A 57,671-nucleotide genomic window follows, 5' to 3' on the forward strand; every position below is an offset into this window, starting at 1 on the left:
CCCTTGCCCTCGTTGTCCACGGCGACGACGGACTTGCCGCCGGTGGGGATGACCGAGCAGGCGGTCATCCCGCAGACCAGGGCGATCGCCAGCAGCACCGTCCCCGCGTTCCTAGCGCCTCTCCCCGCCGCCCCGTGTCGCCCCGCGCGGGCCCGGGACCGCGACGGCCCGCGTCGTGCCCGTTCGGTCCTAGTCCGCATCGCGTCCCCCGTCGGCCACCGCCGGTGACAGCACCGGCGTCACGTGCCCCCGCCACGTGCGTCGCATCTCCACCTCCGGGGGTACGAGCGGCAGGGGCGAGCCCCTGAGCACCGCCCCGGCCACCCTGGGCAGCGAGAGCCGGAACTGCGAGCCCTCGCCGTGCGAGCCCCACGCCTGCAGCCAGCCGCCGTGCAGGATGGCGTCCTCGCGGGAGATGGCCAGCCCCAGGCCCGTACCGCCGATCGTGCGCGCCCGGGACGGGTCGGCCCGCCAGAACCGGTCGAAGACCAGGTTCTCCTCGCCGGGCTTCAACCCCACCCCGTGGTCTCGTACGGCCACCGCCACCGCGTCCCGGTCGGCGGCGACCGAGACGACGACGTCGCGGCCCTCGCCGTGCTCGATCGCGTTGAACAGCAGGTTGCGCAGGATGCGCTCGACCCGGCGGCTGTCCATCTCCGCCATGCACGGCTCTCCGGGAAGGCGCAGGTCGAAGCGGGTGGAGTGGCGCTCGGCCAGCGCCTCGGAGTCGGCGACGGCGCGCAGCACCACGTCCCTGACGTCCACCGAGTCGACGTCGAGGTCGGCCGCGCCCGCGTCGTAGCGGCTGATCTCCAGGAGGTCGGCGAGCATCGCCTCGAACCGGTTGAGCTGGTTCTGCATCAGCTCCGCCGACCTGGCGGCCATCGGGTCGAAGTCCTCGCGGGCGTCGAAGAGCAGGTCGGCGGCCATCCGCACGGTGGTCAGCGGGGTGCGCAGCTCGTGCGAGACGTCGGAGACGAACTGGCGCTGCACCTGGGAGAGCTCCTCCAGCTGGTGGATCTTCAGCGCCAGGTTGGCGGCCATCTCGTTGAAGGAGGTGGCCAGGCGGGCCAGGTCGTCCTCCCCGCGCACCTTCAGCCGCTCGTCCAGGCGCCCGGCGGCCAGCCGCTCGGCGGCCTGCCTGGCCAGCCGGACCGGCGTGACGACCTGGCGGATGACCAGGGAGGAGATCGCGGCGAGCAGCAGCACGAGACCGGCGCCGACGAGGATGATCATTTGCTGCACCGAGGCGAGGGTCCGCTCCTCCTTGTCCAGCGGGACCAGGTGGTAGATCTCGTACGACGAGTCGAGGCGGGTGCCGATGATCATGCCGGGCACCGGCTGCTCGGGCTGCCCCTTGTAGTACAGCGGGGTGTACCAGGTGCTGTCCTCGCCGGCCGCCTTCTTGAACAGTTCCTCGCGCTGCCTGGCCGGGATGCTGCGGGGGTCGATGTCGGTGGTCCCGTAGAAGGCCCCGGGCAGGTTCTCGTTACGGATGATCACCGAGTAGCGGCTGGCCGAGCCCGCGCGCCGCGCGAGCGCCTCGGTGGCCTGGCCGAGCGGGCTGCCCCCGGCGGCCTGCGCCTCCTGGCCCGGGTCGACGGGCTGCTTGGCGGCCTCGGCCGCCGGCTGGTTGAGATAGCCGAGCACCGCGTTCCTGTCGGCCTGCGCCTCGCTCTTGGCCGCGCTCTCCCTGGTCTCCAGGGTGGTCCTGATGATCTGCTGCATGAGGAAGACGCCGAGCACGGCGACGACCACGATGGAGATGACCATCGTGCTGGTGACCACGCGCAGCTGGAGCGAGCGCCACAGGACGCGGCGCGCCCGGCCGGCCACGCGCCGGGTACGGCGCCGCACACCCCGCAGCAGCTGGCGCGGGGTGCGACGGCGTTTCTTCGGTGCGGGAGGCATCTCGGGGTCCGGGGGAGGTCGGCGGCTAGGCCGGCCCGGCCTTGTAGCCGACCCCGCGGACCGTCACGACGATCTCGGGGTGCTCGGGGTCCTTCTCGATCTTCGCCCGGAGCCGCTGGACGTGCACGTTGACCAGGCGGGTGTCGGCCGCGTGGCGGTAGCCCCAGACCTGTTCGAGCAGGACCTCGCGGGTGAAGACCTGGCGCGGCTTCCTGGCGAGGGCGACCAGCAGGTCGAACTCCAGCGGGGTGAGGTTGATGGTCTCCTCCTCCCGCTTGACCGAGTGCCCGGCGACGTCGATCGTGATGTCGCCGATCTGCAGGATCTCCGGCGTCGGCTCGTCGGTGCGGCGCAGCCGGGCGCGGACCCTGGCGACGAGCTCCTTGGGCTTGAAGGGCTTGACGATGTAGTCGTCGGCCCCCGACTCCAGCCCGAGCACCACGTCGATGGTGTCGCTCTTGGCCGTCAGCATGACGATCGGCACCCCGGACTCGGCCCGGATGCGGCGGCAGACGTCGATCCCGTCCGCGCCGGGCAGCATCAGGTCGAGCAGGACCAGGTCCGGACGGGTGTCGCGGAACGCGTCCAGCGCCTTGTCACCGTCGGAGACGAAGGAGGGTTCGAAGCCCTCCCCGCGCAGCACGATACCGAGCATCTCGGCGAGAGCGGCGTCGTCGTCGACGACCAGCACGCGTCCTTTCATGGCCCCTCATTCGGTTTACGCAGTTCGGGAGTTATTGGGATAAACCGCTCGATCGTCGAAGATTACCCTTGTCCGCCTACTGGATGACACCGGTCGACGACCGGGCGTCCAAATGACGAATTTTAGGCGCACGCAACGTGAAACGCGCAGTGGTGCCCCCCCACGGCCGCCGCCGGCCCCGGCGACTGCGGACGCCGGGCGGTGATGACCACGGTCACAGTCTGCGGTAAACCACGGCGTCTCGGCCATCCCTCCGGCATCTCCGCCGCTCTCGGGGAGGATGAAACGTTCGTGTGATCGCCCGATCACCACGGATGGCGGGTCCACATGTCAGGATTGGGATATGTCAGACGGTCACGGCTCCACTCCCGGTGCTCCCGGTACGCCTCCGGGTTGGGCGTCCAACCAACCTCCGCCGTACGGAAACGCCCCGGGATCGCCGTGGACCGCGCCCGGTCCCGCGTCCGGCGCCCCCGAGGGCCCGCCCCAGGGATTCCCGCAGGGTCCCCCGCCGGGTCCGGGGCAGCCCCACGGCCAGGCTCCCCACCAGCAGCCGTACCCCTACCCGCAGGGCCCCTACGGCGCGGGCGGGCCGCCCCCCGCGATGCGCCCGGGGATCATCCCGCTGCGCCCGCTCGGCCTGGGCGACATCCTCGACGGCACGATCAAGCTGATGCGCTCCAATCCCAGGAGCGTCCTGGGCCTGTCGGCCATCGTCGCCGCGCTGGCCGCGATCCCCCTGGCGGTCGGGCAGGCGAGCATGCTCGGCTCCCTCGCCCCGATCCTGGAGAACCCGAACGCGGCCCCTCCCGAGGAGAGCTTCCTCGCCCAGTACGGCGGCAGCCTGCTCTCCTACGGGATCGAGTTCGTCGCGGTGACGCTGCTGACCGGCGTGCTGACCCGCATCCTGGGCCGCGCGGTCTTCGGCGGCAAGATGACGGCCGGCGAGGCCTGGAAGCTGACCCGCGGCCGGGTGCCCACGCTGTTCGGGGTGGTCGTCGTCAACCTCGTGGTCCTGCTCGTCCCGCTGGCCCTGGTCGTCGGCCTGCTCCTCGCGCTCGGCTCCTCGGGGGCCGGGAGCGGCGTGGTGGCGATCGCGGGCGTGACGGCGGTGGTCGCCTTCGTGATCTACACCTTCTTCGTCTCCACCCGGCTGGCGCTGGCCCCGGCGGCCGCGGTGCTGGAGCGGCGCGGTGTCGCCGACTCCCTGCGCAGGTCCTGGAACCTGGTCTCGGGCGGCTTCTGGCGGACGCTCGGCATCCTGATCCTCACCCAGTTCATCGCGTTCCTGATCGGCCAGGTGCTCGCCTTCCCCTTCGTCCTGGGCGCGAGCTTCCTCGCCCTCCTCGGCGGCGGGTCCACCGGCACGCAGATCATCTCCGCGATCCTCATCGCCGTGGGCGTCACCCTCGGCTCGATGATCGCCTATCCCCTCCGGGCGGGGGTCAACGGCCTGCTCTACGCCGACCGGCGGATGCGCTCCGAGGCCTTCGACCTGGTGCTGCAGACCGCGGCGATCGAGCAGCAGCGGCAGGGATGGGTCCACGCGTCGGCCGACGACCTGTGGGACCCCTCCGTCACGCCCGCGGGCCCCGCGCGGCACGACTCCCCCGGCCAGGGAGCCCCGTGGTCCCACTCCTGACGTCCCCGATCGACGTCGAGCGCGAGGAGGCGCGGCGCCAGGCGATCCGGGAGCTGCTCAGATCCGAGTACGCCAAGGAGTCCCTGGTCGACCGCCTCTGGCGGAACGTCAACCAGTTCCTCGGCGACCTGCTCGACCAGGAGTCCCTGGGCACCGCCGGCAGTGTGGCGGCGCGTGCCGTCCTCCTCGTGATCGTGATCGGGATCGTCGTCGCGCTGCTCCTGGTCGCCCGCAGGACCACCGGGGGCCGCGCCTCCCGCGCGGAGGGGATCTTCGGTGACCGCCGCCTCACCGCCGCCGAGCACCGCGGGGCCGCCGAGCGGCTGGCGGCGGAGGCCAGGTGGGCCGAGGCGGTCCGCGAGCGGCTCCGGGCCGTCGCCCGCGACCTGGAGGACCGTGTGATCATCGACTACACACCCGGCCGCACCGCCGGCGAGCTGGCCGCCGAGGCCGGTCGCGCGCTGCCCGCGCTCGCCGCCGAGCTGGCCTCGGCGGCGCGGGTCTTCGACGACGTGACCTACGGCGAGGTGCCCGGCACGCCCGAGGCGTACGGGATCATGCGCGATCTCGACGAGCACCTGCGCGCGGCCCGCCCGGCGGCCGCCGTACGGGCGGAGGCGCCGTGACCCCGGCCGCGTCCGGACAGCCCGGACAGACCGGCCTGGCCTCCCCCGGGACGGTCGCACCGGCCGGCAGGCAGGAGGTCGCGCGAGACCTCGCGACCACCTCCGTCTCACCGACCGCGGGCGGCCTCTGGCGCGGCGGCAGGGGCGTCCTGCTGGTGGCGCTCCTCGTGGTCGCCGTCGCCGTCACCGGCGTGCTGCTCGGCGGCTCCGGCGGGCCGGGAAGGTCCCTCGACCCCGCCGACGCCTCGCTGTCGGGGGGCAAGGGCCTGGCCCGGCTGCTGCAGGCGCGGGGCGTGCGGGTCGAGCGGGTCACCTCGGTCGCCGAGGCCGCGGCGCTGGCCGGGCGGGCGGGTCCGGCGGGCAGCACCGTGCTGGTGGGCCCGGCCTTCCCGCTCGACGAGGACGAGGCGGAGCGGCTCGCCGACCTCCCGGCGGACCTGCTGGTGGCGGGCGTACGGGCCCGGATGGACGTGCTCGCGCCCGGAGTGGCGCCGGTGCGGGAGGCGCGGGCGCGCTCCCGCGAGCCCCGGTGCGGGCTGCCCGCCGCGGAGAGGGCGGGCAGCGCCTACACCGGCGGCGTGGCCCTCACCGCGCCCCCGCCGTCGATCGGCTGCTACCCGGCGAACGGGGCGCCCACCCTGGTCTCCCACAGCGGCGCGGGCCGCACAGTCACCGTCGTCGGCGACGGGCAGTTCATGACCAACCTGCGGCTCGCCGAGGACGGCAACGCCGCGCTGGCGGTGAACCTCGCCGGCGGGCGGCCCACCCTGATCTGGCTGACGCCCTCGGAGAACGCCGCCCAGGCCGGCGGCGGCAGGGCGGGTGTCTACGACCTGGTCCCCGAAGGCGTCAAGTGGGCCGTGGCGCAGGTGATCTTCGCGGTGCTGCTGCTGGCGCTCTGGCGGAGCCGCAGGCTCGGGCCCGTGGTGGCCGAGCGGCTGCCCGTCGTCGTGCGGGCGGCCGAGACCGTCGAGGGACGTGCCAGGCTCTACCGCGCGCGACGGTCCCGCGACCGGGCCGCCGCGGCCCTGCGGGCGGGCTTCACCGACCGGGTCACCCCCCGCCTCGGACTGCCCCCGGGGACGGGGCCCGACGCGCTGGTGAACGCGATCGCCGAGCGGACCGGCCAGGCGGCGTCACACGTGGGCGCCGCCCTGTACGGACCGCCGCCGGTCGACGAGGCGGGGCTGGTAGCCCTGGCCGGATACTTGGACATCGTGGAAAGGCAGGTCGGAAAGTCGTGACCACACCACCGGGGGACGGCGGTCCCAACGAGGCGACCTCCGTCGTCAGGACCGCGCCCGGCGCACCCGCAGCGCCCACAGCGCCCGCAGCGCCCGCCGCGCCCGCCGCGCCCGTCACGCAGGGCGCGGACCAGGCCAGGGAGGCGCTGGGGGCCCTGCGCGCCGAGGTCTCCAAGGCGGTCGTCGGCCAGGACGCCGTGGTCACCGGGCTGGTGATCGCGCTGCTCTGCCGGGGCCACGTGCTGCTCGAAGGCGTGCCCGGCGTCGCCAAGACCCTGCTCGTCAGGACACTGGCGGCGGCGCTCTCGCTCGATTTCAAACGGGTGCAGTTCACCCCCGACCTCATGCCGGGCGACATCACCGGTTCGCTGATCTACGACGCGAAGACGTCGGAGTTCGAGTTCCGCGAGGGTCCGGTCTTCACCAACCTCCTGCTCGCCGACGAGATCAACCGCACGCCCCCGAAGACGCAGGCCGCGCTGCTGGAGGCGATGGAGGAGCGCCAGGTCAGCGTGGAGGGATCGGCGCGAGGGCTGCCCGACCCGTTCATCGTGGCCGCCACCCAGAACCCCGTCGAGTACGAGGGCACCTACCAGCTGCCCGAGGCGCAGCTCGACCGGTTCCTGCTCAAGCTGACCGTCCCGCTGCCGCCCCGCGACCAGGAGATCGCGGTGCTGGAACGGCACGCGCTCGGCTTCGACCCGCGTGACCTGTCGTACGTCAAGCCCGTGGCCACCGCCGCCGACCTCGCCGCGGGACGCGCGGCGGTCGGCCAGGTGCACGTGGGCCCCGAGGTGCTCGGCTACATCGTGGACGTCGCCAGGGCCACCCGCCAGTCGCCCTCGCTCCAGCTGGGCGTCTCCCCGCGTGGCGCCACCGCGCTGCTGGCCGGGGCGCGGGCCTGGGCGTGGCTGTCGGGCCGCGCCTACGTGACGCCCGACGACGTCAAGGCGCTGGCCAGGCCCGCGATGCGGCACCGCATCCAGATACGTCCCGAGGCCGAGCTGGAGGGCGCGACCGCCGACGGCCTCATCGACGCCATCCTCGCCTCCGTCCCCGTCCCCCGCTGACCATGGCGCTGACAGGACGGGCCGCGCTGCTGGCGCTGCTGGGCACCCTGGCCGTGCTGCTCGCCCCTCAGCCGGGGGCGGCCGTGGCCGGGGTCGCGCTGCTGATCGTGGCGCTGGTGGTGGTCGACCTGCTGCTGGCCGGGAGCGTACGCCCGCTGCGCCTCACCCGCTCGGGCGAGCGGCTGGTGCGGCTCGGCGAGTCGGTCGAGGTCGAGCTGATCGTGGAGAACCCCGGCCCACGCCGGGCGCGCGGCGTGCTCAGGGACGCCTGGCCGCCGTCGGCGGGCGCCACGCCCCGGCACCTGCCGCTGGACGTGCCCCCCGGCGAGCGCCGCAGGCTGGTCACGACGCTGACCCCCACCCGCAGGGGCGACCGCGAGGCGGTCACGGTGACGGTGCGGACGCTGGGCCCGCTGGGGGTCGCGGCCCGTCAGGGCTCGCACCGGGTGCCCTGGTCGGTCCGGGTGCTGCCGCCCTTCCTCAGCCGCAAGCACCTGCCCGCCAAGCTGTCCAGGCTCAGGGAGCTGGAGGGCCGGCACCCGTCGATGATCCGGGGGCAGGGCACCGAGTTCGACTCGCTGCGGGAGTACGTGGTCGGCGACGACGTCCGCTCGATCGACTGGCGGGCCACCGCGCGCCGCAACGACGTCGTGGTCCGCACCTGGCGGCCCGAACGCGACCGCCGGGTGCTGATCGTGCTCGACACCGGCCGCACCTCGGCCGGGCGGGTGGGCACCGCCCCGATCCCGCTGGCGGGAGAGGTGCCGAGGACCGCCGGGGGCGCTGGGGGCGGCGGGGACGCTGCGTCGCGGGTCGTGCCCGGCTGGCCCCGCCTCGACTGGTCGATGGACGCGGCGCTGCTGCTGGCCGCCCTGGCCTCCCGCGCGGGCGACCGGGTCGACTTCATGGCCCACGACCGGGGGGTGCGCGCCTGGGTGTCCGGCACCGGCCGTACGGAGCTGCTGTCGTCGCTGGTCAACGCGATGGCCCCGATCGAGGCCGAGCTGGTCGAGGCCGACTCCGCGGGGATGGTCGCGGCCGTCATGTCGCGGGCCAGGCGGCGCTGCCTGGTCGTCGTGCTGACCGACCTCAACCCGGCGGCGCTGGAGGAGGGCCTGCTGCCGGTCCTGCCCCGCCTGTCCTCGCGGCACCTGGTGCTCCTGGCCGCCGTCTCCGATCCGCAGGTGGCCGAGATGGCCGCCGGGCGCGGCACCTCCGAGCTGGTCTACGGCGCCGCGGCGGCCGAGCACCTGAGGGCGGGGCGGCGCAGGATCACCGCCCTGCTGCGCCGCCAGGGCGTGGAGGTCGTGGACACCTCCCCCGAGCAGATCGCCCCGGCCCTGGCCGACGCCTACCTGGCGCTGAAGGCGGCCGGACGGCTCTGAGGTCGTCTTCTCGCGCCCAGGCCGGGCGGCTCCGACTCCCCCGACCGCCCCGCACTCAGCCGGCGCTGGGGGCCAGGTCGGGGGCGCGCTCCACGTCGCCGCTCTCGCCCGCGGCCACGGCCCGGCGGCCGAAGAAGATCACGTAGGCGAGGAAGGCGGCCTCCGCGACCACCCCGATGCCGATCCGGGCCCAGGTGGGCAGCCCCGAGGGGGTGACCAGGCCCTCGATCAGCCCCGAGACGAGCAGCACCACGACCAGGCCGAGGGCCACGCTCATCACGGCCCTGCCCTGCTCGGCCAGGGCCTCGACACGCCTGCGCGGGCCGGGGTCGACGACCGTCCAGCCCAGGCGCATGCCGACGGCCGCGGCGAGGAACACCGCGGTGAGCTCCAGCAGGCCGTGCGGGGTGATCAGCCCGAAGAAGATGTCGAGCTTGCCGCGCGAGCCCATCAGCCCGGCGGAGACGGCCACGTTGAGCGCGTTCTCCCACAGGACGTACGGGATCGGCAGGCCGAGCAGGATCGACATGATGATGACCTGCATCGAGACCCAGGCGTTGTTCACCCAGACCTGCCCGGCGAAGGAGGCCGCCGGGTTCTCCGAGTAGTAGTCGGCGAAGTCGTGCTCGACGAGCTGGGTGATCTCCTCGGGGGTGGCGATCACCGCCTGGACGTCGGGGTTCTGCCCCACCCAGACGGCGACGACCGTGGAGACCAGCAGGAACGCGACACTCGTGGCCAGCCACCACCAGCGGGCCCGGTAGGCGACCACCGGGAAGGAGACCGTGAAGAAGCGGACGAACTCCCGCCAGGCCGGGGTGTGCGCCCCGGTCACGGCGGAACGGGCGCGGGCCACGAGCGCCGACAGGCGGCCCACCAGGATCGGGTCGGCGGAGGCCGAGCGGACGAGGGACAGGTGCGTGGCGACCCGCTGGTAGAGGTCGACCAGCTCGTCGACCTCGGCGCCGTCCAGCGAGCCGCGCCGCCGGACCAGATCCTCGAGACGGTCCCAGGCGGGCCGGTGCGCGGTGACGAAGGCGTCGATGTCCACGCGGGCAGCCTATCCAGTCGAAGGTAGGGTGCTGATTGTGTCCGATGTCGTAACCGGCGAGGCCGTGGTCGTCGAGGTCCGCGTGGCCCAGCTCCCGAGCAGGGCCGCGGCACTGCTGATCGACATGACCTTCCAGATCCTGACGCTGCTCGGCGCCTCCCTGCTGGTCGGCAGCCTGGGATTCCTGGACGATCCGGCGCTGACGGCGATGGTCTACATCGTGCTCAGCGTGCTCGTGGTCGTCGGATACCCGGTGGCCTTCGAGACGCTCTCGCGCGGGCGCAGCCTGGGCAAGCTCGCGCTGGGGCTGCGGGTCGTCAGCGACGACGGCGGCCCCGAGCGGTTCCGGCAGGCCCTGTTCCGCGGGCTGGCGGGGGTCCTGGAATTCTGGATGCTCAGTGGCGCCCCCGCGCTGATCAGCTCGCTGATCTCGGAGAAGGGCAAGCGGCTCGGCGACCTCTTCTCCGGCACCATGGTGATCGCCGAACGCGTCCCCCGGCAGTACGGACCGCCGCTGGACATGCCGCCGTCGCTCGCCCCGTGGGCGGCGACGCTGGAGCTGTCGCGGCTGCCCGAGCAGGTCGCCGCCACCGCGAGGCAGTACCTCATGCGCTGGCACGACCTGGCCCCCGCCGTCCAGCACGAGATGGGCGTGCGCATCGCCACCGAGATGTCGGCCTTCGTCTCCCCGCCCGCCCCGCCCGGCGTGCCGCCGTTCGCCTACCTGACCGCCGTGCTGGCCGAGCGCCGCCGCCGCGAGCAGGCGCGCCTGGCCCAGCAGCGGCACGACCGGCAGCGGTCCGGTGAGCGGTGGGCCGGTGAGCCGTGGGTGGGTGAACAGGGGATGGGTGAACAGCGCCCCGGCGCGCCGCGACCCGGTGAGCGGTGGGCCCCCGCGCAGCAGCCCGGTGCGCAACGACCCGATGAGCAGCGACCCGGTCAGGGGTGGCCCGGCCACACCGGGCCCCAGTCTCACGCTCAGCCTGCCCACCGGCCGCAACAGCAGCGGCCTCGGATCCCTCTCCCTCCCCCGGCGGAGCCGCCGCACCCGGTGCATCCGCCGGTGCACCCGCCCGCGGCCCGGCCCGCCACCCGGGAGCCCGGCCCCACCCCCGGCGGGTTCGTCCCTCCCGCCTGACCTCTCCCGCCTGATGCCCCGGCTCTGATCCCCGGCGGCGCGGTCGCCGTAAGGGCACGACGCCGATGCGACGTCGCAGGAGCAGGAACGTGAACGGGAACGTGAAGAGGGACGGCGGGAGACCCGCCGTCCCTCCCCTCATGAGTTCTCACGAGTCTCTATGAGTCCTCCGAGATCCCATGGGTCCTTGCGAGGCCCGCGAGACCGTTCACGAGTCCTCTCGTCGGTCCCGCTCGCCCTCGCGGGCGACCTCGTGTCAGTGACCGTGACCGTGGCCGCCGTAGGAGGCCTGGGTCTGCACGTTCAGCCGGTCCAGGCGGACGCCCCTGGCCGGGTCGGTGCGACGGTCGTCGATCTTGAGCACGTCCAGTCCCCTGCGGAAGTCGCTGGCGTAGACGTAGCCGTTGTAGTAGTACGCGGACCAGATGCCGCCGCCTCCGCCGTCGGGCTCGGGGCCACGCTCGAAGAAGCCGATCTCCTTCGGCTTGGACGAGTCGGTGAAGTCCACGAAGGAGACGCCGCCCTGGTACCAGGCCTGGACCATGATGTCCTTGCCCTTGACCGGGATCAGCGAGCCGTTGTGCGCGACGCAGTTCTCGGTGTCGGCCTGGTAGCGAGTGATCTTGAAGTAGCCCTTGAAGACCAGCTTGCCGCGGACGATGTCGTAGTAGGCGTTGGCGCCGCGGTTCGGGCCGGTGGCCTCGTTGCAGGTGGCCGCGCCGCCGCCGCCGAGCTCGTCGGTGAAGATGACCTTCTTGCCGTTGTTGCTGAACGTCGCCGAGTGCCAGAAGGCGAAGTTCGGGTCGGTGGTCCGCGCGGTGATCACCGGGTTCTCCCGGTCGGAGATGTCGAACAGGACGCCGTCACCCATGCAGGCTCCGGCGGCGATGTCCTTCTCCGCGTAGACGGTGATGTCGTGGCAGCCGCTGGTCGGCAGCAGCAGGCCCGGCTGCGTCTCGTTGCCGCCGTCGGGGAACAGGACCGGCGCGTTGACCACGGCCGCGGCGGTCGGGTTGCGCAGCGGCACCTTGATGACCGAGATCTTGTCGTGCGGCGGCTGGCAGTCGGGGAACGTGGCGTTCGGGTTGTAGGAGGAGACGTACAGGTAGACGTTGCGCTTGTCCCTGGCCTTGCCGGGGACGAGTGTCAGCGTGTGGGACCCGCAGTTGGTCTCGACCGACTTGATGTACTTGGGGTTCTTCTTGTCGCTGATGTCGAAGATCCGAACCCCCTCCCACGACTCCTTCACGCTGGCGGGCTGGGCCACGCTGCTGCAGGAGTCGTCGTTGCGGGAGTTGTCGACCGCGGCGAACAGCAGGTCGCCGTGGACCGACACGTCCATCTGGGAGCCGGGGCACAGAACGCCGCTGACGAGCTGGGCACGCCTCGGGTTCCTGATGTCGTAGATGGAGAAACCACCGTAGTTGCCGACATAGGCGTAGTCGCCCTGGAAGGCGATGTCGCTGTTGGTGGTGGCCTCGAGGCCGGGAAGCTTGGGCAGGGTGCCCACGTGCGTCACGTTGGAGCTGGTGACGATCTCACCGGGCGGGGGAATGTCGGCGGCCTGGGCCGAGACCGTGGACGTCAGCATCGCGACGGCCGTCGCCGCCACCACCAACGCCCGGACGGTCCTTCGGGGAGCGAACACTCGGGTGCCTCCTAGGAGCAGACATAAGGCATGCATAAATTAGCAAATCGCTCCTCCTGACAGCCGGACCGACAGAGCATGACTTTGTCACAATAAAATATGAGGCGAGCTCTTTACTGGAGCCCGAAAAAAGCTTACGGTCTATGCCCCTTCCGTGATCGTCTCCGGCCTTCCGCCCTCATACGCATGACGGCCACCGGGCGCCCGTCGAGCGCCCGATGGCCGTCACCGGGTGGTGGTCGTGACCGTCGTCAGAGGTCGACGGCCATGACCACCCTCAGAGATCAGTGACCGTGACCGTGACCGTGACCGTGGTCGTGTCCACCCTCGCGGTAGGACGCCTGGGTCTGCGCGTTCAGGCTGTCGAACTTGACCTTCTCGGCCTTGTCCGTACGACGGTCGTGAATCTTCAGGACGTCGAGGCCGAGGTTGAAGTCGCTGCCGTAGATGTGGCCGTTGTAGTAGTACGCGGACCAGAAGCCGCCGCTGAGCGCGGGGGCGGTGTTGTCGGGGCCGCGCTCGAAGAACGCGATCTCCTGCGGCTTGGACGAGTCGGTGAAGTCGACGACCGAGATGCCGCCCTGGTACCAGGCCTGGACCATGATGTCCTTGCCCTTGACCGGGATCAGCGAGCCGTTGTGCGCGACGCAGTTCTCGGTGTCGGCCTGGTGGCGGGGGATCTTGAAGTAGCTCTTGAAGGTGAGCCGGCCGCGCTTGATGTCGTAGTAGGCGTTGGCGCCGCGGTTCGGGCCGATCGCCTCGTTGCAGGTGGCCGCGGAGCCGCCGCCGAGCTCGTCGGTGAAGATCACCTTGTTGCCCTCGTTGCTGAACGTCGCCGAGTGCCAGAACGCGAAGTTCTGGTCGTCGCGGACGGTGGCGGTGACCTTCGGCTCGACCGGGTTGGAGATGTCCATCAGGACGCCCTCGCCCATGCAGGCTCCGGCGGCGATGTCCTTCTCCGGGTACGCGGTGATGTCGTGGCAGCCGCTCGTGGCCGAGGTGCGCTCGGGGTAGGGCAGGGTCTCACCCGGGTTGCCGCCGTCGGGGAACAGGACCGGCGTGGCGACGACCGAGGCGGACGCCGGGTCGCGCAGCGGCACCTTGATGATCGAGATCTTGTCGTGCGGCGGCTGGCAGTCGGGGAACGACGCGCTCGGGCTGTAGGAGGAGACGTACAGGTAGACGTTCTTGCGGTCCCTCCCCTTGCCCGGGACGACCGTCAGCGTGTGCGAGCCGCAGTTGGTCTCGACGGCCTTGACGTACTTGGGGTTCTTCTTGTCCTTGATGTCGAAGATCCGGACGCCCTCCCACGACTCCTTGACGCTGGCGGGCTGGCCGACGCTGCTGCAGGAGTCGTTGTTGCGCGAGGAGTCGACCGCGCCGAAGAGCAGGTCGCCGTAGACCGACACGTCCATCTGACCGCCGGGACAGACCACCGAGCTGACCAGCGAGGTCTTGCTCGGCCTCTTGATGTCGTAGATCGAGAAACCGGTGTAGTTGCCGACGTAGGCGTAGTCGCCCTGGAACGCCATGTCGGTGTTGATGTCGGTCAGCGGGCCGGGCTTGGGCACGTTCAGGACGTGCTCGATGTTCGCGCTCTTGGCGATCTCGCCGGGAGCCGGGATATCGGCGGCCTGCGCGGGGAACGCAGCCAGCGCCGTCGCGACGGCAACCCCGGCCACAAACAGGAAGCGGCCGGTCAGGCCCTTCCTGAGGGGGGTGGACACTCGTGAACCTCCTTGGCACATGCACCCAAATAAAAGGTGCATAAATGCTTAAATCGTTCATGGTGTACGGTCATCCGGCAAGCCGTCACAGTGTCAGCAACTGTTGCCGGTCTGCGGTCTTTACGGGCCGGCCCCGCAGGGGTTACGGTCTTTCGTCACTGGACATTCACGAAGGAGGCCGGGTGCGCGTCGCGCTCATCGTCGTGATCGCCGCCCTGTCCCTCAGCGCGTGCAGCGCCGCTCCCGAGCCGGCACCGTCCCCCCAGGCGTCGGCGCCGGTGATCGTCCCGGGCAGGCCCGGTGAGGCCGCCAGGACCGTCAGCCCGAGCGAGGCCGCCACCCTGGTGCCCACGCCCAGCCCCAACGCGGCCGACGTGACGTACGTCCAGAAGATGGTCGTCCACCATCGCCAGGCGCTCGACATGGCCTCCCTCGCCCCGACCCGGGGCGAGCACGTCAGGCTGAAGAGCCTCGCCTCGCGCATCAAGGACTCGCAGGGGCCGGAGATCCAGTTCATGATCTCCTGGCTCCAGCAGCAGGGCCTGAAGGCCCCCGAGCACCACGCCGAGCACGACGCGATGCCCGGCATGGCCACGCCCGAGCAGATGGAGGCACTCAAGGCCGCCTCGGGCAAGGAGTTCGACCGGCTCTTCATCCAGCTCATGACCGCCCACCACCAGGGCGCGCTCAAGATGTCCGAGCAGGTCCTGACCTCGGGCTCGCACATACGGATCGAGGAGCTGGCCAACGACGTCTCGGCCGGCCAGAGCGCCGAGATCCGCAGGATGCAGGAGATGCTGGCCGAGCTCTGACGGCAACGGGCGTCACCACACGAGCCGGGGACGCGCCACGAGCCCAGGGCGCGACCACCGGCCGAGGACGCGACTACCGGCCGGGGACGTACCAACCAGCCAGGGATGCGACACCGGCCGAGAGCGCGACCACCGGCGGGGACGCGACCACCGGCCGAGAGCGCGGCTACGAGCCGAGCCGCCACGAGTGGAGATACTCCTCCTGGTCGGGGGTGAGCTCGTCCATCTCGATCCCGGCCGCGGCCAGCTTGAGCCGCGCGACCTCCACGTCGACCTCCCCCGGCACGTCGTAGACCCCCGGCTCCAGCCGTGCCCGCTCGCGGACCAGCCACGCCACCGAGAGCACCTGCGCGGAGAAGGACATGTCCATGACGGCGGCCGGATGCCCCTCGGCGGCGGTCAGGTTCACCAGCCGGCCCTCGGCGAGCAGCAGGAGCCTGCGGCCGTCGGCGAGGACGTACTCGTCGGTGTTGGGACGCACCCCGCGGTGGACGGCGTGCGCCAGGTCGTCCAGGGCGCGGACGTCGATCTCGACGTCGAAGTGCCCGGCGTTGGCCAGGATCGCGCCGTCCTTCATCTCCACCAGGTGTTCGCCCCTGATCACGTCGCGGTTGCCGGTGACCGTGACGAACACGTCCCCGGCGCGGGCCGCCGCCGCCATCGACCGCACGTCGTAGCCCTGCAGCGAGGCGTCCAGCGCCTTGACGGGGTCGATCTCGGTCACCACGACCCGCGCCCCCAGGCCCCTGGCCCGCTCGGCGACGCCCCGGCCGCAGTAGCCGAATCCGGCGACCACCACGGTCTTGCCCGCGAGCAGGGTGTTGGTGGCCCGCATGATCCCGTCCATGGTCGACTGGCCGGTGCCGTAGCGGTTGTCGAACATCCGCTTGGTCCGCGTGTCGTTGACCGCCACCACGGGGAACCTGAGGGCCTTCTCCGCGGCCATCTGGCGGAGCCTGATGATCCCGGTGGTGGTCTCCTCGCACCCGCCGGAGACCGTCTCCAGCAACTCGGTCCGCTCCGTGTGCAGGATGTTGACGAGGTCGCAGCCGTCGTCCAGCACGATGTCCGGGACGATGTCGAGCGCCTGGTGGATGTGGCCGTAGTAGGCGTCCATGGTCACCCCGGCCTGCGCGTGCACGACGACGCCGTAGTCACGGAGCGCCTCGGCGACGTCGTCCTGGGTGGACAGGGGGTTCGACGCGGCCAGGGCGATCTCGGCCCCGCCCGCCTTGAGGGTGCCCATGAGCACGGCGGTCTCGGCGGTGACGTGCAGGCACGCGGCGATCCGCAGTCCTTCGAAGGGCCGCTCGGCGGCGAACCGCTCGCCGAGGGCGGTGAGCACCGGCATCGCCCGCGCCGCCCACCCGATCCTCAGCTCCCCCGCGGCCACCAGAGCGCTGTCGGCGCTGTCCACGTCTCTCCCCAGATCGCCCGAAACCCGGAATCACCTGATCCGGAATCACTCGAATTCCGGACCGTAATTGCCCGAAGGCCCCCGCGAAGCCGCGGGGGCCGGTGGAACTCGACCGCGGATGTCAGTAACGGTAGTGGTCGGCCTTGTAGGGGCCCTCGACGTCCACGCCGATGTACTCGGCCTGGGCCTTGGTGAGCGTGGTGAGCTTCACACCCAGGGCGTCGAGGTGGAGGCGGGCGACCTTCTCGTCCAGGTGCTTGGGCAGCACGTAGACGCCGACCGGGTAGTCGTCGGTCTTGGTGAACAGCTCGATCTGCGCGATCACCTGGTTGGTGAAGGAGTTGGACATGACGAACGAGGGGTGGCCGGTGGCGCAGCCCAGGTTCATCAGGCGGCCCTCGGCGAGCACGATGATCTGCTTGCCGTCGGGGAAGCGCCAGGTGTGGACCTGCGGCTTGACCTCGGTCTTCTCGATGCCCGGGATACGTGCCAGGCCGGTCATGTCGATCTCGTTGTCGAAGTGACCGATGTTGGACACGATCGCGTTGTGCTTCATCCGGGCCATGTGGTCGGCCGTGATGATGTCGAAGTTGCCGGTCGTCGTGACGAAGATGTCGACGAGGCCGACGACCTCGTCCAGGGTGGTGACCTGGAAGCCGTCCATCGCGGCCTGGAGCGCGCAGATCGGGTCGATCTCGGTGACGATGACGCGGGCGCCCTGGCCCTTGAGGGCCTCGGCGCAGCCCTTGCCGACGTCGCCGTACCCGGCGACGAGCGCCACCTTGCCGCCGATCAGCACGTCGGTGGCGCGGTTGAGGCCGTCGATCACCGAGTGGCGGCAGCCGTACTTGTTGTCGAACTTGGACTTGGTCACCGAGTCGTTGACGTTGATGGCCGGGAAGAGCAGCGTGCCGGTCTTGAACATCTCGTACAGGCGGTGCACGCCGGTGGTGGTCTCCTCGGTGACGCCCTTGATCTGCGAGGCGACCCGGGTCCAGCGGCCCTCGTCGGAGACCGTGCGGCGGAGCAGTTCGAGGACGACGCCCCACTCCTCGGGGTCGTTCTCGCCGGTGCTGGGCACGGCGCCGGCCTTCTCGTACTCACTGCCCTTGTGGACGAGCATGGTGGCGTCGCCGCCGTCGTCGAGGATCATGTTGGGGCCGTCGGCACCGGGCCACGTCAGGGCCTGCTCGGTGCACCACCAGTACTCCTCCAGGGTCTCGCCCTTCCAGGCGAAGACCGGGACGCCCTGCGGGTTCTCCGGGGTGCCCTCCGGGCCGACGACCACGGCGGCGGCCGCGTGGTCCTGGGTGGAGAAGATGTTGCAGCTCACCCAGCGGACCTCGGCGCCGAGCGCGACCAGGGTCTCGATGAGCACGGCGGTCTGGATGGTCATGTGCAGCGAGCCCATGATCTTCGCACCGGCCAGCGGCTGGGTCGCGGCGTACTCCTTGCGTACGGCCATCAGGCCCGGCATCTCGTGCTCGGCGAGCTGGATCTCCCTGCGCCCGAAGGCCGCAAGGGAAAGGTCGGCGACCTTGAAGTCCATGTGTGGTTACCCCTCTGGTTGATGGCGGCGTTCGCCTCACACCCTCGCCCGTCGCGCTCGTCTCGCGATCGTGCTTCGCTCTGGGGCCGGGCTCGCCGTTCCATCGGAACAGTCGATGTGTGTCGAGTTTAGGCGGCCGGAACGACTCCGCGCACCTTCTGAAGGGGTAACCTGACACAAGAATGTAAGGTTTCCCGCAAAACCGCTGGAAAGAGGTCACCGATGCGGATCACCGAGGCCGCCGGCAAGCTGGGCATGTCCCCCAGGATGCTTCGCTACCGCGAGGCGCTCGGGCTGCTCCCCCCGGTCAGGAACCAGGGCGCGCACCGGCGGTTCGGCCCCGACGAGCTCTCGGCCGTCGCCCAGAGCGTCGAGCTGGAGAAACGGTTCGACATCTCCCCCGCCGAGCTGGCCTTCGCGCTGCGGACCCTGAGCGAACCGGCGGTCGCCCAGGCCGTACGGGACCTGGGGCTGCGCATCGGCCGCCTCCAGGCCCCCCGCAGGGCCCTGGACTTCGAGAAGGAGAAGGCCCTGCGCCTGCTCCAGCGCCGCCCCCGGGGCTGACGGCGCCCCGCTCTCCGGGAAGCCCGGAAGGACCCTGGAAAACGTGAGGACCCCGGCGGTGCGCGCCGGGGTCCTCCGTCCGGGCCCGTGTCCGGGGTCCGTACCGCGTGGGCACGGCCCGTCGGGGCCCTACGCGCGAGGGATCCCGTCCGGGTCGGACGGGGCCTTGACGCTGCTCCTGTCGAGGTCGGGCTCCAGGTAGATGACGCGGGCCTCCGGGACGGCCGCGCGGATGCGCTGCTCGGCCTCGTCGATGCCGCGGGCTATGTCGGCGGCCGTGTCGTCGTGGTCCACCGCGATCTTGGCGGCGACCAGGATCTCCTCCGGGCCCAGGTGGAGCGTGCGCATGTGGATGACCCGGCTCACCTCGGGCGCGCTCTCCAGGGCGTCCGCGATGCGGGTCTCGACCTCGGGCCCGGCCCCCTCGCCGAGCAGCAGCGACTTGGTCTCGATCGCCAGGACGATCGCGATCACCGCGAGCAGGACGCCGATCATGATGGTGCCGATGCCGTCCCAGATGGGCTCACCCGTCACCACGGCCATGGTCACGCCGAAGAGCGCGAAGATCAGGCCGAGCAGCGCGCCCAGGTCCTCCAGCACGATGACCGGCAGCTCCGGCGACTTGGAGCGGCGGATGAACTGCACCCACGACTGGTTGCCCCGGACGCGGTTGGACTCGATGATCGCCGTCCTGAACGAGAACGACTCGGCGATGATCGCGAAGATCAGCACGCCGAAGGCCCATTCGGGGCTCCTCAGGGCCTCCGGGTGGGAGAGCTTGTGCCAGCCCTCGTAGAGCGAGAACACCGCGCCGATGGTGAACAGCACCACCGCCACCACGAACGCGTAGAAGTAGCGCTCCCGGCCGTAGCCGAAGGGGTGCTGGGGCGTGCGCGCCCGCTGCGCGCGCTTGCCGCCCAGGAGCAGCAGCGCCTGGTTGCCCGAGTCGGCCACCGAGTGGACCGACTCGGCGATCATCGATGACGAACCTGTGAAGAGAAACGCCACGAATTTGGCCACGGCGATCGCCAGGTTGGCCGCCAACGCCGCGATGATTGCCTTAGTACCGCCGCCCGCGCTCACGGCAGCCTCCGCTCAGCTTGTTGTTCGGGAAAGACGAGACAAGGATCCTATTGCGAAACTCTTGCCTTGAGTTCTGTGATCGCCGACACGACGGCCGGGTCGATCCCGTACCCGAGAGCGAGGTACGTACTCGCGAAGTCCCCGAGTGCGATCAGCGTGGCGAGCCGCTCCAGCGGGTGTTCCCCCTCCGCTGCGATCTGCGTGACCGGGACGCCGCGATCCTCCGCCAGCCGCACCGACACCTCCCGCTGCCGTACGACCTGAGGGTGCTCCTCCACGTCGCGCAACACGATCAGCCGGAGCGACCTGCCGCTCTCGTCGGCGAAGATGTCGCGCTGGGCGAGCGGGCCGTCGAGGGCGGCCACCTGGTCGTGACCGGCCTCGGGCAGCTCCCCCCAGATCGCCGGATACTTGCCGTCCGTGTTGAGGCGTCCGGCCCACCGGCGGGCCGCGACGGCCGCCACCGGGGAGGACCCCCAGATCATCGGCACGGTCTCGGCGAGCTCCATGGCGAGCGACTTGCCCGGGTTGATGAACGACTCGCTCGCCGGGCGGCAGCGGTGGGCGAGGTCCTCAAGGCGCTTGGCGACCTCCTCGAACACCGCCTCGCCGACCTCGACCAGGCCGAGCTCGGCGGCGGCGACGACCAGCGGGACCGACAGCGCCCACACCGCGGCGCGCCCCTGCCCGCCGCTCACGGCGGGCACGAACGGCGCTCCCGCCTGCCTGGCGATCGCGTGGAGCGGCGAGTCGGGCCCGCCGACGGCGAGCAGGCGGCAGCCCCGGCGTACGGCCTCGGCGGCCACCGCGAGCGTCTCCTCGGTCCTGCCCGAGCGCGACACCGCGATCACCAGATCGGTCGCGCCGACCCAGCCGGGCAGCCGGTAGGACCTGACGGTCACGATCGGCAGCGGGGCCCCGTGGCCGCACACCACGTTGAGGATGTCACCGGCGATGCCCGAACCGCCCACCCCGGCGACCACGATCGCCCGGGGCCGGCCGTGCCTGGAGAGCGAGGAGAGGTCCGACTCCAGGGCGGCCCTGCGGGAGGTTCGAACCTGCGCGGCGGAGTCGGCCACCGCCCGCAGCATGCCCGCCGGATCGCCCTCGGCCAGCCATTTCTGGTCGTCGAGCCGATCTGGCTCCCAGTTCACGACTTCCGGGCCTCGTCGACCAGCAGGACCGGGATGTCGTCCCGGACCGGGTAGACCAGGCCGCACGAGGCGGAGGTGCAGGACAGCTCGTCGACTTCGGGTTCGGCTCGCAGGGGGGACTTGCAGTTGGGACAGGCCAGGATCTCCAGCAGCCAGTCGTCGATCTTCACTCGTTCAGCTCCTCACGACAGCAAGGACCTCGTCCCTGATCGCTGCCATCTGAATCTCGTCGGCCGCCTCGGCGTTCAGCCTGAGCAGCGGCTCTGTGTTGGACGGTCGAAGGTTGAACCACCATCCGGGGCCTGAGACGGTCAGGCCGTCCAGCTCGTCGAAGGTGACGCCGTCGCGGGCGGCGAAGATCTCCCGGACCCGCTCCGTCGCCGCGCCCTGGTCGGCGACCGTGCTGTTGACCTCCCCGGAGGCAACGTAACGAGTGTATTCGGAGAGAATGTCCGAAAGTGGCTTCTCCTGCTCGCCCAGCGCGGCCAGCACGTGCAGCGCGGCCAGCATGCCGGAGTCGGCGAACCAGAAGTCCTTGAAGTAGTAGTGGGCGGAGTGCTCGCCGCCGAAGACCGCGCCGGTCTCGGCCATCTCGGCCTTGATGAACGAGTGGCCCACGCGGGTGCGGACCGGGCGGCCGCCGTGCTCGGCGACGATCTCCGGAACGCCCCTGGAGGTGATCAGGTTGTGGATGATCGTGGCCCCGGGGTGCCTGCCCAGCTCGCGGGCCGCGACCAGCGCGGTGATCGTCGACGGGGAGACGGACTCGCCGCGCTCGTCGACCACCCAGCAGCGGTCGGCGTCGCCGTCGAAGGCCAGCCCGATGTCGGCGCCCACGTCGAGCACCGCCTTCTGCAGGTCGCGCAGGTTGTCGGGCTCGATGGGGTTGGCCTCGTGGTTGGGGAAGGTGCCGTCGAGCTCGAAGTACAGGGCGGTCAGCTCGACGGGCAGCCCCTCGAACACCGTCGGGACCGTGTGCCCGCCCATCCCGTTGCCCGCGTCGACCACGACCCGCAGCGGCCGGATGCCGGACAGGTCGACCAGGGTGCGCAGGTGGTCGGCGTAGCCGCGCAGCAGGTCGCGACCGGAGACCGTCCCGCCGCCCTGGCCGCCGAGGGTGCCCGAGGCCAGGATCGCGGCGGCCCGGTCGCGGATCTCGACGAGCCCGGTGGCGCCGCCGATCGGCACGGCGCCCGCCCTGCACATCTTCATGCCGTTGTAGCGGGCCGGGTTGTGGCTGGCGGTGAACATCACCCCGGGCAGGCCGAGGCTGCCGCTCGCGTAGTAGAGCAGGTCCGTGGAGCCCAGGCCCGCGTTGATCACGTCGGCCCCCCGCGAGGTCGCCCCCCGGGTGAAGGCCGCGGCCAGGGGCACCGACGACTCGCGCATGTCGTGCGCCACGACGGCGGTCTCGGCACCGGTCACCTCGACGAAGGCCGCGCCGACCGCCTCGGCGGTCTCCTCGTCGAGCTCGTCCGGCACGACGCCACGAACGTCGTACGCCTTGAAGATCTTGGCGAGGTCGCCCACTCCAGCTCCACCCCTTGCGTCGTGTTCGTGACCCCCAGCCTAGTAGGGTCAGCGGTCGCGCTGGGGCTGGGCGGAGCGCAGCACCCGCAGATGACCTCGGCGGCCCACCTCGACCCCCTGGCCGACCGGCTCGGTGCCCCCGCTCGGCGCGGGTCTGGCCGCCTCGCGGACCGCGTTGGCGAGCGCCTCGAGGTCGTCGGTGCTCGGCGGGGCGCCGTCGGTCGGCAGGCGCACCACCTCCCAGCCCCGGGGGGCGGTGAGCCGCTCGGCGTGCTCGGCACACAGGTCGTAACAGTGCGGCTCGGCGTACGTCGCCAAGGGCCCGAGAACAGCGGTCGAATCGGCGTAGACGTACGTGAGCGTGAAAACGGCAGGCTGACTGCACGCGGTGCGGGAACAGCGGCGGACGGGGCTCACGGTGGGACCGTATCCGGTAAGCGTCCGGGGCGCCACTATCTGAGCGCTCTTAACGAGCGTGTCGCCACAATTCGGACACGTGTCCCGGCTTCCACCCGCCTGTACGGCTTACACCTCCTGTCCGCACGCCTCCCGGTGGCACCTCCCCCCGCCCACGCCCCCGCCGTCACTGCCTCCCCTGGCCACACCCCCGTCACGGCCCCTCCCCTCACCCGGGGACCCGCCGTGACGGCTCCCCCTGTCCCCGCTCCGGTCACGGCGCTCACTGCCGCCCCGGTGGCCACCGTCTCGCGTCTTGGCCCCGGCCACGCTCCGGCCACCGGCACCTCCTGCCCCGGCCCCGGCCACGCTCCGGCCACCGGCACCTCCCGTCTCCGTCCGGGTCGCGTCTAAGCTGGGGCCGTGAGCCCGGCACCCGGCAGACCCCGTTCTCCCCGCAGGCGCGACAGGCACGGCCGCGGCCTGCGCGGCCCGCTGGCGCCCTCGCACGTGCCGATCGCCAAGGCCCGCAGCGAGCGGTTCGACGACCTCGTCCTGGACGCCGTCGACCGGCTCAAGCCCCGATGGGCCAAGCAGCTGTCGGCCGTGGAGTTCGCGGTCGAGGAGGTCCCCCCGATCAGCGAGCTGGGCGACGGCCCCGGGCTGCTGACCGGCGAGCCCATCCCGTTCGGGCGGGCGGAGCCCGCCGCGGGGACCCGCCCGGCCGTCGTGATCATCTACCGCCGTCCCCTGGAGAGCAGGGCACGCGACCGCGACCACCTGGGCGCGATGGTGCACGAGGCGGTGGTGGAGCAGGTCGCGGGCCTGTTCGGCCTCTCCCCCGAGTCGGTCGACCCCGGCTTCGACGACCACGACTGACCCGCCGCCCGCGACCTCCCACGACCGCCCCAGGCCCCTCTCAGGGCAGGACGGTTCTCAGGGCAGGACGGTCGCGGCGGACTCGGCGATCGGCGGGACCAGCGCCCACATGCGGGCGGGGGCCAGCGGCTGCACGGTGAGCGCCAGGCCGCCCTTCAGCCGCTCGTCCATGACGCGCCCGCCGTAGACCGGTCCCGAGCCGGGCAGCGGCTGTACGACCACCGCGAAGGGCCCGTCCACCTTCTTGAGGGTGACCTGCTTGGTCCGCGAGGCGGAGATCTCCACCTGGAACGGCTCGTGCGCCTCGCCCTCGCGCGAAACCACCTGCACACTGACCGCGCCCGCCGCGTCCGGCGCGGTCAGCAGCAGCCGGGAACTCGCCTTGCCGCCCGCCCGGTTGTCGGCGACGACGCTGCCCAGGTCGAGGGGGGCCGCTCCGGCGGTGAAGGCCACGTCGGTCTTCGAACCGGTGCCGGTGGCGACGAGCCCGGCGACGATCGGGGTCTCCGAGGTGAGCACCAGCGCGGACGGCTGGCCGCCGATCCCGGCGGACAGGTCGAGGGAGGCGACGGAACCCGCGGGCACCTCGACGAGCTCGTGGCCCTGGATCGCGTACGTCCCCTCGGGGGTGAGGGCCTTGACCTCCACCAGTGTGTCGACCTCCTCGGCGGAGGCGACGAGCAGCTCGCGCCTCCCGCCGCCGCCGGGGACGCCCGGCACGACGACGCGGGTGGCGGGGGCGGCGGAGACCGGCAGCCAGTCCACACCGTGCCCGTCGTTCATGAGCGCCCGCGCCGCGGCGGTGACCCGCCCCGAGCTGGTACGGACCTGGATCGCCAGGACGAGCGCCGAGGGCGCGAGGTCCAGGACCTTGATCGTGCGGCTCTGCCCCGGCTTGAGGGTGAACACGCCACCGGTGTCGTCGAACACCGGTCCCTCACCCGTGTAGACCATGATCTCCGCGATGGCCGGGGCGAGGTCGGCGTTGGTCAGGTACAGCGTGACATCCGCCGCGGCCGGTCCCGGCCCGATCAGCCAGGTGCTCGCCACCGGCTCGGCACAGCGCGTCCCGGCCAGTCCCCACTGCTCGCCAGACTTCTCCCTGCGGGTCTGCGCCACCTCCAGGCCCGCGGCCATGCTCCCGTTCGCCGCGACGACGAGCGGCGGCGACGAGGCCGGCACCTCGTCGTGCCAGAGACGGCCGGGGGCGTCGACGGTGGCCAGGGTCTTGTCCCCGGTGACGAGCGTCGCGGAGCCCGGCTCCCGGCTGCCGGGCGGGGCGACCACCCCGACGGCGGTGTCGCCCGGGGCCGGGCAGACGGCCGTCACCGAGGCGACGGGCACCTTCTCGAAGCCGGGCGCGGGGGTGGCGACGGCCGGCGGCTGGGTGGCGTAGGCGACCCCGTACAGGGCCAGCAGGGCCACCAGGACCAGCACCAGCAGGCTGAACCGATTCTCGATCAGGGATTTCACCGGGCGGCCAGCTCTCTGCGAGGCTCGGGGAGGTCCTGGGCGACGGCGGGCTCGTCGGACTCGGTCCGCGAACCGGGCGCGGCCAGGACCAGGACGATCAGCAGCATCACGGCCTGTGCCCAGAGCCAGCGGCCGTGCCAGGGGTCGCCGGGCGGGGTCTCGGGCAGGGCGATCGGCTGGGTCAGCCGCCACACCCCGACCGCGCGGGACAGGCTCATCCTCGCCAGCGAGGGCTGCGAGTCGAGCGCGTGGCTGATCTCCGGGTCGACGGGCGCGGTCACCACGACGAACCGCACGCCGTGGGCGGCCAGGACCCGGGCGTCGTCACCGCCCCTGCCCGACACCAGCCCGGCCGCGGCGACCCGGACCAGTTCCCTGGGACCGTCGGGGACGGGGATGTCGGCCTCGCCGATCACCGGGGTGCGCCCGCGCAGCACGGTGAAGAGCAGGCCGCCCGGCGAGGCGCGCAGCAGCAGGGTCCGCTCGCCGCCCGCGGAGTTCTCCGCGGCGAGGGCGGGCACGACGTCGCGTACGGTGCCGCGGAGCGGGCCGTCCACGCCCTTGGCGATCCACATGCCCGCCGCGAGCAACGGCGTGGAGAACGCGACCAGCACGACGCCGAAGGCGGTGATCCTGCGCAGCCCCCCGGCCGCCCGGAACTCCACGATCCTGTCGGCGGTGAGGGCGGCCACCACGAGCATGCCGGTGGCGGCGAAGGCCAGCGGCACGCCCGGCCAGGCGGGGGCCTCGACGTCGCCGTTGATCGAGGTGACGGTGGTCCTGCTCACCAGGATCGCCACCAGCACGCCGAAGAGCGCGACGCCCCAGCCGACCGCGATGACCATCCGGTTGCGGCGCATCAGCAGCGCGAACAGGCAGGCGGCGAGCAGGCCGCCGGTCACCCACAGCGGCGGCATGCCGGGACCGCCGGGGCTGAGCAGCAGCAGCGACCCGGCGGGCAGCGCGGGGTCGACCAGCGCGGGCTGGTGCAGCCCGGCCTCCAGCAGGAGCTGCCCGGGGTCGGCGACCACCTGGGCCAGCCAGGGGAACAGCAGGGCCACGGGTACGGCGAACGCCACGAGCATCGAGACCGCGACGCCCCTGCGCGGGAAGGCCAGCGCCGCCAGCGCGCCGAGGATGGCGGTGAGCGGGTAGACCAGCGGGGCGAAGGCCGTGCCGACGGCCAGCAGGAGTCCCAGCCCCCAGGCGGCGCGGCGGGCGCGGCGGCGCTCCCCGGTGAGCACCGTGGTGGCGAGCGCCGCGTAGACGGGCAGCAGCACGAAGACCACCGCGGTGCCGAGCCGCCCCGCCGCGACCGCGCCGGTGGCGACCGGCAGGAGGGCGTACGAGGAGGCCAGCCAGACCCTGGTCCAGCGGCCGGGGATCATCGACCGGGTGGCCGCGTACGCGGAGATCCCCGCCAGCGGCACGCAGCCGAGCAGCAGCAGCGACACCGCGAGCCACGTCTTGCCGAACAGCAGCGTGGAGAGCACGGCCAGCACCGCCACGTAGGGCGGGGTCCACGCGTCGGTGCCCAGGCCGACCTGGTGGTAGCTCTCGTTGTAGAGGTCCCACAGGTCGGAGGCCCCGCCGATCACCGGGACGAGCGCTCCGCCGCCCAGCCTGGCCCCGCCCGTCACCGCGCGCTCGGCCACCAGCGTGACCACGGCGAGCGCCAGGAAGAGCAGCACGCCGGGGTTGCCGAAGACGCGCTGCATCACCCCGGCGTCGGTGAGCAGCTCCTCACCGTCCTCCTGCGCGTCCGGCGAGGCGGCCACGGCGTGGTGGCGTCCCTCGGACGCCACGAACCCGCCCCCGGCCAGGTAGCTCTGGCCCCGTTCGACGAGCCGCCGGTAACCGGCGCCGGACGGGGTGAGCAGCTTGCTCACCGCCGCGTACCCCTGCCTCCTGCCCTTGGCCCGCGCCCGCCGGGCTTTGATCATCCGGACGGGGTGGCCGAAGACCGAGCCGAACGCGAGGAACTCGTCCAGCGCGTTGGCGGGCTGCTTGGCCACCAGGAACAGCACCGTGCGGAAGAGCGACCCGAAGGCGTTGCGTACCAGCGCCCACAGCAGCGGGCGCGCGGGCAGGTTCGCCATGACGACGAAGAGGGCGTTGCGGCGGTCGAGGCGGCGGGGGTGGTCGCCGCTGGCGGTGATGCGGCGCCGCCGCCGGGTGGCGGCCTCGGCGTGCCAGGCGATCGCCCGGGTGACGTTCTGCACGCGGTACCCGGCGGTCCTGACGCGCCAGCACAGGTCGAGGTCGTCGCGGAACAGCGGCAGCGCGGGATCGAGCCCGCCGACCTCCTCCCAGACGTCCCTGCGGATCAGCATGCCCGCCGTGGAGACCGAGAGCACGTCCCTGGTCCCGTCGTACTGCCCCTGGTCGAACTCGCGGGGCTCCAGCCCGGTGTCCCTGCGGCCGGTGCGGTCGACGGTGACGCCGACCTCCAGCAGGAGCCGCCGGTCGAGCCAGTCGCGGAGCTTGGGGCCGAGCACCGCCGCCTTGGGGTCCGCGTCGGCGGCCTCCAGCAGGAGCCGCAGGGCGTGGACGTCAGGGGCGCAGTCGTCGTGCAGCAGCCAGATCCACTCCCGGCCGCCGCCGGGGCCGAGGCGGTCGAGGACCTCGGCGACGGCCTCGCCGAAACCGGTCGAGCGCGGCAGGGTGAGCACCGCCCTCGCGCCGAGGGCGCCCGTCAGCAGCGCGGCGCTGCCGTCCCTGCTGCCGTTGTCGACCCCGACGGCCCGGTCCACCGGGCGGGTCTGCCTGAGCAGGGCTTCCAGGGTCTCCCCCAGCCAGCGGGATCCGTCGTGGGACACGACGATCGCGGTGACGGTGTGCTGGGGGCGCGGGGAGTCGGTGATGGACATACGTCCCGTGTTCAGGAGTGGTGGTGATCGGCGCGACAACGATACGGCACCCTCTGTCTGCCTATGTCTTACACCTGGTCGCGCGCACGAAAAAAGGGTCACGTGACCGACGGTCACGTGACCCCATGGACATATTCGTCAAGCGCCCCGGAGAGGCGCCACACACTTCCGTCAGACCGCTCGACCGTCTTCGGCACTCCTCCGGCGTGCTGCTACCGGTGTGCTTTCTCGGTGCCCGTCGGTGTCGACCGGTGTTCGTGTCGTTCATCGTGTTCGTCGGTGTTCATAGCGTTCATTCGGTGCTCGGGCGTCCGGTCCGTCCGGATCCCGGCGCGGTCGTGCCTTGCGGCCATCCGCTCGCGGACGGCTCAGACCGCCTCGCGCTTGATCCGGCGGCGTTCACGCTCCGACAACCCACCCCAGATTCCAAACCGCTCGTCATGCTCGAGTGCGTACTCAAGACACTCGGCACGCACCTCGCAGGAGCGGCAAACCTTCTTGGCCTCGCGGGTGGACCCTCCCTTCTCCGGGAAGAACGCCTCCGGGTCGGTCTGCGCGCACAAGGCGCGCTCCTGCCAGCCAAGCTGCTCTTCAGCGATGCTCTCCTGTGCGATGACCAGGTCGGCCACTGCACACCTCCCTGCCGCACGCCCGCAAAATTGGAGCCCCCCTATGAACGCCTCCCCCTTACCCACCCAGAGGAAGGCGTAACAACACGTGTGTAATTACACGCGCGTGCCTAGTGTGGCGTCAAGCGGCATGCTGGTATCCGGGGAAAGACCTGCTCTCCCCGGTTGTGGGTCGTGTGCCTGCCACGACGGCAATTGCACCAGGTGATCGCTTCGACCGCCAGGGGCTCAGTGCTCTCGGCGGTCGGAACCGTACCAGGACATGTTCTGATCCTGACCGGGGCCCACCCTCTCTCTATCCGGGGTTTCCTCATCCGTGACCTGACCTGGGCGTTGTTCCGGCTTGTAGATCGCCGTGGGGTCTATCGGCTGCGAGTCCCACGTCCTGGCGGCGGGCGCGGGACCGCTCAGCGGGTCCCCCTGGTAGGCGTTCGGGTCGAACCGGAGCGTCGCCTCCGACTGCGGGTCCCACTGGTGGGACTGGTAGGGCGGCGACTGGGGAGCCTGGGGGCTCTGGGGGTTCTGGGGACTCTGAGGGTTCTGGGCGGGCTGAGGGCTTTGTGCGGGCTGGGGGTTCTGCGCGGACTGGGGGTTCTGGGCGGGCTGGGGCGCCTGAGGGGTCTGCGGGTGCCCGAACGGGCCCTCGTAGCTCGACGAGCCGAAATCGGGAACGTGCAGCCGCGGCTCGGTGCCGCCCTGCTGGGCCTGCTGCTGGTAGCTCTCCGCCTGCTGGTAGGCCTGGGCCATCTGCTGGGACCTGAGGTCCACCGGGTCGGGCGCGGAGTAGGCCGGGCCCTGCTCGGCCTGGCGGCCGAACTCCGCGCCCGAGTAGCCGCTGAACGGCTGGCCGTAGTTCTCCGGCGGCTGCGGGAAGGACTGCGGCGGCTGGCCGTCGAACGGCGGGCGCGGCTGGGCGTCGAGCGGCTGGCCCTGGCGGCCGTCGGCCGGCGACTCGGGCTGGTGGCCGTACCCGGGCGACTGCGACTCCGGCTGCCCGAAGCCCTGCGGGTCCGGCTGCCCGAAGCCCTGCGGGTCCTGCTGCCTGCCGAAGCTTTGGGCCTCGGGCCGCTGGTATCCCTGGGAGTCGGGCTGCGGGTACTCCGGCTGCTCGGACTTCCGCCGGGAGCCCGGCTGCTGCGACTCCTGCCCGTACGCCGGGGGAACCGGGGAGGCCGGGGGAACCGGGGAGGCCGGGGGCTCGGCCTGCTGGCCGAAGAGCGGGTCGATCTGCCCGGGGGACCCTGGGGAGGCGCTCTGCCCGTAGTCGGGCTGCGACCGGTCCGAGCGCTGGCCGTACGCGGAGGAGTCGGGCTGCTGGCCGAAGCCCTGCGGGTCGGGCTGCCCGTAGGACGAGGACTCCGAGTACTGGGAGTAGCTCGGCAGCTGGGGGCTGGAGTGCCGCCCGGAGCCCGGCGACTGCGACTCCTGCCCGTAGGCGGGGGAGGCCGGGGAGACCGGGGAGGCCGGAGGCTCGGCCTGCTGGCCGAAGCCCTGCGGGTCGGGCTGCCCGTATGACGGCTCGGGCTGTCCGTACGACGGGTCCGGCTGTCCGTAGGACGAGTCGGGCTGTCCGTACGACGGGTCCGGCTGTCCGTAGGACGAGTCGGGCTGTCCGTACGACGAGGAGTCCGGGAACTGGGGGTAGCTCGGCAGCCGGGGTTCCGTCTGGGCCTGCGGTTCCACCGGGGCGGCGTAGACCGGCGGGTCGTAGGCCGCGGCCGGCGGGTCGTACGGCTTGGCCGGGGCCGGGGGCTGGACGTCCGCCGCGACGTACGGGCTCGGGGTGTAGCTCGCCGCCGGGGCGGCGGGCTGCGGCGCCTGCGGATAGCCCTGCGGCTCCGGCTGCGCGTACCCCTGTCCCTGGCCCTGGGACTCCGGCTGCTGCGGGTAGGGACCGGCCTGGGAGGCGTAGGGCTGGTTCTCGGCGGGCGGCGCGTAGGGGGCCTGGGAGTATCCGTCACCGGTCTGCGGTACGGACTGCCCGTATCCCTCCGGGGCTCCGGCGGAGCTGTGCGCGGGCGCGGGCGGGAGGGCGGGGCGGTTGTACGGGGGCTGCGGGGCCGGGACGGGCGCACCTTCCTGCGGGTAGCCGTGGCCACCCTGCGGGCCCTGGTCCTGCGGGTGCTGAACGCCCTGCTGGGGCATCTGCCCCTGAGGCCCCTGGGAACCCTGGACGCCCTGGACACCGGGGCCCTGCGGACCCTGAGGGCCCTGCGGGCCCTGGGGGTGGACGCCGCCCTGGGCATGGGGGTACGCGCCCTGCGGGCCCTGGGGGTGCTCCTGGAAGGGCGCCTGTCCCTGCGGGGGGACGGGCTGCCGGCCGTAGGCGTACCGCTGGTCCTGCTGCTCGGGGAAGTGGCCGAAGCCGCCGTCGCGCGGGGTCGCGGGGACCGCCTTCGGAAGCACGTACAGCAGCGCGACCGCGCTCAACGCGAGGGCGGGCAGGTGCACGAGGAGGAACTCGACCTTCCCCAGGAACCCCTCCACCCCACCGAACAACCCACCGAACACACAGATCAGGCCGAACACCACGGAGAGCCCGAGCGTGCCGGCCACCACCAGGGCCATCGTCCTCAGCCGCTGGATCACCGGGCCGAGGTTGGTCGCCAGCAGCACGCCGCCGACGAGCAGCGCGACGCTGACCGGCGAGGTGAGCCGTCCCAGGGAGTCCGCCGCGCGCTCGGCGAAGGAGGACGATCCACCCCCCACCAGCAGGCGTTCGATGCCGACGAGAACGCTCGCGGACGCGACGGCGACCATGAGCCACGCCGCCGGTTCCCGGAGCCGGACTGCCTCGACATTGATCACAACTACCCCCATAGGGTCTTTAGGTAAACCCGGGTCAGTTTTGCACATGGCTGACTTTGTTGCCGGTGGTCCCAGGAAGCCCACCAACCCCATAAGTGCTCCATTGCACCCTATAAGTGCACATATCGGGCGGCCAATCAGGCGATCCGGCCACCGCGGACACCCGTCATAACGATCATGAAAAGACTACTGTGAACCGCCCGCGGACACCCCGCCAACAGGCTCGGCGGCCTAGTGGAACACTGGACGCCATGCGCATCGTGTCCCTCGCCGGCGGCATCGGCGGCGCCCGTTTCCTGCGGGGCCTCCTCACCGCGGCCCCCGATTCCGAGATCACCGTCATCGGCAACACCGGTGACGACATCAGCCTCTACGGCCTGCGGGTCTGCCCCGACCTCGACACCGTGATGTACACGCTGGGCGGCGGCATCGACGAGGAGCAGGGCTGGGGGCGGCGGCAGGAGTCGCACGTCGTCAAGGAGGAGCTGGCCGCCTACGGCGTCGAGCCGCAGTGGTTCGGCCTCGGCGACCGCGACTTCGCCACCCACATCGTGCGCACCCAGATGCTCGACGCCGGATATCCCCTGTCCGCGGTCACCGAGGCCCTGTGCGCCCGCTGGCGGCCGGGCGTGCGCCTGATCCCGATGAGCGACGACAGGACCGAGACCCACGTGGTCATCTCCGACGAGCGGGGCCGCCGCGCCGTCCACTTCCAGGAGTGGTGGGTGCGGCTGCGCGCCTCGGTCCCGGCCGAGCAGATCATCCTGGTCGGCGCGGACGAGGCCTCCCCCGCCCCCGGCGTGCTGGAGGCCGTCGCCGCCGCCGACGTGGTCATCCTCCCGCCGTCCAACCCGGTCGTCAGCATCGGCACGATCCTGCAGATCAAGGGCATCCGCGAGGCCCTGGAGGGCAAGACCGTCGTCGGCGTCTCGCCCATCGTCGGCGGCGCCCCCGTCCGGGGCATGGCCGACGCCTGCCTGACCGCGATCGGCGTGGAGACCACCGCGCAGGCGGTCCTCGAACTGTACGGAACGCCGCTGGTCGACGGCTGGCTGGTCGCGGAGGAGGACGCCGGGGTGGCCCTCGGCGGCGTCGCCGTCGAGGCCCGCCCGCTGATCATGCACGACGTCGAGGCCGCCGCCGGCATCGCCCGCGCCGCCCTGGACCTGGCCGTACGGCTCGCGGGCCGGGACACCGCCCCTCCCGCGCCGTACGAGGAGTCCTCCCCGGCCCGTGAGGAGAGTGCGCGATGAGCCGGTTCAGGCGCGGTCAGGAGGAGCCCGCCGACGTCAGGGTGGAGATCTTCGCCGTCCCCGGCATCCCCGAGGTGCGCGAGGGCGACGACGTCGGTGAGCTGATCGCCACGGCCCTGCCCGACCTGCGCGACGGCGACGTCCTCGTGGTCACCTCGAAGATCTGCAGCAAGGCCGAGGGCCGGGTGCTGCGCGACGTGACCCGCGCCGAGGCGGTCGGCGCGGAGACGAGGCGGGTGGTGGCCCGCCGGGGCGAGACCGTGATCGCCGAGACGTCGCACGGGTTCGTCATGGCCGCCGCCGGGGTCGACGCCTCCAACACCCGTCCCGGCACGGTCGTCCTGCTGCCCGCCGACCCGGACGCCTCCGCCTCGGCCGTCAGGGCTCGCGTCAGGGAGCTGCTCGGCGTGTCGGTCGGCGTGGTCGTCTCCGACACCTTCGGCCGCCCGTGGCGCAACGGCCAGACCGACATGGCCGTCGGCCTCGCGGGGGTGACCCCCGCGCTCGACTACCGGGGCATGTCCGACGACCACGGCAACGCGCTGGAGGTCACCCTGACCGCGGTCGCCGACGAGTTCGCGGCGGCCGGGGACCTGGTCAAGGGCAAGGTCGCGCAGACCCCGGTGGCGGTGATCAGAGGTCTCGCGGAGTACACCACCGAGGACGACGGGCCGGGGGTCGGCGAGCTGCTGCGCCCGTCCGCCGACGACATGTTCCGGTACGGTTCGCGCGACGTGCTCTTCGCCCGCAGGACCGTCCGCGAGTTCTCCCCGGACCCCGTGGACGGCGCCAAGGTCCGCAGGGCGGTCGACGCCGCGATCGCCGCGCCCGCCCCGCACCACACGACCCCGTGGCGGTTCGTCCTGCTGGAGTCCGCCGGGACCCGCGAGAAGCTGCTCGACGCCATGCGGGACGCCTGGGTCGCCGACCTGCGGGGGGACGGTTTCTCCGAGGAGTCGATCGCCAAGCGGATCAGGCGGGGCGACGTGCTGCGCGCGGCCCCGTACCTGGCGGTGCCCTGCCTGGTGATGGACGGCTCGCACACCTACCGCGACGACCGTCGCAACGCGGCCGAGCGGGAGATGTTCGTGGTCGCGACCGGGGCGGGGGTGCAGAACTTCCTGGTCCAGCTCGCGGTGGAGGGCCTGGGCTCGGCCTGGGTGTCGTCCACCATGTTCTGCCGCGACGTGGTCCGCGAGGTCCTCGACCTGCCCGCCGGCTGGGACCCGATGGGCGCCGTCGCCATCGGCCACCCCGCCGCCCCGCCCAGGGATCGCGCCCCCAGGCGGGCGGCGGACTTCATCGTCGTCCGCTAGAGGACCCACCCGGAGCCCGGCCCCGGCGGGGCCGGGTCTCTCTCGGACCCGCTTGAACCTGCTCGGACCCGCACGGACCCGCACGGACCCGCTCAGACCCGCTCAGACCCTCTCGGACTCGCTCGGACCCGGCCCCCTACGGAGCCGGGGCTCCCGTCCGGAGCCCGGTCCCGGCGGGTCAGGCCTCCGCGTTCCCGTCGAGTTCCATCGCACGGTTGATGTCGACCAGCGAGTCCTCGTAGCGGCCGAGGGAGCGCAGGACCTCGCCCCTGCGGATGTAGGCCCAGGTGTACTCGGGATCGATCTCGATCGCCCTGCTGAGATCGGCCACCGACTCCTCGTTCCGCCCGAGCTCGTGCAGGACGGCCCCGCGGCTCGCCAGGGCGCGGTCGTTGTCGGGCTCCAGCTGGAGGGCGTGGTTCAGGTCCCCGAGCGCCTCGTCGAACGCGTCCGTCATGCGGTGCGTCTCCCCGCGCGAGACGAGCGCCCAGACGTTGTTCGGCTCCATGCTCAGGGCGTGGGAGAAGTCCGTGAGCGCGTCCGCGTAGCGGTCCATCTGGTAGTACAGGTCGCCGCGGGCGTTGTACAGGTCGGCGTCCTCCGGGGCGAGCATGATGGCCCGCATCAGGTCGGTCTCCGCGTCGTCGTACCGCTCAAGCGTGCGCAGCAGCCTCGCCCTGTCGCCGAGCAGCCAGACCTGGTCCGGGGTCAGCTCGATCGCGCGGTCGAAGTCGGCCAGGGCCTCGGCGTGCCGGCGGAGCGCCGCGTAGGCCTGGCCCCGGCTGCCGATCGCGAACGCGTACTCGGGGTCGATCTCGATCGCGCGGCCGAAGTCGGCGAGGGCCTCCTCGAACCGCCCCATCCTCCGGTACAGCTCGCCCCGGTTGGCCCACGCGACGTCGTCGGCGGGGGCGAGCCCGAGCACCTCGGTCAGGTCCGCGGCCGCCTCCTCGAAGCGCTCCATCTCCGTGTAGGTCTTGGCCCGCTCGATGAGCAGCCTCCGCCGCTGCCCGCCGCCCCCGGCACTCGCCTCGCTCACACGCCCAGCCTCTCTCTAGATCACCAGAGATCGTAAGTGCTACGTCCCAATAAGGCACCATATTTCGTGATGCCTGGCGGATCGGGGACGACGCTCAGGCGGGGGCGCGGCAGGTGGGGTGGCACAGCCGCCTGGCGAGGGCCGACAGGAAGACGTCGATCATCTCCTCCGGGCGCTGGGCCACGTGCAGGGAGCCGTTGGTGACGGAGGTGACCTGAGTGAGGGCGGCGCGGTCGAGGTCGGTGCCGAAGGCCAGGACGACGACCTGGACCGGCGCCTCGGGGTCCCACTCCTCGCGCAGCGTCCGTACCAGGTCCGCGCCGGACACCCCCTTGCCGTCGTCCTTCCCGGCCGTGATGACGACCAGGGTGTTGTTCATGTCCTCGTCGTAGACCTTCGTCATCTCCCGGAACCCGGCGAGGATCGAGTCGTACAGGGCGCTGGGCTCCTTGGGGGCGGCGCGCAGGGTGCGGGTCAGCTCCTCCAGGCGGCCGCGCCGGACGACCTGCCCGCCGTCGGGCTCGACGACCGGGCCGATGCGCACCCGCTCGCGCTGGTCCGGGCCCTTGGCCGAGGAGAAGTCCCACAGGCCCATGTGCGTGGAGTCGGGGAAGAGCTGCAGGCCGAGCCTGGCGGCCTCCAGGGCGACGGTCAGCCTCGTCTTGCCCTTCTGCCCCCTGATCGGCTCCGCCATGTGCCTGCCGGTGTCGGTCATGACCAGGATGTTGGTCGGCGGGGCGAGCCTGCTCCACGCCTCCAGCGCCTCGTCGATCATGGCGGGCAGGATGGTCGGGCGGGTGCGGGGCGCCTCGGTGGGGATCTCGGGGCCGGGTGAGTACGGGCCCAGGGAGCCGTCGGGCGAACGGAAACCCGCCCCCCGGGCCGCCTCCCGGGTCTCCGGGGAGCGCAGCCAGGCGGCGAAGGCCCGCGACCCGCTCGCCCTCGCCTCGTCGGAGGAGGTGACCACGTACGGGTAGTCGAGGTTGATCGTCCCCTCGCGGGGGTGCAGGGCCACCACCGGGTCGTCGGAGGGCAGGCGGTTGTGCGCCCACACCGCCGACTCCGGCACGATCACCACCGGCCGCTTCCAGAAGGAGCGGTCGTCGACGGTGGCGAGCAGGCTCCGGTAGTCGGGCGCCGACCCCGCCTGCGCCCAGCGGACGAACGCGGTGAGCGCCCGGTCGGCCTCGGGACCGCTGCCGACCACGTCCCTGGCCGCGGCCACGGTGGCGATCCCGGCCCCCGCGAGCGACGGGTCGGGGACGCGGACCACGTCGGGCTCGTTCTCGTTCGGCCGGATCCGGCCGCGGGTGGTCGCGGGGAAGACCATCCGCCAGTTCATGTCGGTCCTGCCCAGGGCGAAGCGCTGGGCCAGGGACTTGCGGGTGGCGAAGACCAGGGGCGAGCTCGCCACGACGGTCTCGGTCCCGGCCAGGTCCGCGGCGCCCTGCTTGCGGGCGAGGCGGATCCAGGCCGAGGAGTCGGAGATCCACCCGTCGGGACGCCTGCTGAGCACCCCCGCGGTGCCGCCGAGCAGGGTCCGCAGCACGGTGGCGGGCGGCTGCTCGGTCACCTGCACCAGCACGCACCGGCCGTCGACGCCCGCCCCGCTCCGGTTGAACCGCCCCGCCGCGGCCATCACGGTCGGGGCGATGTCCACGGCGGCGGCGACGCCGACCAGCACCGGGTCGCGGGCCGAGCACGAGTCCCCCACCCGGCCGGACACCAGGGCGGCACCGCCCACCAGGGCGACCGCGACAGCGACCGCCGCCATCGACAGGCGCAGGCGTGCCTGACGCCGGCGTCGCGCGATGCCCGCGGCCACACGGTGTCGACCGGAGGAGGACAAACCCGGACCTCCCGCTACAGATGACTACACAGGAATGACGATTGTGCCAACGAACCTCTCACGAAAGGCGGACCGATGTAGAACTCGTTATAACTTTGCCGAAGGTGCCGACGGTTCACGACGGCGCCGACGGTTCCAGGGAGAGCAGCGGGAGGGCGTTGGGGCGGACGCTGCGGCAGACGCCGTCGCTCGCCCTGGCCGCGGCCACCCGCTCGGCGTCCGGCACGCCGTAGGAGGTGGTCCGCTGCCGGATCGGCCTCCCGGTCGGGGCGACCATGGCCTCGATCTCGCTGATCGTCTTGAAGGAGCCGTTCTCCGACCCGGCCATCCTGCTGATCGTCTCCTCCATCAGCGTGCCGCCGAGGTCGTTGACCCCGCCCACCAGCACCTCGCGGCAGAGCCCGTCCTGGAGCTTCACCCACGAGCACTGGATGTTGGCGATCGCGCCGTGCAGCAGGACGCGGGCCAGCGCGTGCACGGCCCGGTTCTCCCGCGCCGTCGGCCCCGGGCGGGCGATCCCGGCCAGGTAGATGGGCGCGCTGTGGTGGACGAACGGCAGCAGCACGAACTCGGAGAACCCGCCGGTCTCCTCCTGGATGCGGCGGATCAGCCGGATGTGCTGCACCCAGTGCGCGTGGTTGTCGACGTGGCCGTACATCATCGTGGAGGTCGTCGGGATGCCGACCCGGTGCGCGGTGGAGATGACCTCGACCCACTCCCTGGTGGGGAGCTTGCCCTTGGTCAGCACCCAGCGGACGTCGTCGTCGAGGATCTCGGCCGCGGTGCCCGGGAGCGAGTCGACGCCCGCCTCCCTGGCGGCGACCAGCCAGTCCTCGATGGACAGGTTGGTGCGGCTGGCGCCGTTGATGACCTCCATCGGCGAGAACGCGTGGACGTGCATCTCCGGCACCCTGGCCTTCACCGCCCTGGCGATGTCGAAGTACGCGGTGCCGGGCAGGTCGGGGTGGATGCCGCCCTGCATGCACACCTCGGTCGCCCCGGCCTGCCACCCCTCCCAGGCGCGGTCGGCGACCTGCTCCAGCGAGAGGGTGTAGGCGTCGGCGTCGGTACGGCGCTGCGCGAAGGCGCAGAAACGGCAGCCGGTGTAGCAGACGTTGGTGAAGTTGATGTTCCGGTTCACCACGTAGGTGACCTCGTCGCCGGCCGCCTCACGGCGCAGGCCGTCGGCGATCCGGCAGAGCTCGTCCAGCGCGGTGTCGTCGGCGCCCACCCCGTTCTGGTCCCCGGCGAGGTCCAGCAGGACGAGCGCCTGGGTGTCGCTCAGCCCCGCCGGGTCGCTCTCGGCCTGCCTCAGCGCCTCCCGGACGTCACCCCGCACGATCGAGGAGGCGGCGGGCAGGCGCTCCCTGAGCGCCTCCCAGTCGCCGTACACGTCGTCGAAGTCGTCGCGGCGGTCGGCGCTGCGGCCCTCGGTGTCGACGGCCGTGTGCAGGTCGACGCGGCCCACGGAGACGAAGCCGCCGTCCGGCTCCTGCCAGGGGCGGCCGGTCAGGACCGCGTCCTCGCGGGCGAGCCCGGTCTCCGGGTCGGCCAGGGCGGCCACGTGCGCGTTGAGCCTCGGGTCGAGCCAGGGCTCCCCGGCCAGCACGAACTCGGGGTAGATGGTGAGCCGCTCGCGCAGCGCGAACCCGGCGGCGGCCGTACGGGCGGCGAGGTCGTCGATCTGCGGCCAGGGACGCTCGGGGTTGACGTGGTCGGGCGTGAGCGGCGAGACGCCGCCCCAGTCGTCGATGCCCGCCCTGATCATCAGCTCGTACTCGGAGTCGACCAGGTTCGGCGGGGCCTGCACCCGCATCTTCGGCCCCAGCACCAGCCGGGTCACCGCGATGGCGGCGGCCAGCTCCTGCAGGTCGGCGTCCGGCATGCCGCGCATCGCGGTGTCGGGCTTGGCGCGGAAGTTCTGGACGATGATCTCCTGGATGCCGCCGTACTCGCGCGCCACCCTGCGCAGCGCGAACAGCGACTCGGCGCGGTCCTCGACCGTCTCCCCGATGCCGATGAGGATGCCGCTGGTGAACGGCACGTTCGTCCGCCCGGCGTCCTCCAGCACGCGCAGCCGCACCGCGGGGTCCTTGTCGGGCGAGCCGTAGTGCGCCTGGCCCTTCTCCTCGAAGATCCGCCGCGAGGTGGTCTCCAGCATCATGCCCATGGAGGGCGCGACCGGCTTGAGCCGCTGCAGGTCCTGCCAGGTCATCACGCCCGGGTTCAGGTGCGGCAGCAGCCCGGTCTCCTCCAGCACCCGCACGGCCATCGCGCGGACGTAGGACAGCGTGTCGTCGTAGCCGTGCGCGTCCAGCCACTCGCGGGCCTGGTGCCAGCGGTCCTCCGGCCGGTCGCCCAGGGTGAACAGCGCCTCCTTGCACCCCATCGCCGCGCCCTGCCTGGCGATCTCCAGCACCTCGTCGGGGCTCAGGAACAGGCTTTCCAGCTTGTGCGGCGCGGTGGCGAACGTGCAGTACCCGCAGCGGTCGCGGCAGAGCCGGGTCAGGGGGATGAAGACCTTGCGGCTGTAGGTGATGATCCCTTGTCGTCCTACCGCCTCCAGGCCCGCGTCCCTGACCCTCCCGGCGTGGTCGAGGAGGGTCTCCAGGTGTTCGTCCCGGGCGTGCAGCAGGACGGTGGCTTCGGCGGTATCGAGAGCTTTGCCGTCGCGGGCCCTGGCCAGAGCCCGGCGCATCGCGTTGTCGGTGGGGTTAGCGCTCATCGCGTTCCTCATCAGTTCTGGGAGTAAGCCGTCCGGCGGACTCTGGTGGTGGCCGCCGACAGGTGAGCACTCCGTGTTCCTGGGCCTTGAGTCCTTTCAGCGTGGAGCCCCTGCCTTGAGGTGCGAAACGCGGCAAGGCGCCGCACGGGTTACCAGCATGCTCGTGCGGTGGCGATGACCAAGCCACCGTAGGCATGACCTGCACCACCCTCGCCGCCGGGCCGGCGGAGAGAAAAACGCCTGTGGAGCCGGTGTAAGACCTCAAAGGGAAGAATTTTCCTCCTGGCGGGCAACTGGCGGTGAAGCAGGAAACCCGACCCGTGAGGGTTGGAGTTCCCTGGCCCCAGCCGTGGGGAAGAGGTCAAGACGGCACAGTACGGCGTGATACGAGAGCGCGGGGCGGCGGGTGCCTGTTCGCGGCCAGGACTCGCACCAAAGGTCCGGCATCCAACGATCGCCCCCACCTCGAAAGCGCGAACGCCGGAACCCGGCGACAGCCTTGCCTTGGCGCCGCTCTCTCACGGAGGCACCACCCGCACCGGACAAAACGGCCCTGCCCCAACGCGGCTCTCTCGCTGAGACCTCACTTGCCGCGGACGATGACGAGGGTTTCGATACTTCAGATCTTCTAAAGGATGCACTCAAGCAAGTCTCGATAGACGTAAATACTTGCAGGTGCATAAATTAGAGAAGTCAGCCGGAACCCCCGCACTCGCGGGAAACCCCGGATCCCCCGAGGAAATCCCCTCGGACCCGCCCTCCCAGGAGCCGGAAATGATCGCGTTTCTCATCACCCTCGCCGCCCTCGTCGCCGTCGCCGTCCTCGCCCCGCTGATCGGCGCCGACACGCGCGACAGCCTCGACTGGCATCGCGACGAGCCGTCCCCCGACGAGGGGGCGCTCAGAACGACCGGTAGTCGCGCACGGGCATTCTCGGCCCGCGAGCGGGTGGCCGCACACCGCCCAACCCCAGCAGCCGGCTGACCCGGTGCCGGTGCCCCCGGTAGGGAGCGAGCAGCCGCAGCATCCGGGCGTCGTCCACCCGCTCGCCGCTGAGCGACCAGCCGACCAGCGACGGCAGGTGGAAGTCGCCCACCGAGACGGCGTCCGCGTCGCCGTGCGAGCGCTGGCGCACCTCGGCCGACGTCCACACCCCGATCCCGGGCAGCGCCCTCAACAGCCGGTCGGCGTCGGCGCTGCCCCCGATCGCCTCCAGCTTCCCCGCGTGCCGGGCGGCGTTCGCGATCGTACGGGCCCGGACCGCCTCCGCCCCCGCGCGGTGCCAGTCCCACGACGGGATCGACCGCCACACCTCGGGCTCGGGAAAGACCCTCATCCCCTCGGGCGCGGGACCCGGCGCGGGCTCGCCGTAGCGGCCCAGCAGCCACCGCCACGCCCGCCACGCCTCGGTGGAGACCACCTTCTGCTCCAGCACGGCCGGGACCAGCGCCTCGAACACCCGCGAGGTCCTGCCGATCCTGAGCCCCGGATAGCGTCTCGCCGCGTTCCTTAGAACCTCGTGCCCGGGAACGAACCCCGACACGTCGTCACCCGCGCCGAGCAGCTCGGGAAGCGTCTCCAGCATCCACTGCGCCCCCGGCCCCCACGCCGTGGCGGCCACCCCGCCGTTCAGCGGGGCCACCCGCAGCGTCCCCGGCCCGTCGGGCGTGCGCGAGGTCCGCCAGAAGGCCCCGCCGGGCGCCGGCCTCAGGGTGGGGTCGCCGGTCCCACGCCGGTGCGGGTCGAGCGCCAGCGCCAGGTCGACCGGCCACGACGGGCACCACTCACGTTCCCTCACGAAGGTGCCCGCGCCGCGAACGGTCAGATGTCGCTGGAGAAGCGGATCGCGAACTCGGGGAGCACGACCCCCGGCCAGATCCGGCTGCCCGCGAGCAGTTCGTTACCCGAACCGACCACGGCGCCGTCGCCGAGGACCACGTCCCGCAGGACCGCTCCGGAGTTGACCCGCGCCCCGATGCCGACCACCGAGTCGACCACGACCGCGCCCGAGTGCACGACGCAGTCGTCCCCGAGCACGCTGCCGCTGATCTGCGCCCCCGACTCCACGATCGCGCGGGCACCGATCACGGAACCGCCGGAGACCTTGGCCTCGGGCGAGATCATGGCGCCGGGCAGGGCGAGGAAGTCACCGGTGGGCCCCGGCAGGGCGGGCGAGGCGAGACGGCCGAGGACCAGGTCGCGGGAGCCCTTCACGAAGGCGCCGGGCGTGCCCACGTCGAGCCAGTAGGAGGCGTCGGCGTAGCCGAGCACCAGGGCGTCGTCCTCGATCAGGCCGGGGAAGGTCTCGCGCTCGACCGAGACGACCTCGCCCGCCGGGATCGTGTCGATCACCGAGCGGGTGAAGACGTAGCACCCGGCGTTGATCCGGTTGGTGACCGGGTTGGGGGTCTTCTCCAGGAAGGCGGTCACCCGCCCGTCCTCGTCGGTCGGCACGCACCCGAAACGCGAGGGATCCTCCACCTCGGTCAGGTGCAGGGTGACGGCGGCCTTCCTGGCGACGTGCGTCGCGACCTGCTCGCCGATGTCGTGGCCGGACAGGATGTCGCCGTTGAGCACCAGCACCGGGGCGTCGGGGCCGCAGGTCAGCGCCTCGGCCGCGTTGCGGATGGCCCCGCCGGTGCCGAGCGGGACCTCCTCCGTCATGTATTCGAGCGAGAGGCCGAACGCCTCGCCGTCCCCGAAGGCCTCGGAGAACATCTCCGCCCGGTAGGAGGTGGCGAACACGATGCGGCGCACGCCGAAGGCCCTCGCCCTGGCGAGCTGGTGGGCGAGGAAGGGAACCCCGGCCGTGGGCAGCAGGGGCTTCGGGGTGCCGAGCGTCATCGGGCGCAGGCGCGTCCCTCGTCCACCGACAAGGAGGATCGCCTCTAGATCGGGCAAGGGGGTCTCCATCATTCCGCGAGGTTAGCTCACTACTCGGCCGCGCGCTGGTAGGAGAGCAGGTGCGCCTCGGCCGAGGCGTCCCAGGTGAACTCCTTGGCGCGGGCGATCCCGGCCACGGACAGCGCCTCCCTGCGCTCGGGCGACGAGAGCAGCGCGCGCAGCGCCTCGGCGATGCTCTCTGCGTCCGGCTCGGTGTAGGCGACGGCGTCGCCGCCCACCTCGGGCAGCGAGGTGCGGTGGGTGGTGAGCACCGGCGCGCCGCAGGCCATGGCCTCCAGCACCGGCAGCCCGAACCCCTCTCCCCGCGACGGGAAGGCCGCGACCACCGCCCCGCCGAGGAAGCCGCACAGGTCGGCGAACGACAGGAAGCCCGGACGCAGCACCCGCACGGTCGAGGGGACCTCCTCCACCGCGGCGTCCACCTCGACGTCGCGGATGCCCCCGGCGAGCACCAGGGCGGGCGGATCCGGGAGGTTCCCGACGGCGCGGACGAAGCCGCGGATCAGGTTTGGCACGTTCTTACGCGGCTCCAGCGGGCCGAGGAAGGCGACGTAGGGGGTGCCGTGCAGGCCGAGCCGGTCGGAGGCGTGCGTGATCTCGCGCTCGGACGGCGGGTGGAACAGCGCCGGGTCGACACCGTGGTAGGCGACGTCGATGCGGGTCGGGTCGGCCGACAGGATCCTGATCAGCTCGTCCCTGGTCGCCTTGGAGGGCACGATCACCCGGGTGGCGTGCCGGACCGCGGTGCGGGTCGCGGCGCGGAAGAACGCCGCCTTGACCGCGTCGTGCTGCAGGGGCTCGGTGAAGCAGGTGAGGTCGTGGACGGTCGCCACGGTCGGCAGGCCCGAGCTCAGCGGTATCGAGTAGTAGGGGGCGTGGATGACCTCGGCGCCGACCTGCTTGGCGAGGAACGGCAGGCCCGTCTGCTCCCACGTCAGGCGGGCGGCCCGGTTGGTGATCCCGTGAGGCCCCGGCACGATCCGCGCGGAGGGCGCCAGGCCGGCGTATCTGGCGGCGTCGGCGCGCTGGCAGACGACCGCGAGGTCGGCGCCCGCCCTGTCGAGTGCGGCGACGAGTCCGTCGACGTACCTGATCAGCGCACCGCGATCGGCCGGAACCGCGGCCGCGTCAACGAGCACTCTCGGCGGCAAGAAGGATCGCTCCCCTCAAGATCCACAGCGGGACGATCGTCCCCTTCCTCTGTTTACTCTATTGCCAGAGCTTCCGGAATCGTGGGGGAAATCACACTGCTTTTCCCGAAGCGTGGTCCTTCCGGGACCCCTCGGCGCGGCGCGCGACCAGACCCGCGAGACCCGCGCAGAGGAGATCGCCGAGAATGATCACGATCCGGGAACAGAGCGCCGCCGCTATGGCCGTTCCCTGGTCCAGGACCGGCGCCAGGACGGCCACCATCGCCACCTCGCGCACCCCCGCTCCCGCCGGGACGACGAAGGTCATGATCCCCAGGCACCACGACAGCGCGAACGCGCCGATCGAGAACAGCACCGCGGACGCCCCGGAGGATCCGAGGTCGTGGACGATCGCCGCCAGGTGCAGCCCGTACGCGACCCAGCCGAGCAGCGCCCAGCCCAGCGCGGTGAGCATGCCCCTGCGGGTGAGCGGGCGCTCCAGCGGCTCGCGCCCGAGCTTTCGCAGCCCGAACCCGAGGACCGCGTTGATCACCTTCGGCTCGAAGGCCACCGCGAGCACCGGGATCAGCAGGAACACCCACGCGTACGGCGCCACCGACCCCGGCAGCGCCGCCAGCAGCGTCACCCCCGAGACCACCAGCCCGCTGCCGAGCTGCACCGGCAGCGTCAGGAAGAACGCCGCCGCGCTGCGGGACCGGGGCACGCCCAGCTCCCGGCCCATCTCCATCTGGGCGAGCACCGGCCACAGCGAGCCGGGGATGTACTTGCCCAGCTGGCCCACGAAGAAGACCTTCGCCCCCGCGCGCAGGGGCAGCGGCGATCCCAGGTCGGCCAGCAGCGCCCGCCATGTCATCATCCCGCCGCACAGCGCGGCGAGCACCGCGACCAGCGACAGCGCGAGCGACGCCCACGACAGCCGGGCGAACCCCGCGCGGATCGCGTCCCACTGGCCCACCACCACCCACGCGCCGAACCCGAGCGCCACGAGCAGGAAGGCGACGCGGACCACGCGCCTCAGGGGGGACGCGCCGGACCCGGTTCCCGCGGTCACGAAGGACCCGCCGGGGCCGCGGCCGGAGTCGTGCCCCGAGCGGGAGAGGGCAGGCGGGACGCACCAGCTCCGGCGGTCAGGACACGAGCGGCGAAGGGCACGCGGGACGCGCCGGCTCCGGCGGTCAGGACACGGGCGAGGAAGGGCACGCGAGAGGCCCGTGAGGAGCTCACAGGGGACGCACCGGCTCCGGCGGCCGGGACAGGGATGGGCCGGCCGGGCGGCGGTCGCCCTTGGTCGCCACCCACAGGTAGGTGGGCACCACCGGCAGCAGGGCCCGCAGCACCGGGCGGGGCAGCCTCGACAGCACCCCGCCCGCCACCCGTCCCACCAGGCCGGGGAAGAGCTCGTTCCCGGCGAACGCGGCGGGGGTGGCGAGCACGGGGAAGGTGTAGTCCCACACCCGCAGGCCGCGCGCCATCTTCCGCAGGCCCCTGCGGGTCCGGTAGCGCTCGTAGTAGCTGTCGGCCCGGCCGGAGAGCCGCACGTAGCGGTCGGCCAGCGAGGGCGGCAGGTAGGACAGGAACGGCAGCTTGTAGTGCGGCTCCATCACCCCGAGCCGGTTGCCCAGCCCCAGGTAGAGGACGCCGTCGTCGGAGAGCACCCGGCGCATCTCGGCCATGATCGCGTCCGGGTCGACCACGTGCTCGTAGATGTGGTTGAAGACCAGCACGTCGATCGAGCCGTCGGGGAAGGGCAGCGCGGTGCCGTCGGCGCACACGAACTCGACCCGCTCGCCGAACCTCTGGGACGCCTTGCGCAGGCCCGGCACGTCGATGTCGACGCCGAACGTGTGGCGCGCGCCCGCCGCGGCGAGCTCGTCGGCGATGAAGCCCGCCGAGCAGCCGATGTCGGCGACCGTCAGACCGGCGAGGACGTCCTTGTCCCTGCCGAGGAAGTGCCCGAGCACCGCGACGATCTTCGCGGCCTTCCTGCGGCGCTTCTCCTCGTCCAGCATCGCCGCCTGGAACTCGGAGTACTCAAGCTGCGCGACCCGCTCGGCGCTCATCACTCGCTCACCGTTCCTCTTCTTCCGTCCGCGTGAGGTGTGACTTCCTCCACGTGACTTCCCTCCGCGTGGCGCGTGACGCGTGAGGCGGTTCCCTCCGCGTCACGCGGTCCGCCGCCGCTCCGCCACGCCGCCCGGGAGCACGCCGCCCCAAGAGTACCGGTGACCCGCGACGCTACCGCCGGGTAAGGAGGCCGTCGTACCCTGGGCGGATGCTCAGCCGACTGCGGTCAAGCCGCCTCCTCCGGGTGTCGCTCGCGCTGGTCGCGGTGGGTTTCCTCGGCTACGGCCTGGCCAGGAACCGCGACGAGACGGCGGCCGCGATCTCGCAGCTCTCGTGGTGGTCGCTCGGCGGCTCCTACCTCTCGGTGATGGCCGGGATCGGCGTCATGGTGCTGGCCTGGCGGACGGTGCTGTCCGGGATGGGCTCGCCGCTCCCGCCCGGGAGCGCCGCGAGGGTGTTCTTCGTCGGCCAGCTCGGCAAGTACGTGCCGGGCAGCGTCTGGGCGTACGCCGCGATGATGGAGCTGGGCCGCGACCACGACGTCCCGCCCCGTCGCATGTTCGGCTCCGTCTCCCTCGCCCTGCTGGTCTCCCTGGGCTGCGCCCTGCTCGTCGCGGCGGTGACCCTGCGCGAGATCATGACCCAGGCGTGGTACCTGCTGGCGCTGATCCCCGTCATCGCGGTCTGCCTGCACCCGGCGGTGCTCACCTTCGGGCTCAACCTGGCCCTGCGGATCGCCCGCCAGGAGCCCCTCGGCCAGGGCCGGCTGCTCAGCGGCAGGGCCGTGCTCGCCGCGGTCGCCCTCACGGTCACCGGCTGGTTCGTATACGGCCCCCACCTGCTGCTCCCCATGGCCGACCTGGGCGCCTCCGGCGACTCCCTCTATCTCGTGGCGGTCGGCGCCTACGCGCTGGCCTGGGCGACGGGCATCGTCACCGTGATCGTCCCCGCCGGGATCGGCGTCCGCGAGGGGGCGCTGGTGCTCGCCCTGGCACCGGTCCTCGACTCCCCCAGGGCGCTGGTGGCCGCGGTGGTGTCGAGGGTGATGTTCACCCTGGCCGACCTGAGCTGGGCCGGGATCGGCTTCCTGTGGGGACGCCTCTCCGGCCCCGAGGGTCGGCGCACGGAATCCGGGGAGCCCGAGACCAGCGTCTCCACGTAGGAGGCCCGGGTGCGGCCCCGCGGGTCAGTGCGATGACTCCAGCGTCTCCACGTAGGAGGCCCGGGTGCGGCCTCGCGGGTCAGTGCGAGGGCTCCGAGACCAGCGCCTCGACGTAGGAGGCCCAGTAGGGCGCGGGGTCGACGGCCTTGACCCCGGCGCGGAGCCGCTCGGGCTCGCCGGGGCGGTAGAACGCGGCCAGCGCGGCGCGCAGTTCCTCCACCGATCCGGGCTCGACCAGCAGCCCGTCCACCCCGTCGGTGACGTGGTCGCCGAGCGTGCCCGTCCGGCTGGCGACGACCGGCACCCCGTGCTCGTGGCCGAGCCACACCTGCTGGCTGGCCGTCCCGCTCCGGTAGGGCAGGACCAGCGCGTCCACGTCCGCGAACAGCCCCGGCAGGTCGGCCGAGGCCACGTACCCCGGACGCAGCTCCACCCGCCCGCCCAGCCCCAGCTCGGCGACGAGCGCCCTGGTCCTCTCCTCCAGGCCGCCCCAGAACTCCCCGGCGACCCGCAGCGACACCCCCTCGGGCAGCGCGCGAAGCAGCAGGTCCAGCCCCTTGTACGGCCGGACGAGGCCGAAGAACAGCAGCCTGTCGTGCACCCCCGCCTCCGGCCCGCGGCGATCGGCCCCCGATGGGAGGTGCGGCGCCATCTCGGCCACCCGCACGGGCGTGGCCGACAGGTCGCGTGCCTTCTCGGCCTGCCCCTCGGAGTGGACGAGCACCGTGTCCACCCGGCGCAGCAGCGCCTTCATCAGCGGCGTGTCGTACGGCTTGCGCTCGTGCGGCAGGACGTTGTGGCAGAGCGCCACGACCCGGGTCCGGCGGCGCAGGCCGTACAGGATGCCCAGGTAGGGCGGGACCTGCACCGGGCTGAGGACGACGAGGACGACGAGGTCGGCGCTGCGGAGCCGCCTCCCGGCGCGGACCCAGCCGTCCGGGCGGCGCCAGTCGAGGTCGCGCAGGACGTGCGGGAACGGCTCGCCGTCGGGAGTGTCGGCGGTCTGCTTGCCCGGATACAGGAAGGCGGGGTACTGCGCCCGCCACGACTCGATCACCACGTCGTGCCCGGCGGCCCGCAGCCGGTGGGCGAGCTCGGTGGTGTGCGCGGCGCCGCCGCCCTTGTAGGGGTACGTCGGCCCGACGACGGCGATCCGCACTACTCGCTCCTGGAACGCACGATGAGGTCGGCCAGCAGCGCCAGCGAGCCGATGAGCAGCCCGGACAGGAAGATCACGATGGTGTTGCTGGTCAGGTAGAACCCGTAGCGGACGATGTCGACGACACCCTTGACCAGGCCGATGCCGACCAGCCAGAGCGCGGGCGGCATGAGGACCTTGAGCGGGTTGAAGTACATGACCATCCGCAGCACCTGAAGGATGTAGCGGTAGGCGTCGGAGACGAAGCTGAACTTGGACTTGCCCGCCCGCTTGCTGTAGCCGATCGGCAGGTAGTAGACGTCGTGCTGGTTCGACAGGAACGACAGCGTGATCGTCGTGACGCAGGAGAAGCCGGGGGGCAGCAGCCTCAGGTAGGGCTTGGCGACCGACTTGCGGAACGCCCGCAGCCCGCTGTTGAGGTCGGGGATCTTCTGCCCGGCCAGCCGCTCGGCCACCTTGCGGATGAACCACTTGGCCGGGACCCGCAGGAACTTGTGCGAGCCCTCCTCGCTGGTCCGCGCGCCCACGACCTGGTCGATCGCCGGGTCCTTCTCCAGGATCTGGATGAGCTCGGGGATGCGCTCGTTGGGGTAGGTCATGTCGGCGTCGGTCCACACGACGATCTCGCCGTTCGCCTCCTGGGTGCCGATCCTGCGCACCGTTCCGGAGCCGCCGTTGCGGTGGAAGGCCCTGATCCGCATGTTCGGGAACCTGGGCGCGGCCTCCTGCAGCCTGGCCAGGGTCTCGTCGGTGGAGAAGTCGTCGACCGCCACGAGCTCGTAGGTGTATCCGCTGTGGTCCATGGCCTCGCAGATGCGCTCGACCTCGGCGATGACGTGGTCCTGCTCGTTGTAACACGGCAGGACGATGGTCACGTACGGCGTTGCGTCCACGGCTGATCCACTCTCGGGCTCTCGGGCATGCTCTCGACGGGCGAGGATACTCTGCCCGGACGGACCCCGAGCGCACATCACCTCTTCGGGCACGGCCCGGGACTCCCTCAGTCGAGACCCGTGGGTTCGGCCTGGCCGACACCCGGCATGCCCTTTACCGCGTCGACGACCGCCTGGGCGGCTCCCGGATCCGCGAGCTTGACGAGATAGCTCTCCGGCACGGGGTTCGCCGCGAGGAAGCCGGCGAGGACGGATTCACGGCTCACCACCAGATGCTCCAGAACCCGGCGAGCATGAGCGGCGTTCTCGAAATAGACGTGCTCGATCCCTTCGAGTGCCAGGAGTCTGGCCTCGACGGCCTTCTTCTCCTCCGCCGTCGCCGCTCCCCGGCCCGCGCAGGGGTCGGACTTCTCTTCCGTCTCGTCGGGTTCCGCGTCCTCGGGAGGGCACAGCATGACGGAGAGATCGGCCTTGCCCTTCCAGAAGTGGTGACCGAGGGTGAAGATGATGGAAACGCCCGGTGTACTGCCCATGACGGTTCCGAAGGACTCGAAGTCGGCTCGCCGGTGAAGCCTGCCCTTGAACGACTCGGGCATGTCATCGGTTTCGAAGGTTGAGGCCGTCGTCCAGTCGTCGGCGAACTCCTTCACGAGGTTCGCCCATGCCGTCTCCTGGGATTCGAACGCCACTTCCGCGACCTCGGGCATCGCGCGCAGTCTCTCCTCGATCGACCGCCGCTGCTCCGGGGTGACCGCCCGCTTGCGGCACCGCTCGTAGACGTCGTCGTCCTTGCAAAGGGAGACGGTGAACGTCCCGCCCTCGGGCCAGGGGCCGTCCGGCGGTGGAAGCACCCGGACGGAGTTCTGGTAGGCGTACCACCCCGCGGTTCCCGCCGCGCCGAGCAGCAGGACCGCCACCGCACCGGCCAGCAGGACATGTCGGATCCTGAGACCTTTTCTGGCGGGGGCCTCCTGCCCGGGGTCTCCGAAGGACAGCTCCTCGACTACGGGGATCTCGTTCCCATCGCCCGAACGAGGAGCCGAATCCGTCGCATCCACCGTGTTACCCCCAGAAATGATCTGGTATTTGGGTAAATATCGTTACACACCTCTCCAGACTTTGATCACCAGTGACGCGGCGCCCAGGAAACCGACCGGCGGCGCCTGACGGACGCCGGTCCTCACGTGTCCCTGTTCGCGCGCGGGACGGTCATCCAGACGTCGGCGGCCAGGGACCAGGTGCCGTTGGGGGGGTCGACGAGGGAGCGGTCGTCCTGGCGGGTGCGGAGGTTCATGATGTGGACGGGGGTGCCGTACCCGGAGAGCTGGCGGGACTCGGCGGCGAGCAGGACCGGGGTGCGTCCGGCGGCGCGGACGCGGGCGGCCAGGCGGGCGACGTCGGCGGCCCGGGGGACGTCGGAGCGGTAGATGGTGAGCCGGGCGGCCGGGAGGCCGCAGACGCCCCGGACGACCTGGGTGAAGCGGGCGGCGGTGACGCGCTCGACGACGAGCACCGAGGCGCGCGGCGGCAGGGCCTCGCACATGTTCTCGACCGCGGCGAGCTCGCCCCGGTCGACCGGGCTGAACGCCGTCCCTCCCGAGGTGATCACCGGGGGTACGAGGAGGAGGACCGCGCCGGCCGCGACGAGGCCCCCGCGCGCGCCCCGGCCGTACCCCGACCTCCGCGCCCTGTCGCGCGTCCAGCGCAGTCCCCAGACGGCGAGCAGGATCAGGCCGGGGATGACGACGGGGACCAGCCGCCGGGCGGCCCACGGGTGGTCGGGGGTGATGCCGGGCCGGTAGAGCGTGGTGACCGTGGTCCAGCCGATGACGGCCAGCGGCAGCAGCCAGCCGGGAGCCGTCCCCCTGACCAGCCTGCGCGCGAGCACGATGGCGGCGAGGGCGGCCAGGAGCGCGGCGGGCAGCCCGATGTACCAGATCACCCAGTGCGCCGAGTTCTCGTAGTAGAGCCGGGAGCCGTCGAGCGGAAGGCGGTTGATCCGCTGGACGCCCTCGATGAACAGCGCGGTCGTCCGGTCGTCCTGCGTGACGGGCGGCCGGACCACGGTCTCCAGCCACGGCCGGGCGGCGAAGGCCGCCGCGACCAGCGCGACCAGGCCGGCGGCGATCTCGGGCAGCCTCGGCACGCGGGCCACCCGCCGCAGCGGGGCCGCGAGGCGCGGGGCGAGCGCCGCCGCCACCACGGTCAGGACCCCGACCGCGCCGCAGATGGCCAGCAGCGGGACGACCGATTCTGACAGGTAGTGCAGGTACGGCCTGGACAGCAGGTAGGCGGCGGCCAGCCCCAGCCCGGTCCCCGCCACCAGCCCGCCGAGCAGCGGCACGCCCAGCCGCCCCCCGTCGCGGTTCCCCACCCGGCCCAGCGCGATGAGCAGCCCGGCGTAGACGAGCACGGGGAGCACGTCGCGCAGCCCGTCGATCCTGACCAGGACGGCCAGCCCGAACACCAGCCCCGCCAGGGCGGCCCCCACCCGCGCCGCTCCCTCGCCAAAGCCCTCACCGGAGCCGCGGCGGAGCCCGGCCTCGGCGTCGTGCAGCAGGGCGAGACCGCCGAAGAGCAGGACCAGGGACGGGATCTCGCTGAAGGTCGTCCGCGAGGTGTAGAGGATCGGGAGGCAGACGGCGAAGGCCGCCGCGGCGAGGAGTGCCCAGCGGGCCCCGGCGAGCCGGGCGACGACCCCCGCGACGACCAGCACGGCCGCCGCCCCCAGCACCGGCGGCACCAGCAGCAGCCCCGCGACGTCACCCAGCCAGGCGCCCACCGCGTGCAGCATCGGCGCCCCCGGCATGAACTGCGGCACCACCGCGCCGCCGGAGGCGTAGAAGCCCACGCTGTCGAAGTGGAGCGCCGGGTCGGCACCGCCGAAGGCACCCTCCTGGAAGGGGATCGGCAGCGAGCCGTGCCGGGCCAGCCAGACTCCGTACTGCGCGTAGGTGGCGGGGTCGCGGCGGACGATCAGCTGCTCGCCGTGGAGCAGGCCGTTGAAGACCCCGGAGGCCAGGGCCGCGGCGACCACCCCGGCGACCTGCCAGGCGGTCGCCTCGACGGTCTCCGGCAGGCGGCGCAGGCCGTACCGGCACAGCAGCGCCACGACCGCCAGCCCCAGCGGGACCGCGACGAGCGGCCGGAACCAGCCGAGCAGCAGCAGCGGCAGCCCGGCCAGCAGCCAGCCCGCCAGGACGAGCGCGGGCACGACGGAGACCACGGCGAGCACCCGGCCCGCCGAGGGCCTGCGCGTACGGTCCAGCCAGCCGGTGGTCATGATGCGAACCGAGCGTAGTGCCACTTCCGGCCCGTACCCGGCACGCCGTGCCCGGACGGGCACGAGGTCCGACGGAGGAACGGAGGATCTCGTGGGCGCGGGCGGGCTCGGAGCCGGGTGAGGGCGCGGAGCCGGGTGAGGGCGCGGGGCGGAGGCTCGGGCCCGGCGCGAGCGCGGGGCCTGGCGGGAGCCGGTAGCGTACGCGCAGCGTGCGAGGAGGGGGACGAGTGATCGGGTGGGTGCGGCGGTATCGCGGGTCTCGGGGCGACCGCGAGTTTCCCGGCCACCGCGGGCTCCGGGGTGACCGCGAGCCCGGGGGTCGCCGCCGGATCCGAGGGCGCCGCCGGCTCCTGGAGCATCGCTGGTTCCTGGGCGTGCTGGCCGCGGGGATCGCGCTGCGGGTGATCACCATGCTCGGCTACCGGCCCGCGCTGTGGTTCCCCGACTCCTACACCTACGTCGTCACCGCCCTGAAACCCCGGCCCGACCTGGTCCGCCCCGCCGGGTACCCGATGTTCATGCGATTGCTCGAACCGTTCCACGAGTTCGCCGTCGTCACGCTGGCCCAGCACCTGCTCGGGCTGCTGGTCGGCGTGCTGGTCTATCTCACCGCGCGGCGGCTGCGGGCGCCCGGCTGGGCCGCCACGCTCGCGTCCGTCCCCTCCCTCCTGGACGCCTACCAGATCCAGCTGGAGCACCTGCTGGTCTCCGACACCCTGTTCGCGGTCCTGATCATGTCGGCGGCCTGCCTGGCCGTGCGCGGGTCCGTCGGATGGCGTACGGCGTGCGGGATCGGGCTGCTGCTCGCGGCGGCGACGCTGACCAGGACCGTCGGGCTGCCGCTGGTGGCCCTCTTCGCGGGCTGGCTGATCTTCAGGGAGCGGGGCCGGGTGCTCATGGCCGGGGTGATGATCGCCGCCGCGACGGTGCCCGTCCTCGGGTACGGGGCCTGGTTCTACGCGACGTACCAGCGGATCGGCATCGTGGGCGCGAACGGCGTCTTCCTGTACGGCAAGACGATGACCTTCGCCGACTGCGGCGTGATGCGCCCGCCGCCCGACCTGGCCGTGCTCTGCGACCCCCGCCCGGCGGCACAGCGGCCTCCCGCGCAGGAGTACGTCTGGGCGCAGGACTCGCCGCTGGTCCGACTGCCCGGCATCACCTTCACCAGGACGAACGACACGCTGGCCGGGCGGTTCGCGTCGCTGGCGATCCTGAGCCAGCCGCTGGACTATCTCGGCTCGGTCGCCTCGGAACTGGCCCGCTCGTTCACCGTGGGCCGCCCGGTCTACCCGGACCAGGAGATCTACGACTACTACCGGTTCCCCGCGACGCCGCCCGCGCCACCCGGGCGCTATCCGGCGACGGTGGGCGCCGAGGCCGCGAAGCGCTACGAGCAAGGTCCGATATCCACCCAAATAATCGAACCGTACGCGGGCTGGATCCGTACCTATCAGGGAATCGCCGGACTGCCTGGCGCGGCGGTCCTGGTGATTCTGCTGCTACCGCCCGCGGCGGCGTGCGTCCGGCGCTTCCGTCCGGACTCCACGGCGTGGGCGCTGCCCTGGTCGGTGGCGGTGGTGCTGCTGGTGATGCCGGCGGCGGTGGCGGAGTTCGACTACCGGTACGTCCTGCCGGCCGTGCCCGCCGCCTGCCTGGCCGCGGCACTTGCCGTACGTAAACCTAATTTCAGTAACATTCCTACTAATGTCCGGATTTGAGTATGCTGGCCGCCGGATCCATCATGGCGGTGTCAGGGGGCGGTCTTGGCCAAGTTCGCATCATCACGACTCCTGGCGCGCACCTCGTGATCTACCCTTTGGGCTCGATGATCGAGCATGAGCACCGGACGACGCCGCCCAGCGGGAGGATCGCATGAGCGACCACCGGCAGGGGGCCGTCAGAGACCGCCGGAGCGAACCCGCCTCCCACGGCCGCCGGGGCGCGCGGCGCGCGGGAGGGGACGGCCCTCCCCCGGAGAGCCCGCCGAGGGACCTCCCGCCGCAGCCGGGGGAGACGAAGCCCAGGGGCAAGGGCCGTGACAAGCAGCGGCGGCTCACGGGCGGCGCCTGGGCCGGCATCGCGGCGACCGGCCTGCTGGTGCTCGGCACCCTGGGCGGATACGGGGTCTACCGCAACACCTTCAGCAACATCGACGGTGTCGCGATCGGCGACAAGCTCGGCAACAACCGTCCGGCGGCCGTGAAGGGCGCCCTCAACGTGCTGATCGTGGGCTCCGACACCCGCGAGGGCGACAACCTCAAGTACGGCCAGAAGATGGCCGACGCGGGCAAGCGCACCGACACGATCATCCTCATGCACATCGCCCCCGACCGCGACAAGGCGACGTTCGTCAGCTTCCCCCGCGACTCGGTGGTCGACATGCCCGCCTGCCAGTCCGAGACGGGCGCACCGGTGGCGGCCCGCACCGAGATGATCAACGCTGCCTACAACGAGGGCGGCATCACCTGCACGATCACCACGATCGAGGCGCTCACCGACATCCGCATCGACCACTTCGTCGAGGTCGACTTCACCGGCTTCAAGAACATCGTGGACGCCCTCGGCGGCGTCAGGGTCTGCCTGACCAAGCCGGTCGACGACAAGAAGGCCAAGCTCCAGCTCACGGCGGGCTGGCACCTCCTGGCGGGCGAGAAGGCCCTGGGCTACGTCCGGCTGCGCGGCTACGGCGACGGCAGCGACATCGGCCGCATCAAGCGCCAGCAGGTCTTCCTCAGCCAGGTGGTGAAGAAGGCCACCAGCAGCGAGCTGCTGACCGACCCCGTCAAGATGCTGAACTTCATCAACACCGCCGCCAAGTCCGTCCGGATGGACGAGGAACTGGCCAAGGACACCGGCACCCTGTTCGAGATCGGGAAGAGCGCCCAGAAGCTCACCGCGGGCGGCGTCAAGCTCATCACCGTCCCGTGGGGGCCCCACCCCGACGACCCCAACCGGGTCGCCTGGGTGCAGCCGTACGCGAACCAGCTGTTCGCCGCGATCAAGAGCGACACCGAGGTCACCCCGCCCCCGGACCCCAAGGCCAAGCCCGCCGTCAAGCGCGAGCAGGTCAGGGTCCAGGTGTTCAACGGCACGGACACGCCGAACAGGGCCAGGGAGGTCGCCGCCGAGCTGGCCGACCAGGGTTTCGTGGTCACCCACGTCGGCAACGCCCGCCCGGCGAGCGGCAACGTGCCCACCACCACGATCCGCTACGCCAAGAAGGACGCCGCCGACGGCGTCTCGTACGGCGACGCGCTGGCCGCCAGGCTCTCCAGCGACAAGCGCGCCCCGGTCGCCGGCAAGGTCAAGCCGGTCACCGTCGAGAAGTACGTCCCGTCCGTGGCGCCCCCGCCCACCCCGGGCGGCAAGGCCCCGACCGGGCCGGTCGTCCAGCTGGTCATCGGCGCCGACTGGCCGGGCGTCCGCGCCCTGCCGAAGATCCCCGACGCCCTCACGGACAAGGTCGTCGACAGCAAGACCAACCCCTGCACCTGACGCTCCCTCTCGCCGGGCCGGCCGGCCCGGCGAGACGCCCGCCCCGCCGCCGGGCCGAAAGCACCTCGCCGCATCTGGCCACACCTGGTTCCGTCCGGCCACCCGGCCGGACGGAACCGGACGAACGAGGCGAAGGCGACAGCCGCCAGGCGACCACGACGGCCGCCGAGGCCGGCCCGCCAGACAACGGCGGTCATCGGTCAGGGCGGCCAGGGGTCCAGGGCGGTCAGCGGTCAGCGGTCAGCGGTCAGCGGTCAGCGGTCAGCGGTCAGGGCGGCTTCGGCGGTGACCAGGGTTACGAAACCTGGCCAACCGGACACACTGCCCGGGTGGCGGGAGGCCGCGCCCCGGGGAGGCTGCGGGAACCGGCCGTTCACGGGGCTGTGAACAGTCACGATTACCCGAGAACCGCCCGAATCAACGGGCACGTGTGCGACAGAGGGCGCACAGTCGGTTTAGGGTTGGTCAAGGCGGCGAGGCGAACGCCTGCCCGCGCTCCCGGCCCGTTCCCGGGCGCCTCGCCGGTCTGCCCGACTACTCCCCGGTCTCCGACAGATAGCTGAGCCTTCCCCTCGTGAGCGACATCCGATCCTTCCAGGTGCCCGCCCCCCAGGACGACGGCGGTTCCGACCCCGGCTCCGGTGGGTCCACCGGCGGACAGGGCCGGAGATCCGCCCCGTGGCCCGCGCCCGGTCACGCTCAGGCGCCCGGCGGGCCCCAGCAGCCCTCGTGGCCGGAGCCGCCCCCGGGCCCGGCCGCCTCCGGCCGGGCGTCCCGGCGCGAGGCCGGGAACGGCCGGGAGGAGAGCCCCGGCGAGGTCACCGAGTGGGGGGCCTACCCGGCGTACCGCGAGCCCCACGCGGGCGGGTCCCACGACTCCCACGACCCGCTCGACCTGTCCAAGCCCCTGGCGGCCGAGCCGGTCCCCCAGGAGCCCTCGTGGATGCGCGAGGAGCCCTCGTGGTCCCAGGACGGACCGGCGTGGGCCCAGGAGTCGTCGTGGGCCCAGGCGTCGTGGACGCAGGACGACTCCTCCCCTCAGGCACCCTCCCCGCAGGCGCCGTCCCCGCAGGCGCCGTCCCCGCAGGCACCCTCCCCGCGGGCACCGTCGCGGGCACGGGGAGACTCCCCTCCGCCGCCGAGGGCGCGTGAGGGTTCCCCCTCGCCGATGCCCTCGTGGGCGCAGGACGGCCCCACTCCCCCGCAGGGCGCCCCCCAGGTGCCCTCCCCGCAGGGCGCGCCCCAGGCGCCGGTCCCCCGGCCCGACTGGGCTCCGCCGCCCACGTCGCCGCGCGTCCCCCCGCCGGGTGGTGCCCCGCGCCCTCAGGCTCCCGCCCACGCGCAGCCCGGGGTCCCCGGAGACTCCCAGCTTCCCGGACGGCCCCGGCTGCCCGGAGAGCCCCAGGCCCCCGTACGGTTCCCCGACCCCGCACGTCCGCCGTCGGCCCCGCGCCCCCGGCAGGAGCCCCGGCCGGCCGGTGAGCGGCCCTTCTCCTACTGGGAGAACAACAACCGGGAGAGCGAGCCCTCGTTCTGGAGCCAGGGCCCGCAGGCCGAGCAGGAGCTGCGGGCGGAGCGCGAGCGCGAGCCGGTCGTCGAGGAGGAGGCCCCGGCCCCTCCGGCCAGGAAGAAGCGCGAGCCCTACCTCGACAACGTGAAGTTCGTCCTGATCGCCCTGGTGGTGACGGGCCACTCGCTGGTCCCCACCCTCAAAGCGCACTCGGCGGAGGCCGCGTACCTGTTCATCTACATGTTCCACATGCCGGCGTTCGTGCTGATCAGCGGCTACCTGGGCCGCAACTTCTGGAACTCCAACGCGAAGATCAACAAGCTGGTCGACACCCTGCTGATCCCGTACGTGGTCGTGGAGATCGGTTACGCGCTGCTCCGCTTCGGGCTTGGCCAGAAGTGGACGCTCACGATAATTGATCCGGCCTGGCTGAACTGGTATTTGCTGGCCCTGGTCCTCTGGCGGATCTCCACGCCCATCTGGACGCGGATGCGGCAGCCGCTGCTGGTCGCGGTGGTCATCTACATGGCCGCGGGCTTCTCGGAGATCTCCGGCG

At 72.2% G+C, this 57,671-nt stretch carries 44 protein-coding genes (2 of these 44 running past the window's edge); 15 read left to right on the forward strand and 29 right to left on the reverse strand.

Going from position 1 to position 57,671, the window contains the following annotated elements; genetic code table 11:
- The 3 genes from AC5L38_RS10860 to mtrA form a co-directional block, all read right to left on the reverse strand.
- Window positions 1–98 carry the 5' portion of an LpqB family beta-propeller domain-containing protein gene (locus AC5L38_RS10860; RefSeq protein ID WP_495242624.1) on the reverse strand. Its footprint begins 1,651 nt before the window's first position, so 98 of the gene's 1,749 nt are visible here — the first part of the coding sequence; its start codon is at window positions 96–98; its stop codon lies off the left edge, out of view.
- Between the two features lie 91 nt (window positions 99–189).
- The gene (gene mtrB / locus AC5L38_RS10865) at window positions 190–1,911 is read right to left on the reverse strand and encodes an MtrAB system histidine kinase MtrB (protein ID WP_495242625.1); all 1,722 of its coding nucleotides are present in this window, start codon (window positions 1,909–1,911) and stop codon (window positions 190–192) included.
- A 25-nt stretch (window positions 1,912–1,936) separates the two neighbouring features.
- Window positions 1,937–2,614 (reverse strand): MtrAB system response regulator MtrA, encoded by a 678-nt coding sequence (gene mtrA, locus AC5L38_RS10870; RefSeq protein ID WP_030907316.1) that lies wholly within the window; start codon window positions 2,612–2,614, stop codon window positions 1,937–1,939.
- A 343-nt stretch (window positions 2,615–2,957) separates the two neighbouring features.
- Between mtrA and AC5L38_RS10875 the strand changes: the two genes are divergently transcribed.
- From AC5L38_RS10875 to AC5L38_RS10895, 5 genes are all read left to right on the forward strand, one after another.
- Window positions 2,958–4,256, forward strand: coding sequence for a DUF7847 domain-containing protein (locus tag AC5L38_RS10875; protein WP_495242626.1), 1,299 nt, complete (start codon window positions 2,958–2,960; stop codon window positions 4,254–4,256).
- Window positions 4,241–4,882, forward strand: a complete 642-nt coding sequence (locus AC5L38_RS10880) for a DUF4129 domain-containing protein (protein ID WP_495242627.1) — start codon at window positions 4,241–4,243, stop codon at window positions 4,880–4,882. Before AC5L38_RS10875 ends, AC5L38_RS10880 begins: the two co-directional genes overlap by 16 nt.
- Window positions 4,879–6,126, forward strand: a complete 1,248-nt coding sequence (locus AC5L38_RS10885; RefSeq protein ID WP_495242628.1) for a DUF4350 domain-containing protein — start codon at window positions 4,879–4,881, stop codon at window positions 6,124–6,126. The genes AC5L38_RS10880 and AC5L38_RS10885 overlap by 4 nt, the downstream gene beginning before the upstream one ends.
- Before the next feature lie 146 nt (window positions 6,127–6,272).
- On the forward strand, window positions 6,273–7,196 hold the full coding sequence (locus tag AC5L38_RS10890; RefSeq protein WP_495242789.1) for an AAA family ATPase: 924 nt from the start codon (window positions 6,273–6,275) through the stop codon (window positions 7,194–7,196).
- Between the two features lie 2 nt (window positions 7,197–7,198).
- A complete protein-coding gene (locus tag AC5L38_RS10895) occupies window positions 7,199–8,581 on the forward strand; it encodes a DUF58 domain-containing protein (protein WP_495242629.1) in 1,383 nt (460 codons plus the stop codon).
- A gap of 55 nt (window positions 8,582–8,636) precedes the next feature.
- Here AC5L38_RS10895 and AC5L38_RS10900 read toward each other — a convergent pair whose 3' ends face one another.
- Window positions 8,637–9,632, reverse strand: a complete 996-nt coding sequence (locus AC5L38_RS10900) for a stage II sporulation protein M (RefSeq protein WP_495242630.1) — start codon at window positions 9,630–9,632, stop codon at window positions 8,637–8,639.
- Between the two features lie 37 nt (window positions 9,633–9,669).
- On the opposite strand from AC5L38_RS10900, the gene AC5L38_RS10905 reads away from it, so the two are divergent.
- A complete protein-coding gene (locus AC5L38_RS10905; RefSeq protein ID WP_495242631.1) occupies window positions 9,670–10,770 on the forward strand; it encodes an RDD family protein in 1,101 nt (366 codons plus the stop codon).
- Window positions 10,771–11,026: 256 nt separating this feature from the next.
- On the opposite strand, the gene AC5L38_RS10910 is transcribed toward AC5L38_RS10905, so the two are convergent.
- Window positions 11,027–12,418 carry an LVIVD repeat-containing protein gene (locus AC5L38_RS10910; RefSeq protein WP_495242632.1) on the reverse strand — a complete coding sequence of 464 codons (1,392 nt, stop codon included), beginning with the start codon at window positions 12,416–12,418 and terminating at the stop codon, window positions 11,027–11,029.
- Window positions 12,419–12,702: 284 nt separating this feature from the next.
- On the reverse strand, window positions 12,703–14,145 hold the full coding sequence (locus AC5L38_RS10915; RefSeq protein ID WP_495242633.1) for an LVIVD repeat-containing protein: 1,443 nt from the start codon (window positions 14,143–14,145) through the stop codon (window positions 12,703–12,705).
- Window positions 14,146–14,327: 182 nt separating this feature from the next.
- On the opposite strand from AC5L38_RS10915, the gene AC5L38_RS10920 reads away from it, so the two are divergent.
- Window positions 14,328–14,957: a DUF305 domain-containing protein gene (locus AC5L38_RS10920; RefSeq protein WP_495242634.1), complete on the forward strand. Its 630-nt coding sequence runs from the start codon at window positions 14,328–14,330 to the stop codon at window positions 14,955–14,957.
- Between the two features lie 166 nt (window positions 14,958–15,123).
- On the opposite strand, the gene AC5L38_RS10925 is transcribed toward AC5L38_RS10920, so the two are convergent.
- Together AC5L38_RS10925 and ahcY are read right to left on the reverse strand one after the other, a co-directional pair.
- Window positions 15,124–16,374, reverse strand: coding sequence for an adenosylhomocysteinase (locus AC5L38_RS10925; RefSeq protein WP_495242635.1), 1,251 nt, complete (start codon window positions 16,372–16,374; stop codon window positions 15,124–15,126).
- 121 nt (window positions 16,375–16,495) lie between these two features.
- Window positions 16,496–17,923, reverse strand: coding sequence for an adenosylhomocysteinase (ahcY, locus tag AC5L38_RS10930; protein ID WP_495242636.1), 1,428 nt, complete (start codon window positions 17,921–17,923; stop codon window positions 16,496–16,498).
- Between the two features lie 222 nt (window positions 17,924–18,145).
- Between ahcY and AC5L38_RS10935 the strand changes: the two genes are divergently transcribed.
- Window positions 18,146–18,487 (forward strand): MerR family transcriptional regulator, encoded by a 342-nt coding sequence (locus AC5L38_RS10935; protein WP_495242637.1) that lies wholly within the window; start codon window positions 18,146–18,148, stop codon window positions 18,485–18,487.
- A gap of 129 nt (window positions 18,488–18,616) precedes the next feature.
- Here the strand turns inward: AC5L38_RS10935 and AC5L38_RS10940 are convergent, their stop codons facing one another.
- Genes AC5L38_RS10940 through AC5L38_RS10960 form a run of 5 tightly spaced genes read right to left on the reverse strand, consistent with a single transcriptional unit; the run spans window position 18,617 to window position 22,671 of the window.
- Window positions 18,617–19,570 (reverse strand): cation diffusion facilitator family transporter, encoded by a 954-nt coding sequence (locus AC5L38_RS10940; RefSeq protein ID WP_495242638.1) that lies wholly within the window; start codon window positions 19,568–19,570, stop codon window positions 18,617–18,619.
- Window positions 19,571–19,617: 47 nt separating this feature from the next.
- Window positions 19,618–20,724 (reverse strand): SIS domain-containing protein, encoded by a 1,107-nt coding sequence (locus AC5L38_RS10945; RefSeq protein WP_495242639.1) that lies wholly within the window; start codon window positions 20,722–20,724, stop codon window positions 19,618–19,620.
- Window positions 20,721–20,894, reverse strand: a complete 174-nt coding sequence (locus AC5L38_RS10950) for a Trm112 family protein (protein WP_012888128.1) — start codon at window positions 20,892–20,894, stop codon at window positions 20,721–20,723. Before AC5L38_RS10950 ends, AC5L38_RS10945 begins: the two co-directional genes overlap by 4 nt.
- Window positions 20,895–20,898: 4 nt before the next feature.
- Complete coding sequence (locus tag AC5L38_RS10955) at window positions 20,899–22,254, reverse strand: phosphomannomutase/phosphoglucomutase (RefSeq protein WP_495242640.1); 1,356 nt, start codon at window positions 22,252–22,254, stop codon at window positions 20,899–20,901.
- Window positions 22,255–22,302: 48 nt separating this feature from the next.
- Window positions 22,303–22,671 carry a DUF3499 domain-containing protein gene (locus tag AC5L38_RS10960; RefSeq protein WP_329090499.1) on the reverse strand — a complete coding sequence of 123 codons (369 nt, stop codon included), beginning with the start codon at window positions 22,669–22,671 and terminating at the stop codon, window positions 22,303–22,305.
- 402 nt (window positions 22,672–23,073) lie between these two features.
- Between AC5L38_RS10960 and AC5L38_RS10965 the strand changes: the two genes are divergently transcribed.
- A complete protein-coding gene (locus AC5L38_RS10965) occupies window positions 23,074–23,529 on the forward strand; it encodes a metallopeptidase family protein (protein WP_350973096.1) in 456 nt (151 codons plus the stop codon).
- A 57-nt stretch (window positions 23,530–23,586) separates the two neighbouring features.
- Here AC5L38_RS10965 and AC5L38_RS10970 read toward each other — a convergent pair whose 3' ends face one another.
- The 4 genes from AC5L38_RS10970 to AC5L38_RS10985 form a co-directional block, all read right to left on the reverse strand.
- Entirely contained in the window at window positions 23,587–25,002 is a 1,416-nt protein-coding gene (locus tag AC5L38_RS10970; RefSeq protein WP_495242641.1) for a DUF5719 family protein, read from the reverse strand.
- Complete coding sequence (locus AC5L38_RS10975; RefSeq protein WP_495242642.1) at window positions 24,999–27,872, reverse strand: glycosyltransferase family 2 protein; 2,874 nt, start codon at window positions 27,870–27,872, stop codon at window positions 24,999–25,001. The genes AC5L38_RS10970 and AC5L38_RS10975 overlap by 4 nt, the downstream gene beginning before the upstream one ends.
- A gap of 368 nt (window positions 27,873–28,240) precedes the next feature.
- Window positions 28,241–28,501 carry a WhiB family transcriptional regulator gene (locus AC5L38_RS10980; protein WP_037969494.1) on the reverse strand — a complete coding sequence of 87 codons (261 nt, stop codon included), beginning with the start codon at window positions 28,499–28,501 and terminating at the stop codon, window positions 28,241–28,243.
- 228 nt (window positions 28,502–28,729) lie between these two features.
- Entirely contained in the window at window positions 28,730–31,309 is a 2,580-nt protein-coding gene (locus tag AC5L38_RS10985; protein ID WP_495242643.1) for a hypothetical protein, read from the reverse strand.
- A 251-nt stretch (window positions 31,310–31,560) separates the two neighbouring features.
- Between AC5L38_RS10985 and cofD the strand changes: the two genes are divergently transcribed.
- On the forward strand, window positions 31,561–32,562 hold the full coding sequence (gene cofD, locus AC5L38_RS10990) for a 2-phospho-L-lactate transferase (protein ID WP_495242644.1): 1,002 nt from the start codon (window positions 31,561–31,563) through the stop codon (window positions 32,560–32,562).
- A complete protein-coding gene (locus tag AC5L38_RS10995; protein ID WP_495242645.1) occupies window positions 32,559–33,878 on the forward strand; it encodes a coenzyme F420-0:L-glutamate ligase in 1,320 nt (439 codons plus the stop codon). Before cofD ends, AC5L38_RS10995 begins: the two co-directional genes overlap by 4 nt.
- Before the next feature lie 178 nt (window positions 33,879–34,056).
- Here the strand turns inward: AC5L38_RS10995 and AC5L38_RS11000 are convergent, their stop codons facing one another.
- The 8 genes from AC5L38_RS11000 to AC5L38_RS11035 all read right to left on the reverse strand — a co-directional run bounded on the left by AC5L38_RS11000 (window position 34,057) and on the right by AC5L38_RS11035 (window position 45,606).
- Window positions 34,057–34,917 carry a tetratricopeptide repeat protein gene (locus AC5L38_RS11000; RefSeq protein WP_495242646.1) on the reverse strand — a complete coding sequence of 287 codons (861 nt, stop codon included), beginning with the start codon at window positions 34,915–34,917 and terminating at the stop codon, window positions 34,057–34,059.
- A 94-nt stretch (window positions 34,918–35,011) separates the two neighbouring features.
- Window positions 35,012–36,691, reverse strand: a complete 1,680-nt coding sequence (locus AC5L38_RS11005) for a substrate-binding and VWA domain-containing protein (protein ID WP_495242647.1) — start codon at window positions 36,689–36,691, stop codon at window positions 35,012–35,014.
- A 190-nt stretch (window positions 36,692–36,881) separates the two neighbouring features.
- A complete protein-coding gene (locus AC5L38_RS11010) occupies window positions 36,882–39,491 on the reverse strand; it encodes a bifunctional FO biosynthesis protein CofGH (protein WP_495242648.1) in 2,610 nt (869 codons plus the stop codon).
- Window positions 39,492–40,392: 901 nt separating this feature from the next.
- A complete protein-coding gene (locus tag AC5L38_RS11015; RefSeq protein WP_495242649.1) occupies window positions 40,393–41,289 on the reverse strand; it encodes a DNA-3-methyladenine glycosylase family protein in 897 nt (298 codons plus the stop codon).
- 23 nt (window positions 41,290–41,312) lie between these two features.
- Complete coding sequence (gene manB, locus AC5L38_RS11020; RefSeq protein ID WP_495242650.1) at window positions 41,313–42,392, reverse strand: mannose-1-phosphate guanylyltransferase; 1,080 nt, start codon at window positions 42,390–42,392, stop codon at window positions 41,313–41,315.
- A gap of 32 nt (window positions 42,393–42,424) precedes the next feature.
- Window positions 42,425–43,534 (reverse strand): glycosyltransferase family 4 protein, encoded by a 1,110-nt coding sequence (locus AC5L38_RS11025; RefSeq protein WP_495242651.1) that lies wholly within the window; start codon window positions 43,532–43,534, stop codon window positions 42,425–42,427.
- Between the two features lie 103 nt (window positions 43,535–43,637).
- Entirely contained in the window at window positions 43,638–44,555 is a 918-nt protein-coding gene (locus tag AC5L38_RS11030) for a lysylphosphatidylglycerol synthase domain-containing protein (RefSeq protein WP_495242652.1), read from the reverse strand.
- A 211-nt stretch (window positions 44,556–44,766) separates the two neighbouring features.
- Window positions 44,767–45,606 carry a class I SAM-dependent methyltransferase gene (locus AC5L38_RS11035; protein WP_495242653.1) on the reverse strand — a complete coding sequence of 280 codons (840 nt, stop codon included), beginning with the start codon at window positions 45,604–45,606 and terminating at the stop codon, window positions 44,767–44,769.
- Window positions 45,607–45,818: 212 nt separating this feature from the next.
- Here AC5L38_RS11035 and AC5L38_RS11040 point away from each other — a divergent pair, with 212 nt between their 5' ends.
- A complete protein-coding gene (locus AC5L38_RS11040) occupies window positions 45,819–46,772 on the forward strand; it encodes a lysylphosphatidylglycerol synthase domain-containing protein (RefSeq protein WP_495242654.1) in 954 nt (317 codons plus the stop codon).
- A gap of 79 nt (window positions 46,773–46,851) precedes the next feature.
- Here the strand turns inward: AC5L38_RS11040 and AC5L38_RS11045 are convergent, their stop codons facing one another.
- The 4 genes from AC5L38_RS11045 to AC5L38_RS11060 all read right to left on the reverse strand — a co-directional run bounded on the left by AC5L38_RS11045 (window position 46,852) and on the right by AC5L38_RS11060 (window position 52,107).
- Window positions 46,852–47,931, reverse strand: a complete 1,080-nt coding sequence (locus AC5L38_RS11045) for a glycosyltransferase family 4 protein (protein WP_495242655.1) — start codon at window positions 47,929–47,931, stop codon at window positions 46,852–46,854.
- Window positions 47,931–48,824 carry a glycosyltransferase family 2 protein gene (locus AC5L38_RS11050; protein ID WP_350973122.1) on the reverse strand — a complete coding sequence of 298 codons (894 nt, stop codon included), beginning with the start codon at window positions 48,822–48,824 and terminating at the stop codon, window positions 47,931–47,933. Before AC5L38_RS11050 ends, AC5L38_RS11045 begins: the two co-directional genes overlap by 1 nt.
- A 107-nt stretch (window positions 48,825–48,931) precedes the next feature.
- Window positions 48,932–49,882, reverse strand: coding sequence for a permease-like cell division protein FtsX (locus AC5L38_RS11055; protein ID WP_495242656.1), 951 nt, complete (start codon window positions 49,880–49,882; stop codon window positions 48,932–48,934).
- Window positions 49,883–50,004: 122 nt separating this feature from the next.
- Window positions 50,005–52,107, reverse strand: a complete 2,103-nt coding sequence (locus tag AC5L38_RS11060; protein WP_495242657.1) for a hypothetical protein — start codon at window positions 52,105–52,107, stop codon at window positions 50,005–50,007.
- A gap of 227 nt (window positions 52,108–52,334) precedes the next feature.
- Here AC5L38_RS11060 and AC5L38_RS11065 point away from each other — a divergent pair, with 227 nt between their 5' ends.
- The 3 genes from AC5L38_RS11065 to AC5L38_RS11075 form a co-directional block, all read left to right on the forward strand.
- A complete protein-coding gene (locus tag AC5L38_RS11065) occupies window positions 52,335–53,828 on the forward strand; it encodes a hypothetical protein (protein ID WP_495242658.1) in 1,494 nt (497 codons plus the stop codon).
- A 154-nt stretch (window positions 53,829–53,982) separates the two neighbouring features.
- A complete protein-coding gene (locus AC5L38_RS11070) occupies window positions 53,983–55,605 on the forward strand; it encodes an LCP family protein (RefSeq protein WP_495242659.1) in 1,623 nt (540 codons plus the stop codon).
- A gap of 574 nt (window positions 55,606–56,179) precedes the next feature.
- Window positions 56,180–57,671, forward strand: the 5' portion of a protein-coding gene (locus AC5L38_RS11075) for an acyltransferase family protein (protein WP_495242660.1). It continues 632 nt past the right edge of the window; 1,492 of the gene's 2,124 nt are visible here — the first part of the coding sequence; its start codon is at window positions 56,180–56,182; its stop codon lies beyond the right edge, outside the window.

It is taken from the genome of Streptosporangium nanhuense, from assembly GCF_059358815.1.

What these genes read in the sequence shown, in the direction of transcription:
- AC5L38_RS10935 (WP_495242637.1), top strand. Translation starts at nt 18,146, where the DNA reads ATGCGGATCACCGAGGCCGCCGGCAAGCTGGGCATGTCCCCCAGGATG.
- AC5L38_RS11040 (WP_495242654.1), top strand. Translation starts at nt 45,819, where the DNA reads ATGCTCAGCCGACTGCGGTCAAGCCGCCTCCTCCGGGTGTCGCTCGCG.
- AC5L38_RS11010 (WP_495242648.1), bottom strand. Translation starts at nt 39,491, where the DNA reads ATGAGCGCTAACCCCACCGACAACGCGATGCGCCGGGCTCTGGCCAGG.
- ahcY (WP_495242636.1), bottom strand. Translation starts at nt 17,923, where the DNA reads ATGGACTTCAAGGTCGCCGACCTTTCCCTTGCGGCCTTCGGGCGCAGG.
- AC5L38_RS11035 (WP_495242653.1), bottom strand. Translation starts at nt 45,606, where the DNA reads ATGAGCGCCGAGCGGGTCGCGCAGCTTGAGTACTCCGAGTTCCAGGCG.
- cofD (WP_495242644.1), top strand. Translation starts at nt 31,561, where the DNA reads ATGCGCATCGTGTCCCTCGCCGGCGGCATCGGCGGCGCCCGTTTCCTG.
- mtrB (WP_495242625.1), bottom strand. Translation starts at nt 1,911, where the DNA reads ATGCCTCCCGCACCGAAGAAACGCCGTCGCACCCCGCGCCAGCTGCTG.
- AC5L38_RS10995 (WP_495242645.1), top strand. Translation starts at nt 32,559, where the DNA reads ATGAGCCGGTTCAGGCGCGGTCAGGAGGAGCCCGCCGACGTCAGGGTG.
- AC5L38_RS11060 (WP_495242657.1), bottom strand. Translation starts at nt 52,107, where the DNA reads ATGACCACCGGCTGGCTGGACCGTACGCGCAGGCCCTCGGCGGGCCGG.
- mtrA (WP_030907316.1), bottom strand. Translation starts at nt 2,614, where the DNA reads ATGAAAGGACGCGTGCTGGTCGTCGACGACGACGCCGCTCTCGCCGAG.
- AC5L38_RS10895 (WP_495242629.1), top strand. Translation starts at nt 7,199, where the DNA reads ATGGCGCTGACAGGACGGGCCGCGCTGCTGGCGCTGCTGGGCACCCTG.
- AC5L38_RS10975 (WP_495242642.1), bottom strand. Translation starts at nt 27,872, where the DNA reads ATGTCCATCACCGACTCCCCGCGCCCCCAGCACACCGTCACCGCGATC.
- AC5L38_RS11070 (WP_495242659.1), top strand. Translation starts at nt 53,983, where the DNA reads ATGAGCGACCACCGGCAGGGGGCCGTCAGAGACCGCCGGAGCGAACCC.
- AC5L38_RS10875 (WP_495242626.1), top strand. Translation starts at nt 2,958, where the DNA reads ATGTCAGACGGTCACGGCTCCACTCCCGGTGCTCCCGGTACGCCTCCG.
- AC5L38_RS11005 (WP_495242647.1), bottom strand. Translation starts at nt 36,691, where the DNA reads ATGGCGGCGGTCGCTGTCGCGGTCGCCCTGGTGGGCGGTGCCGCCCTG.